The organism is Anaerolineae bacterium (genome assembly GCA_013178015.1).
Lineage (GTDB): Bacteria > Chloroflexota > Anaerolineae > DRVO01 > DRVO01 > Ch71.
This window is the reverse complement of the sequence record JABLXR010000029.1, coordinates 1-46,709: the sequence shown is the minus strand read 5'-3', so window position 1 is coordinate 46,709 and position 46,709 is coordinate 1. Positions and strand designations below refer to the sequence as shown.

Genomic DNA, 46,709 nt, shown 5'->3' with positions numbered 1-46,709 from the left:
AAACTCGTCTATCTGATCCATGATCCGGTCCGTCACCGACCAGTCAAATACCCCCTTGGCTAGCTCTATGTCCCTCCAGGCAAAGTTCTGCTTCACCCAGCCAAACCCCGCCTCCCGTATCATCCCTAAATCCCGATGCGCCGTCTCCGGCCGCCACCACAAAAACGCCTGCATCCCATACTCCGGCGACTCCATCGGTAGCCCCCGAGGCCCCTCAGCTAGAGGAGGCGCTGGCGTAGGGCTGGCCATGGCAGTCGGTGAAGGCACGCCGGTGGGCATCGGCCACGAAGTAGCGGAAGCCACCGCTGGAATGGCGGAGGCAGCGGCAGGTGGAGTGGCACTCATGGCTGCGCGGCTGGGGAAAAGGTCGTTGTCGTGACTGGCTGCTCGGGTCAGCATGGGCCCCTCACGGCCCATGGCCGCCCCCGGTCCGTTGCACCATATGTAGTACCCGAAGTAGCCCACCGCCATCAGGATGCCCACGGTCCACACGGCCAGCCACCAATAGAGCCAGCCCGGCCAGGAACGCCGTTCCCCGGTTCCGTTGCTCTCCACCCAGCCCCTCACTCAGAGACGTTGCCTAGGCACCGAAGAGAGCGCCAAGGCCAGCATCGCCCGGTGCCTCCCGGTGTAACACGGTGGGGGGTGACCATTGTCACCCCCCAGACCAAGGCGCACCCTCAATGCGGATGCGCCCGGCACCTGCCATTCTCACTTAGGCATGGCAGCCAAGGCGCTGTAGCAGGGCAGCGGACCCCACCCCTCGTCCACGATGCCCCACTGTGCCTGCTCCGACCCCGGAGCCACCACTTTGAAATTCAGATTCCATAGGAACATCGGCCCTACCCAGCCCCAGTTCCGCGCCATCTGGTAGGCACGAACGGTCCAGTCAGCCTGATCCTGGAGGCTGTTGTCGGCAGCGTACTCGTAGTGAACCACGGGCGCCGGCGACGAGGCCCAACCGAACTCCGTGGGCCAGATCTTCTTGCCTCCGTCGCCGTACACCACCATGATGTTGCGGTAGCCCTCCATGGTGGAGCGGAAGCTCCACGAGTGGTGCGGAGTATCGCAGGCGCCGGTGAACCCCGCCTGTCTCGCCTTGATGAACTCACAGGCGCCCTCCCAAGTCACGTCCGGGCTCACGTTGTATCCGCTGGGGTGTGCCCCTATACCATCCGCGTAGTTCTTCAGCCCCGCCCGGTACATGCCCTCCAGGTAGGCGAAGTCGTCCATGCCAAGTGGCGGTTGCGCCCCAGTAGGAGTCAGCGCGCCGCTAATCACCAGTGCACCAGGGTCGTTAGCTTTGATGGCAGCGTAGCAGTGCTTGAGCAACTCCACGTAACGCCCCGGGTCAATGGGCTCGTTGCCCCACTCATAGTGCAGGTTCTGCTCGTTCCAGACCTCATAGGCTCGCACCCGACCCCGGTATCGGGCCGCCATGGCCCCCAAGAAATCGGCGAAATCCTGCGGGTTGGCTGGCGGGCCCTCCACGCTCAGGTCCGCTCCCGGGGGCCTAGCCCAGGCGGGGGCCTTCACCACGCTGAGGAGGACATTAATGCCGGCGGCGTTGGCCGCGTCCACCACCTCATCTATGGCGCCCCACTGATAGTCGCCCTTGGAGGGCTCGAACAGCTTCCACTCGATCTGCTGCTTGACCCAGTTGAACCCCATGCCCCTGATCATGGCCATCACCTGAGGTGCCTGGCCGTTGTGGATCACATGGGCTTGGACGCCGTAGCCAAAACCGCCACCTCCGCTGGGCGGGGGAGCTACCACCGGCGCCGGCGTGGCCGTGGGCGGAGGAGCCTCCGCGGGAGCTTCCGACTGGCTTTCCGCGCCTGGCGCTGATGTGCTGGTGGGCACCGGGACAGCTGTGTCGGTGGGAAGGGGTCTGGGGGTAGGAGTCGCAGTAGGCTCCGGAGCAGCAGTAGCAGTGGGCGACACCACCTCCAACAACGTTCCCCCGTCCAGACGCGACTGGTGCGACCCCACCAACAGGGCCGCCTGCAACGCGTAACTGCCCGCCTGGGCCGGCGCCTTCACCTCCCAAGCGCCTGCCCCTGCCTCCAGGTTTCTGAACTGATCGCCCTGTAGAGCCAGACTCAGGGCCACCGGCTCGCGCGGGTCGCTCACCACTAGGTTGCGGTAGTCGGCCAGGACGCGCCAGGTGTCTGGATGCTGGCCGGTGCCGGTCACCGCTACTCCTCGGAGTCGGTAGGAGCCGATCAGAGCCAGCTTGTAGGCCAGGCTGCCCGGATCCTCAAGCTGCACCACGTGCTCAGTGCCGCCAGGGTCTCGGTAGCTAAACCAGTGTGTATGGGTGGCCTCATCGTACTGAAGACCGGACCACTCGGTGAGGCCAGCTAGGCGCACTTTCACCGGCTGCTCAGGGCCAACCTGATTCCCATTCTCGAGCTCGATTCGACCGAAGGATGCCAATATGTCGTCGTACCGCCGATACAGGATGTAGTTCAGAACCTTCTCCCGGCTCAAGGCAGGCAGATCCACGTAGAGCCGATATCGCTCCACCTCGCCTGTCGCCCAGCTGAGAAGGCGGGCAAGCGACCCATCCGTCCTGTACGCGTTGAGGTCGGCCGGAACAGGCACCACCAGCCGATCGGCCAGCATCCCCAGTGCTCTCCAGTCAAAAGCGCCGGTTACCCAGCGGTCATCGGCGATCTGGATGGGCGGACTGACTCGGATGCCCAGCACTTTGCCCATGGCATGCAGACGAGAAGACAACTCACGCACGAACTCGGTGAACCGCTCGCGCAGCTCCGGGTTTACCTCCCGGTATTCGAGTTCGATCCCGGTCCACTCGTTCTCGTCCACAGCCTGCACCAGCGCCTCGATGTGCGCCTGAGTGAGCTCGGGTATGGCCAGCACGTTGTCGGTGTAGTCACAGCGCACCACGCCATCCGGGCCCCAGTTTCTCACCACTGGCACCACCCAGGCTTCAGGGCTCAACTCGGCCACCTCCGGAGGCAGGCTCCCACCCAGCGAGCCGTCCTCCAGCAAGTACAGGCCCATGGGGTTGGCCTCGGTGGCCCCCTGAGCCAACGCCACCACGTCGGTACCGGGATGAAGATCGGCGGAGACGGCCGGCACCACAGGCTCCTGATGGAAGACAGCCAGAGGGCCGGGGACGTAGTCCAGGTTAGCCTCGATCTGGTCGTCCTCGGGGATAACGTGAGAGGGCACGAATCGCCAGCTGTTACCAGTCCACTCGTAGAGAGAGAGGGCCTCGTAGGGCTCGGCATCATTCGGGATAGGTATGGAATAGGTGATCAGCCGAACGCCTGCGCCGGGGTTGCGGGGGAGCTGGCCCCTAACCTGGAGATCATAGAGGGGGCTCTTCAGGCGCAGGTGACCAGGCACGTTCGTGGCGGCAGCGTAGTAGCTCTCCGATGCCTTGCCCTCTAGAAAATCCAGCCGGGGGATGCCAGTTAGCTTGGCGTAGACCTGACCGGCAGCTTCCTGCAGAGTGACTTGGGTGCCGTCAGGATCCGTCAGTGAACCGCCCTGAGAGCCGATGAACTGGTACCCGACGCCGCTGATGCGGTTGCACGCCGATAGAGGGGGGAGGAACAGCAAGCCGGCAACGAAGCCAACGGCCAGCATCACGTTGAGGGCCATGGCGTTCCGCTTGTCCTCCAGGAAAGCCACTGCCCTAACCGGAAAGCTCTTGCTCATGGATACCTCGCGCGGTTAGATAATCGGGAATTCGATCTCCGGAAGGAAGTGCTCGTGGGGCCGCTCGAAGTCGCTCAGGCGGCCCGGCGGAACGCGCGGCATTCTACACGCGAATCGGGGTCACGGCAAGCCCCCAGTGCCGGAGCAGGAGACGGGCTCTTCACCGTCGCGGCTCCCCCGACCGCCCGGCAGAGCCAGCCACAGAGCCGATAGCCAGGCTGCGCCCAGGGCATACCCGCCCACCACGTCGCTCAGGTAGTGTACCCCCAGGTGCAGTCGGCTCACCCCGATGAGCAGCAGAACTGCCCCTGTGAGGCCGTAGATGGCCATGCGGCCGCAGCGCGTCCGCACACTGGGCGCCAGCAATAGGGCCACTGCGCCGTAGAAGGCCATTGCCAGCAGCGCATGTCCACTGGGGAAGCTGAAGCTATCAACCTTCACCAGCGCCTCGACCACCTCGGGCCTGGGTCGGTGCACCATCTCTTTGACGACCAGGCTAAGGAGCCCGCCGCCCGCGGCAGCCAGCCCCGGCACCGCCGCCACCATCGTGCCGCTGCGGCGCTTGATCCATGCCCATCCCAACGCCAGGGTCGCCACCACGACCGTCGAGCCGAGCCGGGTGATGAGCAGCATCAAACCGGTCACCCAGCTGCTGCCCAGGCCGCGGAGAACCCCCGGGCCTACTCGGTCCGACGACTCCAGGCTGGCCAGCACAATAGTACACAGCAGCAAGACTAGGGCCAGCGCCGCCGCTTTCGCCGCCACTTGCCTGCTGGACTTCCTCTGTTGGCCCCCAGCCCTAGCGATCGGTATCGCTCACCTCCCACGCTCCGGCGCCCATCAGACAGAAGCCCTGCCATCCTAAGCCAAGATGTTCCGAGCGCCAACCGAGCTACTGGGATCCGTCCGGCGCCGGTCCCAAGCGGCGGCGCACCAGTCCGGAGGTAGCTCATGCTCGGTACTCTCTCCTCGCACGAGCGCGGGATCGGCTTAGCCTGGCCCTGGCTGTGGGGCTCGACAGCAGCCGGGGCGTTCGGGTGTCCCTAGGCAAACGCAGCCCGGCCCATCGGCCGACGAGCCGGCTTCGGCAGCCCCAGCCCCGTGATTCGCTTGAGCGCCGCCAAGCATCGGTGCGGGGCCTCAGACACAGAGTCGTCGCCCGAGCGTGCAGCGTTTGCTGGCCCTTGCGCTGGCTGGTATAGGCACCTATAATGGTCACACTTCTCCAGATTGCTCGTTGCACCTGCAACTCTGTGGCAACAGGGGTTTGCCAGATGGGCTCACCTATGGTTGCGGTCCGAGCGGTGTGGGCGTCTTCATCGCGGACGTCCGCCTTTCGCAAGGAAGCACTCCAGGGGTTCCTTTGCATCGTGCCATGGCTGCTGGGCTTTCTCATCTTCACTGCTGGCCCCATGGTGGCTTCGCTCTGGCTCAGCACCACCGACTACGAGATTCTGAGACCCATCCACTTCATCGGGTCAGGCAACTTCACCAGGGCGCTGAGAGACCCTCTCTTCAGCAAGAGCCTCTGGAACACCGCTTTCTACACTGGGCTCTATGTCCCCCTCCACATCCTCACCGCCCTCTTGGCGGCCATACTCCTCAACACCAACGTGCACGGGAAGGGCATCTACCGGGTTATCTTCTACGTCCCTTCCATTATGCCCGCCGTGGCCAACGTGTTCCTGTGGATGTGGATCTTCAACCCGGAGTACGGGCTGGCCAACGCCCTGCTCAACGTCTTCGGGCTGCCGCCCCAGAAGTGGCTTTACTCCGCCGACCTGGCCAAGCCGAGCTTCGTCATCATGGCTCTGTGGGGCTTGGGAAGCGCCATGCTCATCTTCCTGGCTGGGCTTCAGGGCATAGATCCGGTCCTCTATGAGGCCTCTTCGATAGACGGGGCCAGTGCCTGGACGAAGTTCTGGCGCATCACCCTCCCCATGCTCACTCCTACCCTCTTCTTCAACCTCACTATGGGCATCATCGGCTCGTTCCAGGTGTTCACCACCGCTTTCATCGCCACCGGGGGCGGCCCAAACAACGCCACCCTGTTCTACGTCCTCTATATCTACCGCCAGGGGTGGGAGTTCACCCGTATGGGCTACGCCGCCGCCTTGGCCTGGGTGCTCTTCGCCATCATTCTGCTGGTCACCCTGATCCAGTTCCGCATGGCTGGCAGATGGGTCTACTACGAAGTAGAGCGGAAGGGGTAGGGAGAAGGTAATGGGAGCCACCACGCAGGTTCGGGCGCGGCTACAGGCCCAGCCCCGCTTCTACCAGCGAGCCCGCTATCGCCACTTTATCTTCGAGGCGGCGATGCAACTGCTGCTGGTGAGCCTGAGCCTGGTAATGCTCATCCCCTTCATCTGGCTGCTCAGCACCTCGCTCAAAGTGCGAGGGACCGAGTTCACCTTCCCGCCCGTCTGGATCCCCAACCCGCCCGTCTGGCGCAACTACTACACCGCCATCTTCGAGTCCGGCCTTCCCTTCACCCGGTTCCTCCTCAATACGGCCATCATCACTGGAGCCAACATGGTGGGCGTGCTCTTCGCCGCCTCCCTGGCCGGGTTCGGCTTCGCCCGCATGCGCTTCCCTGGGCGCGACAAGCTCTTCATCCTGGTCCTCTCGACCATGATGTTGCCCGAGATCGTCACCCAGATCCCTTCGTACCTGCTTTTCCGTCTGCTCGGGTGGATAGACACCTTCCTCCCTCTCATCGTGCCCACCTACCTCGGAGGGGGCGCCTTCAACATCTTCCTGTTTCGCCAATTCTTCATGGGCATCCCTTACGAACTGGACGAGGCGGCCCGCATTGACGGGGCCGGCATCCTCCAGACCTATCTTCGGGTCATCCTGCCCCTGTCCAAGCCCGTCCTCACGGCGGTGGCCATCTTCACCTTCCTGGGCAACTGGAACTCCTTCATGGGTCCCCTCATCTACCTGAACTCGCTGGAGAAGATGACCCTTGCCGTCGGGCTGCGGGCGTTCCAGGGCTTGAGAGGCACTGAGTGGAACCTGATGATGGCGGCGGCCACCATCATGCTCATTCCCGTTCTGGTCCTGTTCTTCGCTGCCCAGCGCTATTTCATCCAGGGCATAGTTACCACCGGCTTCGGAGGTCGCTAGCCACCAACTGAGGCGTCGGCAGCCAGACGCCGCAGTCGTTTCTGCACTCCAGGCGATAGCCGGCATCGCACCGCCAAGTGCGGTGCCGAGCGGACCTTCTGGTCGGCCCGCGGGAGGCGTCGGGCCTCCCGGCTACGATAGACGAACGCTGAGGAGGAAGATCGTGTCTGGAAGACTCATCACTCGTCGCGAGCTGTTCAGAGCCGGCGTCGCGCTGGCGGGCGCCGGGGCACTAGCGGCGTGCGGGGCCTCGCCCACGCCGGAAGTGATCGAGAGGATAGTGGAGAAGGAAGTCACCAAGATCGTCGAAGGCACGCCTCAGATCGTCAAAGAGACCGTCGTGGTCAAGGAGACGGTCGTCGTCGAGAAGGAGAGAGCGCCCGAAGGCCCGATCATCCTGGTGTATGCCTCTCAGTACTCGGGCCCGCCTCACAACGCCGCCGATGACCAGCTGATCGCCCAGTTCGAGGAGGAGAACCCGGACATCGGAGTCAAGAAGACGACCTGGCCCGGTCAGAACTTCCACGACAAGCTGCGGCTCCTGGCCACCGCCGGCGACCTGCCGGACGTCTTCAACCTCGAGACCAAGCAGATGGTCGATATGGCCTCGCGCGGCATGTGCCTGGACGTCACCGAGCTGTTCAACACCGAGTCCGGCCTCACCAAGGAGGACTACTGGGAGACGGAGTGGGAGAAGCACTTCTTCCAGGGGAAGATGTACCTGCTCTCCCTGGACACTCAGGACGTCATCATGTACTACAACAAGGACCTCTTCGACGCCAAGGGCATTCCCTACCCGCCTAAGACCTGGGATGACCCAGACTGGACCTACGACAAACTGGTCGAGATTGGGATGGAGCTCGCCGAGGGCGAAGGGGTCGAGAGGGTCTGGGGTTATGACACCTCGCGCTGGTGGGTCTATGCCTATCCCATCGTGTGGTCCTTCGGCGGCCTCATCACCAACGAGGACCGCACCGAGTCCCGGTTGACCATGCCCGAGACCATCCAAGCCTTCCAGTATCGCGCCGATCTTATCAACAAGTGGAGGATCACTCCCACCCCGGCGGAAGCCACCGAAGGGGCCGTCACCCAGTTCACCAGCGGCCGCCTGGCCATGCGGTCCGTCTGGAACCCCTGGATGTGGTACATCAACGATGTGCCCGAGTTGCACTTCGACATCGCCGCCATGCCTCGCGGCGCCGCCGGCGCCTTCACCCGCACCCCTCAGGACGGCTGCTCCATCGGCTCGACCACCAGGTACCCCTTGGAGTCGTTCAAGTGGGCCATGTACCTGGCCGGCCCCACGGGGCAGGAGTTGTACGACAACCGCCTCGGGCTGGGCACACCCACTCTGAAGGCGGTCGCCGAGCTGGACAGCTTCATCCATCCGCCCGTCCAGGGTCTGGAGCACATAGACCAGACGCTGGTCCTGGACATCTTCCGTGGCGGCCACACCAAGCACCAAGACGTCACGGTGAAGTTCCCGGAGATGGACAAGATGATCACCGCCGAGATGGACGCTCTGCTCGACGGCGAGGTGACGGCGGAGGAGTTCTGCCACACGCTCGATCCTCAGATCACCGAGCTCCTGCAGTCCATCCCCGAGGATCAGCGCGGCTGGGTGGGCGACTAGCGGCTTACGCACTCAAGGCAGAGGGGCCGCCGGTGGGCGGTCCCTCTGCCTCCACTCATGACCGGCCCCGGCGAGAGGCACGCACAACCCACCCTCTAGGCCCCTTCGGTTCCTCGCGCCGCTGACTGACCCCGTCTCTCCTTTACGTCTCTCCAGAGCCCGTCTATCCTGCACCGAGACCCGCCCCTGGCATTCAGCCAGACTGGCAGCGTGCCCGCCCCAGGAGGCCTCCTTGCCTAGACCGAACATCCTCTTCCTGATGACCGACCAGCAGCAGGCCAGCACCATAGACCCCGGCTCCCAGTGCCTCACCCCTGCCCTGGACCGCCTCGCCTCCCAGGGAGTGCGCTTCTCCCGCGCCTACACGGTCAACGCCATCTGCTCTCCCACCCGGGCCAGCCTCCTCACCGGCGTCTACCCCAGCACCCACGGCATGGTGGACACCACCCATGTGGTGGAGCCCTATCGGGCCGAGCTGGATACCAGCCTCGAGATGTGGAGCCAGCGGCTGCACGCCCACGGCTACCGGCTGGGCTACTTCGGCAAATGGCACGTAGAGCGGAGCAACCAGCTGGAGCGATTCGGCTTCGAGGAGTACGCCGTCAGCCCCGGCGGCGGGCTGCACGAGGCGTTCGAGGAGCATCGCCGTGGGATGGGCTTGGGACCGCGGCCGGCGAGCCTCTCGCCCCACTACGAGGTGGAGCAGCCGGGCTACCAGCCCTACCGCCTCTTCGGCGTGCATGACGAGCCGGTCGAGTCCACCCTGGAGCACTACATCTACTCCCGCGGCATAGACTACATGCGCCGGGCCGCTGCCTCGGGCCAGCCCTGGGTCAGCTTCATCAGCACTTCGGCCCCCGGTGAGTCCTGCGTCATCCCTCGCCCGTACTGGGAACGGTACGACCCTGGCCGCATCCGCAAGCCCGCCTCCTTCCACGACAACCTGGCCGACCGGCCCAACATCTACCGCCGCATGAAGCAGACCTGGGCGCGCATGGAGTGGGACGACTTTGCCCGCACCATCGCCGCTTACTACGGCTTCTGCTCTCTGGTGGACGACCAGATCTCCCGCGCCCTCCAGGCGCTGGAGGAGACGGGGCAAGCGGACAACACCATCGTCATCTACACTAACGATCACGGCACCATGATGGGGGCCCACGGGCTCATGTGCCTGGGCGTCTTCCCCTTCGAGGAGGGCTACCGCATCCCCATGATCATCCGCTGGCCTGGCGTCACCTCGCCGGGCACCACCTGCGATGACCTGGTCAGCATCATGGATCTGGCCCCCACCATCCTGGAGATGACCGACAGCGGCACCCTGGAGCCTTGCCACGCCCGCTCGCTGGTCCCCCTGCTCCACGGTGAGACCCCAGACGACTGGCGCGATGACCATTTCGCCGAGTTCCACGGCCAGCGCTTCTTCTGGACCCAGCGCATCGTCTGGTGGGACCGCTACAAGTACGTCTTCAACGGCTTCGACTACGACGAGTTGTACGACCTGGAGGCCGACCCCCACGAGATGACCAACCTGGCCCTCGATCACCGCTATGCCCCGCTGTGCCGCCAGATGGCCGAACGCATGTGGCGCCACATCTGGGAGATCGGCGACTACAACATGCACGGCTCTCACTACGGCATGTTCCGCTTTGCCCCCGTCGGTCCGGACGTCGCGCGCCCCGGTCCCCGAGGTGACGGGCGCCAGTGAGAGGGGGCGGACGCCATTCGTCCGGACCGCCCCGACCTGGGGGGATCTCCGCCGCGTAGGCGCATCGGCGCCACGCGGCGGATGGCGCCCGCTGGTAGGGCTTGCCCGCCGAGCAGCTCAGTGACATGCTTCCATGGAACTCGAGGACGATACTGGGATCGTCTCCAGCCGAACGGCATCGGTTGGCTCCGAGGTCGAACCAGGCGCCCCCATGCACCAGTTCGGCCCTTAGGCTCGAGCAGCTGTCGGAGGGGACCGCGCCCATGATCAAGCCCAGCAGAACCGGCCCTTCGGGTCCAGTGTCGCGGGACGAAGTGCGCGAGGCCCTGGCGTCCCTCTATGACAACGCCGCCCTGGGGATGTCCTCTCTGGCCAGTCGCTTCAGCGAAGTGGCGCAAGTCGCAGAGCCGGAACAGCGGGGAATGCGTCTGCGTTCGCTTCTCCTGAACGCGGTGGAGGTTCTGCGTCCGCTGCGCCGTTACCCCTTCGGTTCCCTCGAGTCCCGGGCCTACGATGTGCTCTCCCTGCGGTACATAGAGGACATGACTGCCCGGCAGGTGGGCAGCGAGCTGTCGCTGAGCGAACGTCAGGTACACCGCGACCTGTGGATGGCCGAATCTAGGCTGGCATCGCTCCTCAGCACCCGGCTGGCGTCCGCCAAGACGGAGGGGGAGGGTCATCGCCCTGCGGACGTGTTCCAGGACGAACTGGAAGCCTTTCGCAGCCAGCCGGTGGTCGTTGACCTCAACCGGGCAGCAGCCTCCGCCGTGGAGCTGGTACGGCCTCTGGCCAACAGAACCGGGACCCCGATAGTCTGGGCGGCACAGCCCGAAGAGCCGGTGACCGTCCTGGCCGACGAGGCCGTCCTGAGGCAGATACTGGCCCAGGTCCTGAGCCTGGCCGTTCAGGCATCCGGCGCCGAGCCGGTGCGCCTGGTGGTGGCGACGGGTGACGGCTTCCCCAGTGTGGTGGTCTCCTTCGTACCGTCCACCGCCCCCGTCGCGGCCGACCAGCTCAGTGACGTGTCGCTCATCGCCCGGGCCCAGGGTGCGGCAGTGGCCCTGGAGAGGGACCCCCATACCGGCGAGATCCGGGTGTCGCTTGCTCTTCGCTCCGGTACTCCACGAACCGTTTTGGTAGTGGAGGATAACCCCGGCGCTGTGGAGCTGTACCGCCGTTATCTGGTGCCAGCTCGGTGGCAGGTCCATGCGGTGCCTGACCCCCGGTTGGCCCTCGACATGGCTGCCCGCGTCCGCCCCGACGTGATACTCCTCGACATCATGCTGCCGCACCTGGATGGGTGGAGCGTGTTGAGGGCGCTATCGAGCGATCCAGTCACAGCCGCCATTCCGGTGGTGGTGTGCTCCATCGTCCAGGACCCGCCACTGAGCCAGGCTCTGGGAGCTCGAGCCCATCTGGTGAAGCCCGTCTCCCGAGGGGCTCTCGTGGCCGCCCTTACCGACTGCCTGGATGGTCGGGAGCCCGGCGAGTGAGCTCCTCCAGAGTATGCTGTAGCAGACCGGTCAGCTCGCCCGGGGAGAAGCCACCGCGCTTGAGGACCGTCAGACTGGCGCCGCTAGCCTCCACTCGGTCCTCACCCGGCGTGGCCGCCGTCACCGCCACTACCGGCACCTGACTGAGCTCAGGGTCGGCGCGTATGGCCTCGGCCGCCTCGAACCCGGGCATTCCTGGCATCAGCAGATCCATGAGGATCAGGTCAGGGCGCTGGCTGCGAGCTTTGCCCAGTGCCTCGTCTCCTGAGTAGGCCGTCAGCAGCTCCAGCCCCGAGGGACCATCGGCGTTCAGCATGCGGGAGATGAGCCGGGTGAAGCCGCGGTCGTCATCGGCCACCAAGATCCGGGCCTTCTCCTTGTCTCCCACGAATCGATGCACCACTGCCAGAAGGGCGTCGGAACCCACGGGCTTAGTCAGCACTTCGGCAAACAGCCCCCTATCCCGCAACCAGGCCGGCGTGGGAAGGCAGCATTCGATCACCGGGAGGTGGGGCGGCAGCAAGTTCAGTAGCCGTTCAGTCCCGTCGTCGTCTCCGCCAGACAAAGGTCGGTTGATGAGCACGGCCGACGCTCGGGCGAGGTCACCATCCGCCGCCCCTGCTGACAGGTCAGGCACGGGCACGAACTGGAACCCTTCCAGCCGCCGGGAGAGGTAGTGACCCGCTGGCCCGTCGTCGCCCAGGAGAAGCACCTGTGGCTGGAGCTTAGCGCCGTACGCGGGTGCCGCCGCCGGGAGCGGCGATGAGAAAGACTTGGAGATCCGGGGCAACGAGAAGTGGAAGGAGCTGCCCACACCCACTTCGCTCTCCACCCAGATTCGACCGCCATGGAGTTGCACGAAGCGTTTAGCAATGGCCAGCCCCAGCCCTTTGCCCGGCTCTTCTCCGTGGACTGGCTGCCCCAGCTGGTAGAACTCGCTGAAGATCGTCTCCAACTCAGCCGCCGGGATGCCACGGCCGGTGTCCCGCACCGTAACCACCACCTCGTCCCCTTCCTCACGCACCATCACGGTCACTGTACCGGATTCGGTGTGGCGGACGGCATTGGTCAGCAGATTGAAGAGCACCTGCCTGATCCGCACCGGATCGGCAGCGATAGGCTCACCAGCCTCACCGAGGCGCAGCTCCACCGCGATGCCCCGGCCCCGGGCCAGATTGCGCACCAACTCCACCGCCTCCCGGGCCAGAGCGGCGATGTCGCACGGCTCCCGCCTCACCGGCATGGACAGGGCATCGGCCCGAGCCAGGTCCACAATGTCATCCACCAGTTGGGACAGGTAGCCGGCGCTTCGCTGGATCTCCGCCAAGTCACGCATCAGCTCCCGGCCCCAACCGTCGTAGCCGTACATCTCCGGATGGGAGTAGACCAGGCGGCTGAAACCCAGGATGATGTTTAGGGGCGTGCGCAGTTCGTGGCTGAGGTTGGTGGCGAACTGGTGCCTCAGGTCTCGTAAGGCGTCCGCTTCCCTGCACGCCAGAGCCAGCTCCCGGCTGGTCCTCTCCATCAGTCGGTAGGAGGCGTCCAGGTCTCGAATGGTTCGGTTGAGCTTGGCCCGCTCGTCGCGCAGCCGTTCCGCCAGGGTGACCGCCTCCAGGCTCTGGGCCGAGTAGCGCCGGAGCAGATCGTAGAGCGGCCGCAGGGCCAGCCACACCAGCACCCCGCCGAAGACGGACACGCTGGCCTCCGGCAGCCCCCCGGCGCCGAGCGACATCGTGACCGCCGCTCCCAGGGCCCCTGCCGCAACGCCGGCCACCGGGTGCACCAGTGCCCCCGCGACGAGTGCGGCCAGCGCCCAGAGATAACCGGCATGCGGGAAGATCTGCATCCACTGGCAGAGCGTGATGGCGGCACCGACCGTGATAAGGTAGGCCGGCCGGCTCCATCGGCTTCCCTCCACCGCCAGCACACATACCGACAGCAGGGCCAGGCCGGTCCCCAGGGTCATCCAGCGCAGCTCCGGAACCGAAGCCGGGCCGTTGTAGTAGTGCCACCAGCCCCAGACCGCGAAGAGGGTGCTGGCCGTCAGGAAGGCCTTGAATGTGGACTGACGGACCTCCTCCCGCGTGGCCCGATCCAGACCGGCTGCGGCTCCGCCAGACCCCGTCTCCACGAACATGGCTCCCTCCAAGCACCGCCATCGGACGCGTCGGATGCCGGCCAGGTGGCGGAACATGTCTGTAACATGTCGGAAACCTGTCATACACAGGGCTTCGCGGAGCCCTCTCCCCAGTATAATGCAGTATGAGCAACTCCGAGAGCCATGGAGCGCCCCCCGTGCCCACGGCCCCATGACGAGCCGGGCTAGGCGCCATAGGAATTGGCACGGGACGCGTTGGGGAGACTCGTCGGCCAGTGAGGCCATCCGCGACATCAGTTTCTGGCTCACGACCCTCTGGCCCCAGGGGTAGACGGGTCGAGCAGGCCAGGCGTGCTTCCGGGCGGAGCCTGGCGCCGGAAGACGGTCTAGCTCTGGGGGCAGGTGCAAGCCCCTCAGGTGAGCGGCTCCCGCGTCAGCCACGCCGGAACCACGTCTCGCCCATCGCTGGTGCGTCGAAGCCGATAGGAGTGCCATCCTCGTACGGACACGGACAGACTCAGGACATCGCCCACTTCGCTCACCGGCGGGCACGGCCAGTCCCGGAAAGGAGGTGTCCCGGCGACCCAGTAGCTCAGCTCCCGGTACTCAGACACCATCAGGCCGATGAAATGCCCCGCGGTTCCCCGGTTTGGGTTCGGGGTAAGGAGGGATGAGATGCCTACCGTGTCTCGGCGTGGTTTCCTCAAGACCTTCGCGGCTATGACGGGCACCAGCATTCTGGCAAGTGGCTTGGCTTCCTGCGCCGGAGCACCGGCGCCGGTGGCTACCGAAGCCGTCGCCACTACGGCTCCGGCAGCAGCGCCCCAGGAAGTAGTGGCGCTGCGCTGGGTGGATGAGGGAGGCTGGGGAGACCCGGCCGACGAACAGAAGTACAACGACGAGATCTGCGCCATGTTCCACGAGCAGAACCCGGACATCACTGTCACCTATGAGCCCGGCATAGGCGACTGGTTCGAGAAGCTCACGGCCCAGATGGCTAGCGGCGAGGCTCCCGATGTCTTCGCCGGGTTCGGCTCCTATTTCAAGATCTGGGCTGAGAAAGGCCAGGTGCTGGACCTCAATCCGGCGGTGGACCGGCACAACCTGAGAGAGGACCTCGAAGACTTCTTCCCCAACCCCCTCAAAGGTTGTGACTACAGAGGGCAGTTGATTGCCCTCCCCAAATACCTCAACGTTGTCATCATCTACTACAACAAGGACATGTTCGATGAGCTGGGGGTAGCACACCCCACCGCGGAGTGGACGTGGGAAGACCTGAGGGTCTTGGCCCATGCCCTAACAGATAGGGACAAGCCCCGCTTCGGCATCACCGGCGGCTTCGGACTGACCCGTCTCGACATCTGCTCCATCTGGAGCCACTGCGGCGATGTGGTAGACCCCGATGATGACACCGTCGTGCTTCTGGACAAGCCAGAAACCATCGAGGGCCTCCAGGTCATTCACGATCTGATCTGGAAGGATGGCTCCTATGGCCTGACCGAGATGATGGCCGGGTTGGGCGGGCGCGCGGCATTCACGGCCCAGATGGCAGGCATGCTAACCGAGGGGTCAGGCATTGTCACCCTAGTGCGAGACGAGTCGGGCTTCGACTGGGACATGATCAACACCCCCGTGGGCCCGTGCGGCGTCGGCACCCGCACTTCCATGGACGGCTACCACGTCTATGGCAAGACCAAGTACCCGGACGAGGCTTTCCGGTTCCTGGCCTACCTGGTTTCGCCCGAGATCTGCCTCAAGCACCTCGAGATCGGCATGACCCCACCGAGGAGGTCTCTCACTACGGCCTGGGAAGAGCTTATGCCGGAGAAGAACCTAGAGTGCGTCTCCGAGGTGATGGAGACGTGCCGCCCGGATGTGCGATCAATGGTTCGCAACGCTCAGGAGTTCAGCGAGATCTGGAATCCTCTCTACGACCAGTGCATGCTCCTCAATGCCATCACCGTTGAGGAGCTGGTTACCCAGGCATCCGCGCAGCTCCGCCAGGTGTATGCCCAGACGACCTGATGGGGCGCGCTAGATGCATTGAGACGCCCACTCGGCGCCCGCGAAGTCACGGGGCAGGGCCTCAGCGGCCCTGCCCGGCACTACACAGGTGGTCGGAGCCCTTCAGACAGACGACGGATCATTCCTTGGCTGTACATCCGGCAGATAAGGGGTGACACCATGGTGGCAGAATCGCTGCGCCTCTCGCAGCGGGCGAAAGAGGAGATCGCCGGCTACCTCTTCATCTCCCCCTGGGTGGTTGGCTTCATCGCCTTCACGGCGGGGCCAATGGCCATCTCGCTCTACCTTAGCCTGTGCCGGGCCGATTTCATGACCCCCACCGTCTTCGTCGGCCTGGACAACTATCGGAACATACTCTTCCACGATCCCCTGTTCACCAAGAGCCTGGCCAACACCGCTTACTACTCCTTCATCAGCGTGCCCCTGGGCATCGCCTTGGGCCTGGCCATCGCCCTCCTGCTAAATGCGGAATACTTTGGCATGCGGCTCTTCCGCACCGTTTATTACCTTCCCTCGGTGGTCTCCGGAGTGGCTGTGGCCCTGCTCTGGCAGTGGATCCTTAACCCCCAGTTCGGCATCATGAACGCCTTGCTGGCTTGGCTGGGACTGCCGCAGCCGAAGTGGCTCTTTAGCGAGCAGTGGGCCAAACCGGCGCTCATCATCATGTCTCTCTGGGGAGCAGGCGGCAGCATGATGATCTTCCTGGCCGGGCTGCGAGGTGTACCTCAGGAGCTATATGAGGCCGTTTCTCTCGACGGAGCGAACGCGATCGCGCGCTTCCGCAGTATCACCTTGCCCATGATCACCCCGACCCTCTTCTTCACCCTGGTCACTGGCATCATTGGCTCCTTCCAGGTGTTTACGGCCGCCTTCATCATGACCGCGGGCGGCCCCAACAACGCCACCCTCATGTACGTGCTGAATCTGTACAACCAGGCCTTCATGAAGTACCACTTCGGATATGCCTCTGGCCTGGCCTGGATACTCCTGTTCATCATCCTGGCGCTCACGCTGTTGGTGTTCAAGTCCTCGGCCATGTGGGTCTACTACGAGGCCGAAGTGAAGGCAGGCAGGTAGGGATATGGCCTACGTGCACACTGGCGCGAAGGCATTGACTCGCCCGGGCCGCAAGGTGACGGCCTCTCGCCAGGCTGTCCGGGCCCTGGGGCTAGTGACCCGGTACCTGGTGGTAGCAGCCGGCGGAGTCATCTTCCTCATCCCCTTCTTGTGGATGCTGTCCACGTCACTCAAGGTTCAGTCTCAGGTCTTCACCTGGCCACCCCAGTGGATTCCGAACCCGGTGGTCTTCCAGAACTACGTGGATGCTTGGCGGCAGTTCCCTACTCCCCGGTTCTTCGCCAACACCATTACCGTCACCGTCCTCTCCACGCTAGGGCAGATCCTCACCAACTCCCTGGTGGCCTTCGGCTTTGCCCGGTTACGCTTCCGGGGCCGCAATCTCCTGTTCCTGCTCGTCCTGAGCACCATGATGCTCCCGGATCAGGTGACCCTGATACCGCTCTTCGCCATCTTTAGCCGCCTAGGATGGCTGAACACGTATCGGCCCCTGGTCGTACCTCGGTGGCTGGGGAACCCCTTCTACATCTTTCTTCTACGCCAGTTCTACATGACCGTTCCCCTGGAGTTGGATGACGCCACTCGGATCGACGGCGGCAGCTACTTCACCATCTACAGCCGCATAGTCTTGCCGCTAGCCAAACCCGTCCTCGGAGTGGTGGCCATGTTTTGTATCACTAACTACTGGACCGAATTCATGGGTCCCCTGATCTACCTCAACACTCCCAACAAGTTCACTATCGCCGTGGGCCTGCGGCTGTTCCAGTCCAGTCTGGGGGTGCAGCGGGTGCACTGGATGATGGCCATTTCGCTAGTGTCCATCCTGCCTCTACTGCTGCTCTTCTTCTTAGGCCAGCGCTACTTCGTGCAGGGGATCATGATTCAGGGGATGAAGTAGTCGGCAGAACATGCGTGCCGACCATCCACGAGCAGAGATCGGGTTCGGTTCGGACAGCAGAAGCCGGAGGCACAGGGATGAGCGCAACAACTACTGGTAGCCAGAAGCTGGCAATCCTTGGCGGGCCCCAGGCGGTAACCGTCCCGCCTAGGGAGCGCTGGCAGCCACCCAACGAGCGCATCAAGGAGCTCGTTGGCAAGATGATTGACGAGGGGGCCTACTCCGTTGCCGGCGCCTACATCCCACTGGAGTTCGAGAAGCGCTTCGCCGACTACCTGGGCATCAAGTTCTGCCACGGCCTGGACCACGGCACCTCTGCCCTCTGGTCCGCCTACTACGCCGTGGGCGTGGGGCCAGGTGACGAGGTGCTGCACCCCTGCTACACCTGGATCTGCTCCATCGCCCCCGCCGTCCACATGGGCGCCCGGCCGGTGTTCTGCGAGATAGACCCGGAGCGGCTGGTGATAGACCCGGCCGATATGGAGCGCCGCATCACCCCCAGGACCAAAGCCGTGAGCATCGTCCACCTCTACGGCAACGTCTGCGACATGGACGCCATCATGGAGATCGCCCGAAAGCACAACATCGCCGTGATCGAGGACTGCTCCCACTGCCACGGGGCAGAGTGGGACGGGAAGAAGCTGGGCACCATCGGTCACATCGGCTGCTTCTCCATGCAGGGCGGGCCCATCGGAGGCAAGCCAGTGCCGGGCGGCGAGGCCGGGCTGGCGGTGACTAACGACCATCACCTCCACGAGCGGATGCTCCTTTTCGGCCAGCTCAACCGCCGAGGACTAGAGGACGAGGTGACCGACCCCGAGTACCGCGGTTTCCTGCCCACCAACCTGGGGCTCAAGTTTCGCCCTCACCCCTGGGCCATGGCAGTGGGCCTGATACTCATGGATTCCCTCGACGAACGTAACGAGCGCCGCTTCCGCTACCGCCAGAAGATCTACGATGCCCTGGAGGACATACCCGGAATCACCCCTCTCAAGTCCTATCCCAAAGCCAAGCCAGCGGGCTTCTACGGCGGCATGCACATGATGTACCATCCGGAGGAGCTGGGCGGGCTGCCGGTGCAGCGCTTCCTGGAGGCGGTGCGAGCGGAGGGGGTGAACATGAGCCACCGCGGGTACGAGCTCACCCACCGGCTCAAGCTCTTCGCCGAGGGCTACGACATCTACGGCAAGGGCATCGGCCCTCTCACCGGCGACTACCCCGGCTACCCGGAGGGGAGCCTACCCATAAGCGAAGAGGCCCATGGGCGCATCCTGGGCATGCCGGTCTTCATAGACGAGGAGCCCGGCTACTCCGACGGGGTGATCGCGGCCTTCCGCAAGGTGACGAGCCACTACCAGGACCTGCTGTAGACCTCGCCGGCTCTTGACAGGCTAACCGCCCTGACGCATGCTGGCAGGCATAGACCAGCTCCATTGCGCCTGGCCGGACCTTCGTGACGTGCCCAGGCGCCGCATCGGTGTCGGCGGGGGTGCTCCGCAGCAAGGAACCGAGCGGAACGGGATGCGCCCCGACGATACGCGCGATAGAGACATCGGAGGAGATCATGACCGAGAAGCTCGCCATCCACGGCGGCCCTAAGGCCGTCACCGCCGACACTGCTGAGCAGTGGCAACCGCCCATCGAGGAACAGAAGAAAGCCGTCTGTGACCTCATAGACCGGCAGTACCTCTCCGGCTCTGGCGCCGATGTGGGGAAGGAGTTCGAGGACCGTTTCGCCGCCTACGTCGGGGCCCAGTACTGCCTGAGCACCGACCATGGCTCCAACGCCATCATGGCCGGCCTGTACGCCGTTGGCGTCGGCCCCGGTGACGAGGTGATCGTGCCCGATTTGGGCTACATCGGCTCCTACACCGGCGTCATCCACCTGGGCGCTCGCCCCATCTTCTGCGACGTCGACCCGAAGACTGGCCTTACGGATCCGGCCGATGTGGAGAAGCGCATCACCTCTAGGACCCGCGCCGTCCTCCCCATCCACCTCAATGGCTACGTCTGCGACATGGACGGGCTCTTTCGCCTTCGGGAGAAGTACGGCATCGCCATCGTCCATGATGCCGCTCACGCGCACCCCGCCGGTTGGGATGGCGTCAGAGTGGGTGCCCTTCCCGACGTCGCCTGTTTCAGCATGCAGGGAGCTGACCCCTTCGGCAAGCCCATCCCGGCGGGCGAGGGTGGCATCAACACCACCAACAACCGCGAGTTCTACGAGCGCATCCTTATCTTCTGTCACCTGCATCGCACCGGCATCGTAGAGGAACTGACCAACCCACAGTACCGGATGCTGGGCAACCAGGGTCTGGGCCTCAAGTGGCGCGCCCACCCCTTCACCATGGCCCTCGGCCTCATCTCCATGGACAGCGTTGACTACCGCAACGAGCGGCGCCTGCACTACCGCAAGCAGCTCTACGATGCCCTGAGGGACGTCCCCGGCGTCCGTATCCCTGAGTCCTATCCTAAGGCCCAGGACGGTGGCTTCTACGGAGGGCTGCGCATCTTCTACGCCCCAGAGCAGCTAGGCGGCCTGGCGCCAGATAAGTACGTGGCCGCTCTGCAGGCGGAGGGCGTGCCTGTGGGCCGGTACCGCGACCGCCCGGAGCACCTCCGGCCTCTGATCCAGCGCGGGTTCGACATCTACGGCGGCGGTCGCGGCCCCATCCTCCCCGGCACCTACAACTACAAGCGAGGCGACTTCCCCGTCACCGAGGCACTCCTCGGAGGCCTGGCCATGCGCCTGCCCGCCTACATCGAGCCAGCCGATGGCGTCATCGATCAGATCATCGCCGGCTACAAGAAGGTAGCGGAGAACTACCAGAGCCTGCTCTAGTGTACCTGGGGAGGGTGGCCTGAGGCTGCCCTCCCTTGCTCCATTGAACAGGTCAGAGCCGTGATCGCCATCAACCTCTCCCGGTGTACCCACTGCAATCGCTGCTATCTGGCCTGCCCCGACGGGATCATCCAGAGGGGGCCGGCTCTCACGGCGGCCCTGGCCCTCTGCGTGCGGTGCGGTGCCTGCTACGCCGTCTGCCCGGAAGCAGCCATCACCGTCCTCGGCTTCGAGGGAGTGGCCACCCCGGAAGTATCTGGGAGCCCACCAGTCAACCCGGACGCGATGATGACTCTGTTGGAGGAGAGACGTAGCCGGCGCTTGTACACCGGCGAACCGGTGTCCCGCGAGCACCTGCAAGGGATGATCCGCGCCGCCTCCTTGGCTCCCAGCTCCCAGAATCGTCGCCCGGTGACGGCGCACGTGTACCAGGACTCCACCGCCATCTCCGCCATTCGGGAGTCCACCCTGGCTTACTGCCGACAGCTCTACACCCTGGCTCGCCTGCCCGGCTTCGGCCTGCTCTGGCGCCTGACTGGCCGCCCCCCGGACCAGCTACCCCTCCTCCTGGGGAACTTGGAGCACGTCCTCGCTCCGGACGAAGAGCACGATCCGCTCCTGCACCATGCCCCCACCATCCTCGCCTTCACCGTTCCCCGCGGCGATGCCGAGGCCGTCGGTGATGCCTGGATCGCCACCCAGAACGCGGTGGTCTATGCCGAGGCCCTCGGCGTGGGCACCTGCTACAACGGCTTTGTGGCCGCAGCAGCCGCCAGCCGGGCCGTGCGCCAGGCTATGGGCCTGGCCAAAGGCGAGCGAGTGGTGACCGTACTCACCGTCGGGTACCCCAGTATGACCTACATCCGGCGCGCTCCCCGCAAGACCATGCCCACAGTGTGGCACTGAGGCGCATCACCCGCGAAGCGCCGCCAAGGTCGGCACTGGTGTCCCTTCAGCGCCAAGCAGGTGGACTGCTCACGGCGTTCCGGGCGTGCGCCGCCCCAATGGCCTCACCCCTGCGGCCGCTCCTGGGCCAGAGGGGTCTCATCCAGCAGCCGCTCCTCGTAGATGCGCCTGACGGTGGCCTCGATCTGAGGCTCCCGCACTGACAGGTCCGCGAGGCGGTAGCGCGCCGAGAGGCGGGCGATCAAGTCCGAGGCGCTGATCTCCTCGGGCGAGAAGCGGAAGGTGGCCCGAGCCCCTTCCCGCGACACCAGCACTGCGCCTTCCACCTCCACTCGCTCGTAGTCCTCCGACAGGTTCACCACCAGTTCCCGCTGGCCACCGAACCGGCGCGTCAGCTCCTCGAGTGGCCCGTCGAACAGGAGTCGCCCGCGATCTATCATCATCACCCTGCGGCAGAGGCGTTCCACGTCGGACAGGTCGTGCGTGGTGAGGATCACCGTCGTGCCCCGATCTCGGTTGACGTGCCCGATGAAGCGACGGATGCGCTCCTTGGCCACCACGTCTAGCCCGATGGTGGGCTCGTCCAGAAAGACAATGTCGGGGTCGTGGAGGAAAGCCGCCGCCAGGTTGGCCCGCATCATCTGGCCCAGCGACAGCGACCGCACTGGTGTGTGCAGGAACTCCTCCAGCCCCAGCAGGCCCACGAAGTGATCGAGGTTTCGGCGGTACCGGTCGTCCGGAATGCGGTAGATGTCCCGCAGCAGTCCGAAAGACTCGATCACTGGCAGGTCCCACCAAAGAGTGTTGCGCTGTCCGAAGACCACTCCAATCCGGGCGACGTGCGCCCGGCGCTCCCGCCAGGGCACCCGCCCGTTCACCCGCACCTCACCCCCCGTCGGCACCAGGATCCCGGTGAGCATCTTGATGGTGGTGGACTTGCCCGCCCCGTTGGGGCCTAGGTATCCCACCAGTTCCCCGGCGCCCACGTGGAAGCTGACCCCATCCACCGCCCGGACCAGGCGGAACTCGCGGCTGAATAGGTTGCGCACCGCCCCCAGCGCCCCTTCGTGATGCCGCGCCACCCGGAACTCCTTGCGCAGCTCCCTGGCGTCAATCACCTGTCCCTCCCGTGAGAGAGCGGGTGAGGGCGAGAGGGGGAGACGCGGAAACGTGCCTGCGCGCTTCTGCGCGTCTGCCCCTCCCTCTGTCTCGCCCTCACGTCCCGGTACTCTGGTAACGGCGCACCCCGAAGCTCCAGAAGGCGAACGACAGCGCCAGGCAACCGAAGCCCGTCACCGGCGCCAGGAACGACACGAACGCCGGCATCCCCAACGGGTCCGGCTTGCCCAGGAAGTACAGCGCCGGGTAATAGACCTGCACGGCCGCTGGCACCACGAAGGTAAAGAACCGGGCTAGCCAGCGGTTGTAGATGTGCATGGGGTAGGAGAGCATCTCCGCCCCGCCGTAGGTGAACAGGTTGAACACCTCCAGCCGCTCCACCGTCCAGAAGCACACGGCAGATCCCACCACGTACAGCGCCGCAAAGAAGGCCATGGCGCTCAGGATGACGACCGGCAAGTACGCCACTTTGGTCGCGGTCCACTCTACCCCGGCGAGCCGCCAGCCCAGCACGAACACTGCCACTCCCTGCGCCACCCTTCCCAGCCGTCGCAGGGCGAACTCCGACGTGAGGATCTGGAGCGGCAGTGGTATGGGGCGCAACAGCATCTGGTCGAACTCACCGCTGCGGATGCAGGGGGAGAAGAAGTCGTAGTCATACCCGCCCCATACCAGATCCATCAGCCCGTAGGATACCTCCGCCAGCCCATAGAGGAAGGCTACCTCCCCCAGTGTCCACCCTCCGATCCCACCGAAGCGGGAGATTACCGCCGCTAGGGTGGCAAACCCGATCAGGGTGCCGAAGAGCGAACTCAGCGCGTCCAGACAGAACGAGGTGCGGTACTGCATCTGCGAGCGCACCCTGGCGCCGATCAGCCGCAAGTAGAGCCCCGCCATGCGCATGCCTCAGCCTCCCTGGATGACCAGCCGTCGGAGGCCCGAGGCTAGAACAGTGCGTGCCAGCACTACCAGTGCGGCAGCCCAGCCCAGCTGCACCAACAGCGCCCCCACCAGAGCCGGGCCGCGCACCACCCCGAGGTACACCTCTACCGGAGTGTTCACCATGGAAGCAAAGGGCAGCAGGCGCATGACACCCTCGGCCCAGGGCGGGAAGAAAGCGATGGGCATAAGAAAGCCGGAGAGAAACATGGCCACCGTGGTTGCCAGCCGGCCCACACCCATGGCATCCACCGTCCAGAAGGCGGCCAGGTTGTACAGGAAGCGCCAGGAGAAGCCAATCAACAGGCCCAAGGTCAGCGATAGCGGCAGTGCCGCCCAGTGCGCCGCAGTGGGCGGCAGACTGATACGGTAGGCTACAGCGTAGACGGCAATGAGGGGCAGGCCCCTCATCAGAAGCTGGGAGAAACCGCGGCCCAAGTCCTGCGCCGCCCAGTACCAGAAGTAGTCCACCGGCCGCGCCAGATCCGTCCCCACCTGGCCGGAGCGCACCGAGCGAATCACCTCCCACCACCCGAAGGCCGACAAGAAGGAAAGCATCGCCTGGGTGATGCCGGTGTAGGTGATGGCATCGCGGACGCTGTAGCCGGCCACGTTCTCTTGGGCCCCGAAGAGGGCGATCAGCACGTAGGCGCGCAGGGCGCCGAAGAACAGGTTGGTCGCCAAGCCGGCCAGGTTGGCCGTCCGGTACGCCAGCTGGCGCTGGAAAGAGAGGCGGACCAGGGCCCAATACATCGCGTGTCTCCCTTTTGGGGCGAACGAGGCGGCCCGACTCCACTCTGGGGTGAGCAGCAAAGACAAGTAGACTGCCACGCCCACGCCGCTCACGCAAGTCCGGCTCCTCACGCCAAGGCGCCAAGAAGGACAGCAGACGGGAGAAGGTGGAGTCGCAGGACGTCGCCGCGCTGCCATCCACCGTCAGCTCGCTGTCTCCTGTATTCTGTCTCCTGTCTCCTTCCCTCCTTGGCGCCTTTGCGCGAGGCTCCCCCTCCTGCCACACTAGGCCCACTGGAGGCGCGGTGGACCATCAAGTGGTAGTCGTAGGCGCGGGGGCGGCCGGCATGATGGCCGCCGGCCGGGCCGCCGAGCTGGGCGCGCACGTGCTGCTGCTGGAGAAGACCGACGGGCCGGGAAAGAAGATCCTCATCTCCGGCAAGACCCGCTGCAACCTCACCAACAGCCGCCCGCTGGACCAGTTCATCGCCATGTATGGCCCCAATGGCCGGTTCCTCTACGGGGCGTTCAGCCGCTTCTTCCGAGAGGAACTACTCTCGCTTCTCCGTCGCTACGGGGTCGAGACCAAGGAGGAGCGCGGCGGCAGGATCTTCCCCGCCTCAGACGACTCCCGGGACGTGGTGATGGCCCTGCGCCGGTACCTGGATTCCACGGGCGTCCGGTTGGTCACCCGCGCTCGAGTCACGAGCATTCGTATCGAGGGCGGCCGGGTGACGGGTGTCCACACCCACGATGGCTTTCACCCTGCCCGTGCCGTCGTCCTGGCTACCGGTGGCGCCTCGTGGCCGGGCACCGGCTCCAGCGGCGACGGCTATCGCATGGCCGCCGCGCTCGGCCACACCATAGTCCCCCTACGCCCGGCCCTGGTGCCCCTGGCCGTGCGCCAGGTGGACCTGGCCAGGAGCATGCAGGGGGTCAGCCTGCGCAACGTGCGGTTGACCTCCTTTACCTGCCCGTCAGAGGAAGTGGAACCGAGCCTGATTCCCGACCGCGATGTGGGCGGCCGAGGCATGGGGGGAAGACGCCCCCGCCCGCCCGTCATCGAAAGCCGCCTAGGCGAGATGCTCATCACCCACTTCGGCATCGGCGGTCCCATCACCCTCCTCATGAGCCTGGCAGTGGTAGACGCCCTCCAGAACGGCCCAGTGAGCGTGGCCGTAGACCTCAAGCCCGGACTGACTTGCCACCAGCTTCGGCAACGGCTCCAGCGCGACCTCGAGGCCCACAGCCGCCGCAGCTACCGCTCCATCCTCAGCGGCCTGCTGCCGCGCAAGATGGTCGAACCCTTCGTCGGGCTGACTGGTATCCCGGGGGACAAGCCGGCACACCGGATCGTGGCCGAGGAGCGGGAGCGGCTTCTAGAGGTCCTCAAGTGCCTGCGCTTCGATGTGGACCGGCCCCTGCCTCTCTCCCGCGCCATCGTCACCGCTGGCGGCGTCTCCCTGGACCAGATCGATCCCCGCGATCTGTCCAGCCGCATAATCGGGGGCTTGCACCTGTGCGGCGAGGTGATGGACATAGACGCCGACACGGGCGGCTACAACCTTCAGGCCGCCTTCTCCACCGGTTACGTAGCCGGCGAGGCAGCAGCGGGCAAGCTCGCCCTGCCCTAGCCACGGACGCGTCGTGGCACGACTCCTGCTACATCCAATGCCTCATGATCACCCGAGGGAAGTTGATGACAAAGGCCATCTCCGCCCTGCTTGTCGGGCTGGTGCTGCTGGCCGGCATCTGGCCCAGCAGCACCGCCCTTGCCGCCCCGGCTAGCCCCTACACCCCAGAGGAGTTCGCCATCATCGCCGGCGACTCCACCACCCCCGGCAGCATGGACGTGTACGGGGACTGGATCGTCTACCATCCATATGATTTCGGCGGCGGCAAAGCCTACCGTGCCCTCAACCTGGCCACGGGCGCGCGGATCACAAACGAGGAATCCCACGCCAGCGGCCTGAGGTCCCTGGCCATATGGGAGGACAAGGTCGCCTGGATCCTGGGCACCGGCCCCAGCCGCATCGAGCTCTACGACCTCACCTCCGGCGAGAGGGAGGTGGTGGTGGAGAGCCAGCACCCCATCTCTTCCCTGGACTTTCGTCAGGGGGTGCTCGTCTGGATGGAGTACGCTGTGGCCAACAGCCGGAGCCAGATCAGGGCCCTCGACCTGGCGGGGGACGAGACCTACGACGTCGCCCTCGGACCGGAGTACAAGCTCAACCCCCGGGTCTGGGGCGACCTGGTGGTCTGGGAGCAGGCTCAGTCGGCCGGGCAGCAGCGCGATATCTATGGCTACCGGCTGTCTGAAGAGGAGGCCTTCGCCATATCGGCCAACCCCTGGGATGAGTACAGCCCCGTGGTCTATCAGGACATAGTGGCCTGGGTAGACGCTCGCTCGTTGGCCCAGACCGGCACCGACATCTACGCCCGCGACTTGGCCCAGGACGAGGAGATCGCCGTGTGCATCGCGCCTGGCAACCAGGAGGCACCGGCCATCTGGGGCAACCTGATCGTCTGGCAGGACGCGCGAGACGTTGACGGTCCTTCCGGCGTGGACATCTACGGCTACGACCTGGCCCAAGGTCTGGAGTTCGCCATCACCCGTCACATCGGCCGCCAGAACTCTCCCGCGATATACGAAGACCTGGTGGTGTGGCAGGACTGGCGCGATACTCCCCAGGTACGCTATGCCGCCGGCGCCATGTACGGCGCCCGCCTCAAGGACGAGCCCTTGGAGGGCCCTCTGCCGGTTACCGGCGCGCCGGAGGCGTTCGACGGGCTCATAGAAGTCGTCTGGCCCCACTCGGGGCAGCCAGGCACGAACACAGACAAGGTCAACATCGGGGTCTACCTCTTCAGCCCCCAGGGCACCAAACGAGAGGTCCCCTGTGGGTTCGACCCGCCGCTGGAGCTGTGGGTGGCGGAGAACAACCGACCGGCCCAATTGGTGGAGCGGATCGCAGGGCGCACCTGGAACTGGTCTCCCGCTACCTGGCACTTCAATGACGTAGACGTGCAGGCGGCCCAGAACCCTGCCAACCGCATGTACTTCTTCCTCAAGACCGAAACGGGGCTGGACTTCCGCACCAACGTCTGGGCGCACGCCGCCGACGCCCGTACCTTCTTCCCTCAGCAGCGGCCGGTCCGCAGCGCTCAGGCCCAGGAGCCCGACAGCGTCGACGCCGTGATCCAGATCGTGTGGCCCCACGGCAACTTGCCCGTGGACCAGGCTACCCAGGTCAACGTCAGCGCCAACCTGTTCGTACACGGCACCGACACCTCCGTCCCCGCCAACTGGGATCCCGAGGTGATCCTCTACCGCTCGCTCAACAACGGCGTCAGCCAGCCGGTGGCCACCGGCAAGAAGCGTCTGGTAACCGAAGGCAGCCTGGTCTACCCGGTGTGGGACTTCAACGACGTGGACGTGAGCCAGGCCCGCGACCCCCAGAACAAGTACTACTTTCGCCTAGAAGTCGAGGGAGTGGAGACCCACTCCACCATCTGGGCTCACGGGGCCGATGCCCGCACCTACTTCCCCCAGCCGGACGTCCCCGAGTGCCGCTGTAACGAGTGCCCGTAGACATCCCCCGGAAGCACCCACTTCCTCATGCCTGAGGGGTGCGCTCTGACCGGCGCACCCCTCCCATCCTCCGGGTCGTCTCTGTATCCGGCACCCCAAGCAAGCCCCCCCGAATGGCTGAGCGAGCACGGGGGAGGCGCGCAGTCCTCATGGCAAGCGGCCAACCATTACCCGAGCAGTTCGCGCCCCCACGCGCGAAAGGGTCCTGCCATCAGGGCCCGGCCCGAAGGCTCGTGCCTGCGATCGTCACCTCTTGCACGGGAGTTGACACCACTAATGAGTCGTCGTACTATTCCACGTGTGACGACCACCAGCTCGGAGTCCGAAGTGACACAGGCTGAGCCTTGCCAATCGAGACGGGAAATGACCCAGGCGCTAGCCCAGGAGCTATCCGGCGGGGCTGACACGGCTGGCATGGAGTTGGCACGCCGGGTGCGTCGGGCCGCCCACCTGTACGAAACCATAGCCAGCCAGGACCTGCGCGACAGCGACATGTCGGGGCCGCGCTTCGGGCTGCTCATACGCCTCTATGCAGAAGAGAAGCGCAGCCCAGGCCACGGCATTTCCCCTACCCATCTCAGCCAGTGCCAGAGAGTGAGCAAGAACACCATTTCCTCCATGCTCCGCGGCTTGGAGGAGCAGGGATTGATAGAGCGTACTCTAGACCCAGATGACAGGCGCGTCTTCCGCATACGCCTGTCCGATGCCGGTCGCGAGCTGGTGCGGACGGTGTCGCCTCAGCATTTCGAGCGCATGAACCAGCTCGCTTCTGGACTGACAGAGGCGGAGCGCGAGCAACTGGCCTCACTCCTGGACAAGCTCATTCGCTCTCTCAGCGCCCACCTTGAGGCCGACAGCAGCACCGCGCCGGTCGCGGTGTAGCCCTGACTGCAGGAGGACCCATTGCAGGCACAACCCGTAGTGCCCATGCGCCAGCGACCCAATATGGCTGCCCTGGGGCGCGGCCTTCGCTACCTGGGCCATTATCCTCGCCTGGTCATCCTCTCTTACCTGGCTCTGTTCGCTGCCACCGGCGCCCAGCTGATGGTGCCCCAGATGGTGCAGAGCATCATAGATGCTTTCACCAATGGCGCTGTCGCGCGCCAACTGTCGCAAGTGCCAGAGGCCATGCGCTCTCAGGCTCTGGCCGCCCTTGGATGGACCGCCGAGGAGTTCGCCCAGCACCTCACCGGGGCCGAATCCGCCCTGATGCTCGCCGGCGGCCTCATCGTGGTGTTCGCCGTTATGCGAGGGCTCTTCGCCTTCTCGGAGCGCTACCTGGCCGAGAGCGTATCCCAGGGCATCGCCTTCGACTTCCGCAACGACCTGTACACCAAGATACAGAGCCTTTCCTTTAGCTATCACGACCGGACGCAGACAGGCCAACTGATGATCCGAGCTACCGACGACGTGGAGAAGGTGCGCATGTTCGTCGGTCAAGGGCTGCTGATGACGGTACAGGCAGCGGTCCTTCTCCTCGGCAGTCTGACAGTCCTCTTGTTCACCAACTATCGGCTTACCCTGGTGGTGCTCCCCATCTTGCCAGTCGCTTTCGCCGTGTTCACGGTGTTCGGCCGCATCAGCCAGCCCCTGTTCACGGAGGCCCAGGTACGGCTCTCCCGGCTCAACACCGTGCTCCAGGAGAACCTGGCCGGGATCAAGGTAGTCAAAGCGTTCGTCCGAGAGCCCCAGCAGCAACTGAAGTTCGACCGGGCCGCCGAAGACGTGATGCGGCAGCAGCTAAGGATCTCTGCCATCTTCTCCATTCTGTTCCCCACCACGTTCCTGATCGCCAACCTGGGCCAAGCAGCGGTCATGTACTTCGGCGGGCGCCAGATCATCAGCGGCACTCTTACGCTCGGTGAGTGGCAGAAGTTCAGTCTCTACCTGGTCTACGTCTTCTTCCCCATGGGCCAGTTGGGATTCATCATCTCTCAGATGGCTCAGGCTAGCGCCTCCGCCAGCCGCGTCTTCGAGATCCTGGACGCCAAAAGCGAGGTGGAGGACCGGCCGGGCGCGGTGGAGCTGCCTCCCATCGAAGGGCGGGTGGAGTTCGATCACGTCTCCTTGAGGTACTTCTCCGGCACCGAGCCTGTCCTCAAAGACATCAGCTTCGTGGCCGAGCCGGGACAGACCGTCGCCCTGTTAGGCGCCACTGGCAGCGGCAAGAGCTCCATTATCAACCTGATTCCTCGGTTCTACGATGTCACCGAGGGCCGGGTACTCATAGACGGCTACGATGTGCGCGAGGTGACCCTCGACTCCCTGCGAGCCCAGATCGGCATCGTCCTCCAGGACACCACTCTCTTCAGCGGGACCATCCGAGAGAACATCGCTTACGGCAAGCCGGAGGCCACGCAGGACGAGATCGAGGCCGCCGCCAGGGCGGCCGAGGCCCATGACTTCATCATGAGCTTCCCCCAGGGCTACGACACCCCCGTGGGCGAACGAGGCGCCACCTTGAGTGGAGGGCAGAAGCAGAGGATAGCCATCGCCCGCGCCCTTCTCCTGGACCCGCGCATTCTCATCCTGGACGACTCCACCAGCAGCGTGGACGTCATCACCGAGTACAGGATCCAGCAGGCGCTCGATCGGCTCATGGAGGGGCGCACCAGCTTCGTCATCGCCCAGCGTATCAGCACCGTACGCAACGCCGACCTCATCTTGGTGCTGGACCGGGGCCGACTCGCGGCTCAGGGCAGACACGAGGAACTGCTGGAGACCAGCCCCATCTACGCCGAGATCTACCACTCTCAGCTGGTGGAAGACGCCGAGGTGGTTGCCGATGAGGGTTGACCAAGCGCTCCCGGTACGTGGGGCCAGTCTGGACGCGCATAGGGCCTCGTCCACTTCGCCGTCGTCAGGAACGAATCCTGCGATACATCAAGACCAGGAGTAAGCGATGTTCGGTGGAGGACCACACCATGCCATGGCGCGTGAAACGAGCAAGCCCCGCAACGTGGGGGCGACCCTCGTGCGCCTGGCGAGCTACTTCCGGGATTACCGGCCCGCCCTCGTGGTCGTCGCTGCCATGATCATTGTGGGGACCTGGGCTCAGGTGCAGGCCCCGGTTCTGATCGGACAGGCGGTGGACTGCTACCTGGCGCCGGCCGTGAGCGGAAACCTCGGTGATGGGGCGACGCGGGAAGCCACCAGCGGCTGCACCTACACCAACGTGGATCGGTCAGCCACGGCGGAGGAGCTCATCTCCGGCTTCGGTGGGATCATACTGCTCATCACCGGGCTATACGTGCTTGGCGCCCTGACCGGCGCCCTGCAGTTCTATCTCATGCGCTGGAGCGGCGTGCGCGTCCTCAAGACGCTGCGGGTAGAGCTGTTCCAGCACCTGAACCGTCTCTCTCTGGGCTACTACTCCCAGCACGAGGCGGGCGACCTCATGAGCCGCATCACTAACGACATGGAGACCATCCAGCAGGCGGTGAGCTTTGCCCTGGTTAGCGTCACCAGCGGGGCTCTGCTTCTGGTCTGGATCACCTACAACATGCTTAGGCTTAGCGCGCCGTATGCCCTGCTGAGCATGACCGTCATACCGCTCATGGTAGTAGTGACACTGTGGTTCTCGGGCCAGGCGCGCAAGGCCTTCCGCCGCACTCGGGTAGAGATCGGAAGGGTTAACGCCGACCTGCAGGAGACCATCTCCGGTGTACGAGAGGTGCAAGCCTTCGGCCGCGAGGAGGTCAACTTCGAGCAGTTCCGCGAGGCTAATGCCGCTAACCGAGACGCCAACATCAGGGCCGTTTCCTTCACCGCTGCCCTTTCGCCTTCGCTGGAAGCCCTGGGCTACGTGGCCGTGGCCATCGTGGCCGTAGTTGGTGGGTTGGCGGTGATGCGGGGGCAACCGCTGTTCGGCACTGCGGTGTCTCTCGGGCTCATCATCACCTTCATCAACTACGTGCAGCGGTTTAACCAGCCCATACAACAGATCGCCACTCTCTGGGCCAACATCCAGAGCGCCATCGCCGGTGCCGAACGCATCTTCGGCCTCATGGACGAACCAGTCGCCATCACTGATCGGCCTGGTGCGCAGCCGATGCCCGACATAGTGGGAGAGGTCGAGTTCGACCGGGTCAGCGCTGCCTATGTGGAAGGTGAGATGGTGCTCAAGGAAGTGTCGTTCTGCGCCGAGCCAGGCCAGACCGTCGCCATCGTAGGGCCCACCGGCGCCGGCAAGACCACCATCCTCAACCTCATCCCCCGCTTCTACGACGTGGTAGGCGGGGCGGTGCGGATAGACGGCATTGACGTGCGGGACGTGCAGGTGGCCAGCCTGCGGCGCCAGATCGGGATGGTCCTCCAGGACACCTTCCTGTTCAGCGACACGGTGATGGAGAACATCCGCTTCGGCCGGCTGGAAGCATCGGACGAGGAAGTGATCGCCGCGGCCAAGCTGGCCCGCGCTCACGACTTCATCGAGCGCCTGCCCCAGGGTTACCAGACGGTGCTCGGAGAGCGAGGGACGGGACTGAGCCAGGGACAGCGGCAGCTCCTAGCCATCGCTCGGGCCGCTCTGGCCGACCCTCGCATCCTCATCCTGGACGAGGCCACCTCCAGCGTGGATACGCGGACCGAGCGGCTGATCCAGAAGGCGCTGGAGGAGCTGCTGCGCGGCCGCACCAGCTTCGTGGTGGCCCACCGGCTCAGCACCATCCGGAACGCCGACCAGGTCCTGGTGCTGGTGGAAGGGCGCATCGTGGAACGGGGCACGCACTCGGAGTTACTGGCCCGCCGCGGCGCCTACTACGACCTCTACATGAGCCAGTTCATCCGCGAAGAGACCGAGGCCGTGGCAAAATAGCCCCTGGTGACGCTGATGGTACGCGGATTCCCGCTGATCGGAGAAGCACCACCCCAGAGATCAGCGTGTGTCAGCGTAGCATCAGCGTTCTATCAGAGGGTAACCTCTTCCGACGGCTTAGGCACGGTCACGCCGGGGAGCCCTCTCTGCTTGAGGGCTTCGGACAGGGCCAGGGACGCGTCGTCCTCCCCGTGCACTAGGAAGATGCCCCGAAGCCGGCCCGACCGGGCCGCCCGTTCGGCATGCGCCACCAGGCCATCGTGGTCCGCATGAGCGCTGTAGCCCTGAACGCTCTCGACGCGAGCCCGCACCGGGTACACGTCGTCGAAGATGCGAGCCTCAGAGGCACCATCCTGGATGCGGCGACCCAGCGTGTTCTCGGCCTGGTAGCCCACGAAGAGCACCGTGTTGCGCTCGTCCCCCAGGTTGTTCTTCAGGTGATGCAGAATCCGGCCACCCTCGGCCATGCCGGAAGCGCTGATGATCACGGCCGGCTCCCGCAGGAAGTTCAGTTCCTTGGAGTCGTCCACCCGGCGCACGTAGCGGACCTGGCTGTGCCCCAGAGGCCCGAACTGGTCCCGCTCCAGAATCTCTGCCATCTCCCGGTCATAGCATTCGGGGTGCAGCCGGAAGATCTCGGTGGCATCCACCGCCAGCGGGCTGTCCACGTAGACCGGGATGTCGGGTACCTTGCGCTCCTGCCGCAGCACATACAGGTCGTAGACGATCTCCTGGGTTCGGCCCACGGCGAAGGCGGGGACGATAACCTTGCCGCCACGGGCGTACGTCTCGTTGATGACCCGCTTGAGGATCATTCGCGCCTCGTCCGGGCTCTGCCCTGGCCGGCCGCCGTAGGTGCTCTCCATGATCAGGTAGTCCACGTCCTGCAGCTGCTCTGGGTCCCTCAGAATAGGAAGATCGGCACGCCCCAAGTCCCCGGTATAGCCTAGCCGCAGCCGACGTCCCTTCTCCTGCAGCTCCAGCAGGGTGAGGGCAGAGCCAAGTATGTGCCCAGCATCGAGGAAGGTGACGCGGACCCCGTCGGCCACGGAGAAGGACCGACCGTAGTTGATGCCGACGAACAGCCCCATGCATGCGTCGGCGTCGGCCCGGCCATAGAGAGGCTCGACGGGGGGCTCGCCGTGGGCTCGTCGTCGTTTGTTCAGGAAGGCAGCATCCTCGGCCTGCAGGTGGGCCGAGTCCCTCAACATGGCGGCGCACAGGTCACGGGTGGCTGAGGTGGACCAGATATCCCCGGTGAAACCCTGCTTGGCCAGGGTGGGGATGTTCCCCGAGTGGTCGATGTGGGCGTGGGACAGCACCAGCGCGTCAGCATGGGCGCCAAGGGCCGCCTGCTCCACGTTCGTCTGATACGCCTCTCCGCGATGACCATGGGTCAGGCCACAGTCCAGCAGCACCCGGGTTCGGTTCACTTCCAGCAAGTGCATGGAGCCGGTGACCTTCCGGGCTCCGCCGACGAATGTGAGCTTCAACGCTCTTCTCCTTCACTCGCCCGCAGCCGGGCGCGACGAAGGGGCACGGCACACCGTGCCCCCGCCCTGCCTGTGCGCGTGGCGGCCCACCCGCAGGTCGCTCTAGAGCTTGGCCACCCTTGGTTCGGGGACCCAGTCCTCGGGCAGAGGAAGCGTCACTTCCCTGCCCTCCTGCGCCGACTTGTACACTGCCATCACCAGCTCCAGCGTCTCCAGCCCGTCCCGGCCGGAGACCATGGGCTCGCGATCTTGCAGAATGGCATCCACGAAGTCCTGGATCACCGGGACATGGCCCTTGTGCCCGATGGCCCCCGGGTCGGCGTGTCCGGTGGGCAGGGCACCGGCACCCGACTCCACCGCCTGGCCCACTACCGCCCACTGGGCCAGGGCCGAGCCCTCCAGCACCGCCGAGCCCCTAGTGCCGTGGACGTCCAGCCTCTCGGGGAAGCCGGGGTACAGGGCCGTCGAGGCCTGGATGACGCCCAGGGCGCCGCTCTCGAACTCGACCAGGGCATCTACCAGGTCTTCGACTTCGATGTCGTGCAGGGCGGTGCGGCGCCGGGCGAATACCGAGCGGACCGGGCCGCCGATCCACTTGAGCAGGTCAACCATGTGCACGCCCTGATTGATGAGGGCTCCTCCCCCATCCATGGCCCAGGTGCCGTGCCAGGGGCTGTCCGAGTAGTACTTGGGCTCCCGGTACCACTTGACGTAGGCGTCGCATTGGATGAGTCGGCCCAGCTCCCCCCGCTCTACCGCCGTGCGAATGCGCTGAGCCGGCTCAGTGAAGCGCTTCTGAAAGATGACCGCGATCTTGGCCCCGGTCCGCTCTCCCGCTTCCACCAGCTTCCTTCCCGCCGGGAGCGTTATGTCAATGGGCTTCTCCACCAGGACGTGCTTGCCCGCCTCGGCCACCATGGTGCCCAGCTTGGCGTGAAGCCCGCTGGGAACGCACACGTGCACGGCGTCCACGTCGTGGCGCTGGAGGGCTTCAGACAGGTCGTACACGGCGGGGACACCATACTCTGCCGCCAACGCGTCGGCCCGCTCGCGAGCCGAGTCTATGACCAGGCTGAGTCTGGCATTGGAGACCTCGGCGATGGCCCGGGCGTGGATGGCGCCTATGAGCCCGCTACCCAGGATGGCGAGGTTGACTTGGTTGGCCACTATCACTCCTCCGTCGGGGGTCTGCATGTTGAGCCGCTGGGGCACTAGGCATTATACCGGCGGGCCGAGGGGAGGCAAGGGGATCGTAGCAGTTCAGCGTCGGGCTACAGACGCCGACCAGCGCCGTCGCTCAGCGCCATCGCTGCGCTGACACTAGGCGAACGAGCCCCGACTGCACCACAGGCAGACCTTCCGTCAAGAAGTGCGCCCGCCCGCGCGCCGTCCCTCGAAGTGCCTACCGCGCCTGGCGCACCTTCCTTGGAGGAGTGCGCGCGCCCTGTCCCCAAGTGCCCACCGCGCCTGGCGCACCTTCCTTGGAGGAGTGCGCGCGCCCACGCGCGCTGTGCCGCCAAGAGCCTACGGAGCCTGGAGGTGCGGACTCCTCAGGACGAGGCTGGAACCGGCGAGGATGCGAGCACCTAGCCCCCTAGCCGGCGCAAGAGCCTGCCTTGAGAGCCGGTGAGGAAACCACCTGCGCCCGTCTGCTCCGTGCGACTGCCGGCTGAACCCACTCGTCCCCCCATCCTGAGCTCGTAGAGGGGATCAGGTAGCAGCCGTGACAGTGAGGATCTGGCCCAGCGGCGGGGGCGGATGGCTGAAGGCGCCCGCCCGGGCGTGCGCTGCGGGATCCCTGGCCCAGCAACACATCTGGCTCGCCATCGCCCGATCTGGGGTACCCGGCACTACCCTGGCGCCGGCCGATCTCCAGAGGCCCCTCGCCTTGGCTGAGCGGTGGGGCCGCTTCGCTTGCGGTGCCGCCCATCTCTACTTGGCGGAGCGAGATGGCCTGCCGCCGGTAACCGCAGACCCCAGGCTGTACAACGCTGTAGCAGAGGAGCTGCCGTGGGTCGTGCGGGTGGGGGAGGGGGAGGATAGGATCGGTCTGGAAGGGGACCAGGGCACGGCTGAAGGTCCTGATGGTCCTCCACCCCCAGGCGGCCAGGCCAAGCGGGACGGGCGCACCAACTGCCTCCGGCCGAAACGTCGAGTTCTAGTCGGGATTGGCGCCAAACTCGAGCCCCGCCTTGATGAACTCCAAGTAATTGTTCACCTGGGTGGGGGACGCCGTGGGCCACTCCATGAAGCCACTGGTGGGACAGAGAATGAAGCCGCCCCCTCGCGCCTCCTCGATGGCGGTGCGGACCAGCTCCCGTATGCGCTCTGGGCTGCTCCGGAACATATCGTCAGCCTCGATGTTCCCCTCGAGGCACATGCGGTCGCCCACCCTCTGGCGCGCCTCCGCCAGGGTGATGTCACCGTTGGGCGGGGGCTCGATGGGGTTCAAGCAATTGACGCCCATCTCCAGAAACCCCTCGATCACTGGCCCCATTCCGCCGTGGCAGTGCACCCAGAGCAGCTTACCCGCCTGACGGATGGGCAGCGTGAACTTCTTATCCACTTGCACCACGAACTCATAGAAGTCTCTGGGAGTCATCAGCGGCGGGATGCACAGCTCTGGGCCAACATAGCCAAACACTGGCCCCACCCCCTGCTCGAGCATGTAGAACACCAGGTCGGTCAAGCGCCGCTCGGCCGCATTGATCATCTCGCGGAGCAGGTCGCGCTTCTCTATGCTCCAGAAGGCCATGAGCTCACTGCCCATTAGGGTGTAGATGTGGTACATCGGCTCGCCGATGTAGGCCATCATCAGGCCGCGCTCCCCCAGCTGATCGCGCTTCTCGAAGAAGGGCGAGAGGTCAGGCCGCGACGGCACGTAAGGAACTGACAGCCAGGCCAGGGCATCCTCTTCGCTCTGGACAAAGAACTTGAGCACCCGTCCCGGCTTGTGTTGCGTGCTCACCGCCTCCACCTGTGTGATGGAGCCACGTGGCGTTTCGTACGTGGTTACCCTGTCAACGAAGCCCTCGTGCCGGCTGGGCCGATCTTTCACTTGCATGGGCACCGGCACATCCGACCAGAAGAGGTTCAGGTACGGTCCCCAGCCAGCGCAGAGATCCGTGTGTTCTAGGGCCGCATCCAGAATGGGCCGGAACGAGGGGTGCCACACCTTGGTCCAGGGCTCTGCCCCCCAGACGCGAATAGGCACCCTGTCGACAGGCTGAGACTGATAGGCGGCCAGAAGCCGTTCCCGTGATGACATCCTCTGTGCTGTTGCCATGTGCCCCTAGCCCTTGAGGCCCGTTAGGGCGATCCCTTCTATGAAGTTGCGCTGCATCAGGAGGAAAACCACGAGAACCGGCACGAACATGATGGCAGCACCGGCCATCTGAAGGTGGGTCTGAGCTATGTACTGCTCTGTGAACCGGGACATCGCTATCGGCAGAGTCCACAACTCACGGCTGTTGATAATGATCAAGGGCCAGAGGAAGTTGTCCCAGCTCCCAAGGAACGCGAATATCCCCAGGGCCGCCAGAGCCGGCTTGCATAGAGGCAACATGATGCGGCTGAAGATGTACGGCTCCGATGCGCCATCTATGCGGGCCGCCTCAAGCAGGGGCCTAGGGACACCAAGCATGAACTGACGCATCAGAAATACCCCAAAGGCGGTGACCATAGAAGGTACGATCAGGCCCCACATAGTGTTCACTAGCCGCAGTCGTGCCATCATGATGAAGAGAGGAATCATGATCACCTGAAAGGGGATCATCATGGTGGAGAGGATAATGATGAATATCACCGTGCGCCCGGGGAAGTCGTATCGGGCGAAGGCGAACCCGGCCATGGCACTGGTCAGCAACTGAAGGACGGTGATCGTGGTCGCCACGAAAGCACTGTTGAAGAAATAGCGGGAGAAGCCGACACGAGACCACACCTCGACATAGTTGGCGAGGGAGTACTTAGCCGGCGCGAACCATACTGGTGGTACCTTGATAACTTCCGACAGCGGCATGAGCGAAGCGGAGAGCATCCAGATCAGCGGCAAGAGCATCCACACACCGCCGAAGGCCAGCAGCAGCAGGCCCACCAGCAGGGCCACTCTCTCACCCACATTGAGACCTCGCAGTAGTCCCCGTCGCCTGGATCTAGGCTTGGGCACGGCCTGGTTCAGAGCCATGTCATGCGTTCCTCGGGATAGCGTGGTCCAGCCGCAATTCCGGGGCTGACGTCCCCCGTCAAGAGTACTCAAACTCGCGTTGGGTAACGCGTAGCTGGATGATCGTGATGACCAGTATGATGGCGAACAGAATGAAAGCCAGGGCGGCACCATAGCCCAGCCGGTTCGCTCGGAAGGCCATAGAGTAGATGTGATACACCATCACTCGAGTCGAGTTGATCGGCCCCCCAGCCTCTCCCCCGGCGCCGGTGGTCATGATGACTGCAGGAGTGAAGACCTGCAGTGACCCGATCACCGAGGTCACGGTCAAGAAGACAATGGTGGGGTTGAGCAGCGGGAAGGTAACCGAGCGGAAGCCTTGCCAGCGATTGGCGCCGTCAATCCGCGCGGCTTCCATCAGTTCGCGCGGGATGGTCTGCAGGCCAGCAAGGAAGATGACCATATAGTAGCCCAGCCCCTTCCAGATGGCTACGATCATAATGGCCGGCAGCGCCCACTGCGGTGAGGCCAGCCAGCGGATGCCGGTGATGCCGATCAGGCGTAGGAAGCTGTTGACCAGGCCCCAGCGTGGCTCGAACATCCAGATCCAGACGAAGGAGACCGCCACCCACGAAGTGATGACGGGGATGAAATAGGCAGTGCGGAAGGCCGTCCGCAGCGGCAACCCCTCTTGGTTCATCACCAGTGCGAGCAGCAGGGAGATGGCCAGACTGACGGGCACGGCGCCAACGGTGTAGATGAAGGTGTTCTTGATGCTCTTGACAGTCAGAGGGTCGCTGAAGGCCTCCGCATAGTTGCGCAATCCGATGAAGGGGTACGGGCGCGGGATCAGGCTCCAATCGCGCAGGCTGATCCAGAAGGCGAAGACTATGGGAAATAGCAGGAGCACTATCAAGAAGAAGAATGCTGGCGACAGGAACACATAGGCCCACGCCAGATCATGCAATCGCTGGCGACTCCAGCGACTTCTCTGGACAAAGGGTATACCCGCTTGGCTAACCATAGACCTTTCTTCCGTCGCTCGCGAGCCCGGCGTCGGCGGCCAACTAGGGCTTGGGTGCGGGCCGCGGCCCGCACCCAAGGGTCGCGCTACGCTTTCGGTGTGTGTGTATCGATGACTTTGTTGAGGTTCTCCACCATGGTGTTGAACGACTGTTCCGTGGCCTCACCGCCGATGACGACGCGGTCCCTGGCGTCCGTGAACTCCTTGCACCACTCTGCCCAGCCGACCCATTCCCATGGGGAAGCGTACTTGATCGAGTCCATGACCACCACAGCGTTGGCGTCCTGACGGAACCGCGGCTCATCAGCCAAGTCCTTGTGGCTTGGAAGGTCCCCCGCCACGTCAACCCAGGTGACCTGTGCCGGTTTGTTCGTGCAGAAGTGCACCCACTGCCAAGCGGTATGGTAGTCCGGTGCCCACTTTCCGACCACCCACATCCAATGCGAGCCTGCGGTGTAGAGGTCTTGTCCGGCTGAGCGCGGGGGGAAAGGCGAAATGGTGTACTCCAGATCAGGTGCGGTGATGCGCAGCGTGCCTCGCGAGACTGGATGCCCGATCTCCATACCGGCCTTGCCCAACGCGAACCTGTTCTGCCCTTTCATGAAGGCACTGTCGTCAGCGTCTGCTGAGAGCTTGCAGAACCACTCAAAGGCCTGGAAGATCTCAGGGTAGTCGTGCCAGACTAGCCGGTTTGTCGCCGGATCGATCCAGTGGGTTCCATCCTTCTCCCGCTGGAGGAACTGCTGGTACAGGGTCGTCTGCCAGGCGCAGTAGTAGTTAGTGTTGCAGCCGATCTGGTCGGTCTCCCCATTCGTCTTCTTCATCATCAACATCGCCTTCTCATAGAAGTCGGCGTGGTCGATGAATGGTTCCGTGGGGTCCAGACCCGCCTCCTCATGTATGACGTTGTTGCGATAGATAAGCAGAGTCTGGACGTTGAGGGGAAGGCCGTAGTAGACTCCATCCTTCTTGCCTCTTGCGATGGTCCAGTCCCAGTAGCTCTCCTCTATCTCTGCGGTTGTTATGATGTTCTCGTCGACGGGTACTAGGCTGCCACCCAGTACATACTCATCGATCAGGCCCATCGGAATCATGAACACGTCAGGGGCCGAGCCTTTGCCAGCGGCGATCGCCGATGCTAGTTTGCCCCAGAATTCAGCCCAAGGAATGGACTGGAAGTCGATGCTGACATGCGGATACAAGTCCTCGAACCGAGCCTTGAACGACTCAACCGCCTGAACGTAACTCGCCGCATGGTGCTGCCAGTGCGTGAGGGTCACCGGTGCCTTCTCGGCGGCCTCGGGGGCGACGACCACCGTCTCCTTCACCACCTTCTCCACTACCTGTGGTGTCGCCGGCGCGCAGGCTGCCAGCGCCGCCGCTCCCCCGAAGACCCCGGCCGCTCGGAGGAAACTCCTTCTGGACAGTCCGTGACTGTTTCTCATCGTGACCTCCCCCAATCCTCTGATCTGCTGAAGTGCTGCCCCAGCCGCCAGGGAACGCGCCTGGCAGGCCATCCCATAGTCAAAGTATAATGACCCCCGAGTAGCAACGCTTGACAATCCAACGACAGAGTCTGTCACGGTTGCCTGCTCCGCCATAGCGCAGTCTTGAGCGCCCGACGGGCACGACGCGCATGTGCTGACGCGACGGACCGCAGATCGCGCGCTTCGGAGCTACTCCATGCCTGGTCCGATCACCAAAGAGCACGTCCGCGAGGCATTGCTGGCCCTCTACAGCCCGGCCGAGCTCGAGCGGACCGAGCTGGCCGCCGCCCTGCATCCAGCTCGGGGCCCCCAGCGCGGCCACGCCCTCCGCCGCCTCCTCCTGGACGCCATCGAGGCCCTCCGCCCCACCGGCAAAGTGGCCCCCTCCGCCTCCGAGTACCGCGCTCATGAGTGCATCAGCCTCCGCTACATCTCCAGCCTCTCCATCGAGGAGATAGCCGAGGAGCTCGCCCTCAGCACCCGCCAGGTCTACCGCGACCTGCGCTGGGGCGAGGAGCGACTGTGCGAGCTCCTGGCTCGAAAGCTGTCCGATCGCGACATCGACCAGCGCCAGGACTCCCTCGACAGCGAACTGGGCGCCCTCGCCGGCACTCCAGAACGGGTGGACCTCTCCCGCCTGATATCTCAGGCCACGGCCACCGTCGCCCCTCTGGCCGATGCCTGCGGTATCCGCCTGCACCGCCGGGAGCCGGATCAGGAGATGGTGACCAGCGCCAGCCCCGGCATCCTGGGCGAGATCATCACCCAGCTCCTGAGCGCAATTGTCCAGAGCACCGATCGCGCCGAAGTTGAGGTGGTGCTGGAGGCGCAGGGCGACGACATCCTCCTGTCGCTGCCGGTCGGGCCTGAGGAAGACATGGCCCGCCGCGACCTGCTGCACTCCGCCCTGCGAGTCGCCGAAGCCCAGAATCTCCGCCACCGGTACGTAGGCGAGGGGGATGAGCGTTGCCTCCACCTCATCCTCCCCCGCTGCGGCGACCGGCGAGTGGTGGTGGTGGAGGACAACCCGGCCGCCTTCGCCCTCTATCAGCGATACCTGGCCAACAGCGAGTGGCAGCCCATCCTCGCCCCCAGCCCCCGGGTGGCCGGCAACCTGGCCGCGGCGACCCGGGCCGAGGCCGTGCTGCTGGACATCATGATGCCAGAGACGGACGGCTGGCGCGTCCTGCAGGCACTCAAGGTAGACGAGCGTACCCGAGACATCCCCGTGATCGTGTGTTCAGTAGTGGACGACCCGGCGTTGGGATCGGCGCTGGGGGCCGCCGCCTACATCACCAAGCCCGTGTCTCGGCCGGTTCTCCTTCAGGCTCTGAACCAGGTGATTCGAGGGCGAAGGCAGGCTTGAGGCGCCCCAGGCAGGCGCGGATGAGCTCCAGAGTGTCCTCCTCGCGGAACCCCACGCTGGAGGTTACGGCGAACGCGCGCGGGCTCGTCGCCGGGCCCTCCAGCCCCGGCTGCACCGCTGTCACCGCGATGAGGACGGGACAGCGGTCCCCGCCATCCTTCCGCAGCGCCCGAGCAACGGCTCGGCCATCCAGGCCCGGCAGCGCGATGTCGAGCAATACCACGTCTACCCCGCCGTCACTGCCCGGCGAGCCTTCGCCCTGCCCGGAGCCGGCCCGCCCCTTCTCCTGCAACAGAGCCAGCGCCTCCTCGCCCTGGTGGGCCCAGGCCACCTCGTAGGGTTGGGGCAGCGCCTCCAGAATGCGCCGCACCAGGCGGACGAAGCCCCGATCGTCGTCCACCACGAACACCCGGCGGGCCTCCGGGAAGCGCGCCAGCGCTCCCAGCAGCTTCTCGCTGGTGACAGGCTTGACCAGCCAGTCGTCGAAGAGGTGTCGCTCCGAGGACCAGCTCCCGGTGGGTAGCGAGCACTGCAGCACCGGCACCGGCTCCGGGACGATGGGCGGCAGCGGCCCTTGGGTGGCCCCTTCGGCGGGCGGGGGCACGTTGAGGATGATCGCCCGCGGGTGTCTCTCCCGGGTGAGTCTGCGCGCCGTCACCAGGTCGGGGGCCGCCAGCACCTGGTAGCCCTCCAGGTGCCGGGCCAGAAAGGCTTGCCCCTCGCCCTCATCCACCAGGATCACCGCCGGCTCAGCCTTGATGGTAGGCTCGGCCTGGCCTGCCGGCGCCGGCAGAGAGACGACCCGTTTCTCCATCAGGGGTAGGGTGAAGTAGAAGGTGCTTCCCTGACCCAGAGTGCTCTCGGCCCAGATCCTTCCCCCGTGCATCTGCACGAATCGCTTGGCGATGGCCAGCCCCAGCCCCTTGCCCACCCCCTCGTCCCCCTGGGGCATGGCGCGGGCCTCCTGGCGGAACTCCTCGAATATGGCGTCCAACTGCTCCGGAGCGATGCCGGAGCCGGTGTCGGCCACGCCGATCACCACCTCTTCCGCGTTGAGCTCCACCCGCACCGCTATCTCACCCTGAGCGGTGAAGCGGCAGGCATTGGCCAAGAGATTGAGCAGTACCTGGCGCACCCGAGTCTGATCCACATACAAGCTGGGCAAGCCGTCGGGAACGTCAGAAGTCAGGCGCACCTCCGGCTTCGTCAGCAGCAGCCGGCCCGCCAGGGCCGTGACCTCCTCCACCAGGGCCTTCAGGTCGGTCTGCTCCCGGTGGATGGGCATCTTGAGCGCCTGGATGCGGGCCAGGTCCAGGATGTCGTCTACCAGAGAGGACAGGTATCGAGCGCCCCGCTGGATCTCCCCCAGGTCCCGCCGCAGGAGGGGAGTCCAGTTCACCTCCCCGTACACTTCCGGGTACTGCTGCATCACATCCACGAAGCCCAGGATTATGTTGAGCGGCGTGCGCAGTTCGTGGCTCACAGTGGTGGCGAACTGCTCCTTCAGGTGCCGGGCCTCCTCCGCTTCCCGGGTAGCCAGCGCCAGCTCGGAGAGGCTACGCTTGAGCAGGCCATTGGACACCTTGAGAGCTTTGTTGAGCCGGTTGATCTCCTCCTGGCGGGCCCGCACCTCCCGCACCAAGTCGCCCGTCACTCCCACGTGTCTCCACGAGTCGGCCAGTGCGCCCCGGAAGCTCTGGGCCACCAGGAGACCCATTCCGGTCACCGAAAGGTAAAGCACGGTGTAGGCCCATAGGGTCTCAGTCGGTCTGGGCCCGCCCGCGGCCACAGCGACGGAGAAGCCCAAGGCGAGGATAGGCGGCACCCACAGAGGGAGAGTCAGGGCCGCCTGGAGGAGAGGCAAGGCTAGGAAAAGCAGGGCGACCTGGTAGCCCAACGCGGCGTAACAGAGGTAGGCTGCGGTCGCGGCTGCGGCAACCTGTATCGCGTGAGCCCAGGCGCCCCCCAGCCTCGGCCGCAAGAGGGGAACCAGGCAGGCGGCGGTGGCCGCCAGTAGGATTCCGACCACCCGGGCATCCCAAAGGGGGACAATCAGAGTGCGGTACCATCCGTACCAGCCCACCAGCCCCAGCACCACGCCCGTCTGCAGGGCGATGTTCCGCTGCAACTCGGCCCAGCTGTGGTGCTGTGGTTCACGCATCAGCGCCATATCCCCTCCTGCCGCCATCACGCGGCCCAGCCCCTGAGGTAGGCCGCAGCCTGGGCAACAGCACTCAGATGCCGCCGGTACTACGCTAGTCCTCGCTGGTCTTTCTACACCAACTCCTTCTGATCAGCGTGTATCGGCGTCGCATCTGCGTCATCAGCGTTCCATTCCCCTCAGCTGGCGCAGTCCAGGGCCGAAGCGCTGCTCCAACTCCCGACGCGTATCATCCATGCCTCGACGAAGAAAGGGGTAGGCGAAGAGAGCCGTGCCTACCCCGAACAGCAGCCCCGTCCCCAGCCTCAGTGGCCAGGCGCTCGTCCTGAGCCCCAACAACTGAGTGAGCCCGTCCACCGCGACGGGCAAGACGAAGACCAGCAGGTAGATTCTGGTGTTGCTCAGGCGCGCCCGGCCGGAGGAAGCAGCGTAGGCCAGCCCGCCCAGGAAGAGCCCCAAGTAGACGCCCACGTCGCGCTGGCAGAAGGCCACCTGCCGGCCGTAGACGTAGAAGGACCGCTCCGGGTACTGATGACACACCCGCCGGTAAGCTCGAAAGAGAGCACTGCCCGGGCCCTCCAGCCCCGCTGCCTGGAGCAACGGAGCGGCGAACGCCAGGCCCACCACCAGGAGGAACAAGCCGTTGAACACTAGGGCCCAGTGCCTCGTCAGCCAGTAGATGGCCCGGTCAGCCTCCACCACCAGGCGTCGTTCCCAGCCCGGCACCGACCGTGCCTGCGCCGGCTCTAGCCCCTCGCCGTCGGCGGCCACCTCAGCCCTGCTCCGAGAGATAGGAGCGGATGCGCTCCAGCGACAGCGGTCCCAGGTGCTGGGCCGTGATCACTCCCCCGGCATCCAGGAAGAAGCTCATCGGTATGCCTCGGACGTTGTACGCCTGGGCCGACTCCCCCCCATCGTCCAACGCCACGGGGAAGGTCAGTCCCAGTTGCTGCGCATAGGACGACACCTGGCCGGCGCTCTCGTCTATGTAGACGCCCAGGACCACCAGCTCGGGCAGGGTTTCGTGAGCAGCCTGAAGCTCAGGGGCCTCCTGACGGCAGTAGCCGCACCAGGTGGTGCGGAAGTTCAGCAGGAGCGGCCGCCCTCTGAATTGCGACAGCTGCATCTCCTGCCCTTCCAGGCCCGTCAGGCGCACATCCGGCGCCAAAGCACCCACCTCGGCCGCTACTCGGGGAGAGCGCTCTCGGCTGTCGTAGGCAGCGTACGCGGCCACCACTAAGAGTACGCCCAGGCCCGCCAGGGTCACTGCCGCTAGCGTCCTCCCGAGGCTCGCCGACCGATTCCTGTCGCTACCGGAAGCGCTCATGGATGCTAGCTCTCGCCCACAGCCGGCATCACTGGAAGCCGATGAAGCTGCCGTACCGCGACAGCACCACCAAGGCATCGAAGAACACCGCCAGGCCCACAGCAATTACCAGCACACCGCTAGCCACCTCCACCCACCGCACCGCCCGGCTGAAACGCCGAATCAGGGGGACGGCGTACCCAGCGAAGACAGCCGCCAGCAGGAAGGGTAGGCCCAAACCCGCCGAGTAGACGCCCAGGAGCACAACACCTTGGCCCACCGTCTCGCTGCCGCCGGCCAACATGTATATGGCCATGAGCACGGGTCCCACACAGGGCACCCAGCCCGTAAAGAGGAAGGCGCCGGTCAGGAATGAAGCCACATATCCCATCCCCGGATTCGCCGACGACCGCAGACTGCGCTGCCGTAATAGGAAGGGCAGGCGCAGTACTCCCGTCAGATGCAGCCCGAGGGCCACCAAGGCCACGCCCCCGAGCCGCTGCAGCCAGGGAAGCTGGCGCCCCAGGGCCCGCCCTAGCGCCGTAGCTGCCGCACCCGACAGCACGAAGAGCAGGCTAAACCCGAGAACGAAGAGGGCAGCGTGAGCGAGAAGGTGTGCGCGCCTGGCCGCCCACCCATCCAGGCTGAGGCCGGTGAGCATCCCCAGGTAGGCGGGCACCAGAGGGAGCACACACGGAGAAGCAAACGAAGCCACGCCGGCCAGGAAGGCCACGGTGAGCTTGACCCCCTCAGCTTCCATACCACCTCAACTCGGTCGTCTCGAGCATACCCGGCGATTATACACCACGCTCACCGGCCGACGCATTGACCGGACACCTGGCGTAGGGCTTTCTCAAAGTCGGGGAGGTGAGCGGAGCAAGGGGTGAGCCGGAGGGGATGCGAAGCGAGCCTCACTTGGTTATTGTAAAGCTGAGAAGCAAGCACTAACCAAGGAGGCTCAAGGTGCAGTATAGCACACTCTCCTCTGATCAGATGACAGCGGTGGGTCCGGTGGT

34 protein-coding genes are annotated in these 46,709 nt (G+C 64.9%); 17 read left to right on the top strand and 17 right to left on the bottom strand.

Translation table 11 applies throughout. The features are described from left to right. The 3 genes from HPY83_12150 to HPY83_12140 form a co-directional block, all read right to left on the bottom strand. A partial coding sequence (locus HPY83_12150; GenBank protein ID NPV08695.1) for a hypothetical protein occupies positions 1–555 on the bottom strand: 555 nt, incomplete at its 3' end. Between the two features lie 156 nt (positions 556–711). Further along, positions 712–3,693, bottom strand: coding sequence for a cellulase family glycosylhydrolase (locus tag HPY83_12145; protein NPV08694.1), 2,982 nt, complete (start codon positions 3,691–3,693; stop codon positions 712–714). Between the two features lie 120 nt (positions 3,694–3,813). Then, positions 3,814–4,458, bottom strand: coding sequence for a phosphatase PAP2 family protein (locus HPY83_12140; GenBank protein ID NPV08693.1), 645 nt, complete (start codon positions 4,456–4,458; stop codon positions 3,814–3,816). Positions 4,459–4,979: 521 nt separating this feature from the next. On the opposite strand from HPY83_12140, the gene HPY83_12135 reads away from it, so the two are divergent. From HPY83_12135 to HPY83_12115, 5 genes are all read left to right on the top strand, one after another. Beyond that, positions 4,980–5,906, top strand: a complete 927-nt coding sequence (locus HPY83_12135) for a sugar ABC transporter permease (protein ID NPV08692.1) — start codon at positions 4,980–4,982, stop codon at positions 5,904–5,906. Positions 5,907–6,042: 136 nt separating this feature from the next. After that, on the top strand, positions 6,043–6,819 hold the full coding sequence (locus HPY83_12130) for a carbohydrate ABC transporter permease (GenBank protein ID NPV08691.1): 777 nt from the start codon (positions 6,043–6,045) through the stop codon (positions 6,817–6,819). 163 nt (positions 6,820–6,982) lie between these two features. After that, positions 6,983–8,452 carry a sugar ABC transporter substrate-binding protein gene (locus HPY83_12125; GenBank protein ID NPV08690.1) on the top strand — a complete coding sequence of 490 codons (1,470 nt, stop codon included), beginning with the start codon at positions 6,983–6,985 and terminating at the stop codon, positions 8,450–8,452. A gap of 232 nt (positions 8,453–8,684) precedes the next feature. Next, on the top strand, positions 8,685–10,157 hold the full coding sequence (locus tag HPY83_12120; protein NPV08689.1) for a sulfatase-like hydrolase/transferase: 1,473 nt from the start codon (positions 8,685–8,687) through the stop codon (positions 10,155–10,157). 263 nt (positions 10,158–10,420) lie between these two features. Next, positions 10,421–11,650, top strand: coding sequence for a response regulator (locus HPY83_12115; GenBank protein NPV08688.1), 1,230 nt, complete (start codon positions 10,421–10,423; stop codon positions 11,648–11,650). Here the strand turns inward: HPY83_12115 and HPY83_12110 are convergent. Further along, entirely contained in the window at positions 11,613–13,787 is a 2,175-nt protein-coding gene (locus HPY83_12110; GenBank protein NPV08687.1) for a hybrid sensor histidine kinase/response regulator, read from the bottom strand. The two genes, HPY83_12115 and HPY83_12110, sit on opposite strands and share 38 nt — an antisense overlap. A 636-nt stretch (positions 13,788–14,423) precedes the next feature. Between HPY83_12110 and HPY83_12105 the strand changes: the two genes are divergently transcribed. The 6 genes from HPY83_12105 to HPY83_12080 all read left to right on the top strand — a co-directional run bounded on the left by HPY83_12105 (position 14,424) and on the right by HPY83_12080 (position 21,496). Further along, positions 14,424–15,773, top strand: coding sequence for a sugar ABC transporter substrate-binding protein (locus HPY83_12105; GenBank protein NPV08686.1), 1,350 nt, complete (start codon positions 14,424–14,426; stop codon positions 15,771–15,773). A 159-nt stretch (positions 15,774–15,932) separates the two neighbouring features. Further along, positions 15,933–16,850, top strand: coding sequence for a sugar ABC transporter permease (locus tag HPY83_12100; GenBank protein NPV08685.1), 918 nt, complete (start codon positions 15,933–15,935; stop codon positions 16,848–16,850). A gap of 4 nt (positions 16,851–16,854) precedes the next feature. Continuing rightward, positions 16,855–17,748, top strand: a complete 894-nt coding sequence (locus HPY83_12095) for a carbohydrate ABC transporter permease (GenBank protein ID NPV08684.1) — start codon at positions 16,855–16,857, stop codon at positions 17,746–17,748. Positions 17,749–17,825: 77 nt separating this feature from the next. Then, a complete protein-coding gene (locus tag HPY83_12090) occupies positions 17,826–19,118 on the top strand; it encodes a DegT/DnrJ/EryC1/StrS family aminotransferase (GenBank protein ID NPV08683.1) in 1,293 nt (430 codons plus the stop codon). Positions 19,119–19,312: 194 nt separating this feature from the next. Further along, positions 19,313–20,590: an aminotransferase class I/II-fold pyridoxal phosphate-dependent enzyme gene (locus HPY83_12085; GenBank protein NPV08682.1), complete on the top strand. Its 1,278-nt coding sequence runs from the start codon at positions 19,313–19,315 to the stop codon at positions 20,588–20,590. 60 nt (positions 20,591–20,650) lie between these two features. After that, the gene (locus HPY83_12080; protein NPV08681.1) at positions 20,651–21,496 is read left to right on the top strand and encodes a 4Fe-4S binding protein; all 846 of its coding nucleotides are present in this window, start codon (positions 20,651–20,653) and stop codon (positions 21,494–21,496) included. A gap of 104 nt (positions 21,497–21,600) precedes the next feature. On the opposite strand, the gene HPY83_12075 is transcribed toward HPY83_12080, so the two are convergent. From HPY83_12075 to HPY83_12065, 3 genes are all read right to left on the bottom strand, one after another. Continuing rightward, positions 21,601–22,614 (bottom strand): ATP-binding cassette domain-containing protein, encoded by a 1,014-nt coding sequence (locus HPY83_12075; protein NPV08680.1) that lies wholly within the window; start codon positions 22,612–22,614, stop codon positions 21,601–21,603. Positions 22,615–22,711: 97 nt separating this feature from the next. Further along, positions 22,712–23,518: an ABC transporter permease gene (locus tag HPY83_12070; GenBank protein ID NPV08679.1), complete on the bottom strand. Its 807-nt coding sequence runs from the start codon at positions 23,516–23,518 to the stop codon at positions 22,712–22,714. A 3-nt stretch (positions 23,519–23,521) separates the two neighbouring features. Then, positions 23,522–24,307 (bottom strand): ABC transporter permease, encoded by a 786-nt coding sequence (locus HPY83_12065; GenBank protein NPV08678.1) that lies wholly within the window; start codon positions 24,305–24,307, stop codon positions 23,522–23,524. 284 nt (positions 24,308–24,591) lie between these two features. Between HPY83_12065 and HPY83_12060 the strand changes: the two genes are divergently transcribed. The 5 genes from HPY83_12060 (at position 24,592) to HPY83_12040 (ending at position 32,694) form a co-directional block, all read left to right on the top strand. Then, positions 24,592–25,920, top strand: coding sequence for an aminoacetone oxidase family FAD-binding enzyme (locus HPY83_12060; protein NPV08677.1), 1,329 nt, complete (start codon positions 24,592–24,594; stop codon positions 25,918–25,920). A gap of 65 nt (positions 25,921–25,985) precedes the next feature. Next, positions 25,986–27,878 (top strand): hypothetical protein, encoded by a 1,893-nt coding sequence (locus HPY83_12055; GenBank protein ID NPV08676.1) that lies wholly within the window; start codon positions 25,986–25,988, stop codon positions 27,876–27,878. Positions 27,879–28,241: 363 nt separating this feature from the next. Further along, the gene (locus HPY83_12050; protein NPV08675.1) at positions 28,242–28,760 is read left to right on the top strand and encodes a MarR family transcriptional regulator; all 519 of its coding nucleotides are present in this window, start codon (positions 28,242–28,244) and stop codon (positions 28,758–28,760) included. 45 nt (positions 28,761–28,805) lie between these two features. Further along, complete coding sequence (locus HPY83_12045; GenBank protein NPV08674.1) at positions 28,806–30,674, top strand: ABC transporter ATP-binding protein; 1,869 nt, start codon at positions 28,806–28,808, stop codon at positions 30,672–30,674. A 106-nt stretch (positions 30,675–30,780) separates the two neighbouring features. Further along, the gene (locus HPY83_12040; GenBank protein NPV08673.1) at positions 30,781–32,694 is read left to right on the top strand and encodes an ABC transporter ATP-binding protein; all 1,914 of its coding nucleotides are present in this window, start codon (positions 30,781–30,783) and stop codon (positions 32,692–32,694) included. Positions 32,695–32,786: 92 nt separating this feature from the next. On the opposite strand, the gene HPY83_12035 is transcribed toward HPY83_12040, so the two are convergent. From HPY83_12035 to HPY83_12010, 6 genes are all read right to left on the bottom strand, one after another. Next, positions 32,787–34,187: an MBL fold metallo-hydrolase gene (locus tag HPY83_12035; GenBank protein ID NPV08672.1), complete on the bottom strand. Its 1,401-nt coding sequence runs from the start codon at positions 34,185–34,187 to the stop codon at positions 32,787–32,789. Between the two features lie 102 nt (positions 34,188–34,289). Further along, positions 34,290–35,354, bottom strand: a complete 1,065-nt coding sequence (locus HPY83_12030) for a Gfo/Idh/MocA family oxidoreductase (GenBank protein NPV08671.1) — start codon at positions 35,352–35,354, stop codon at positions 34,290–34,292. Between the two features lie 991 nt (positions 35,355–36,345). Continuing rightward, complete coding sequence (locus HPY83_12025; protein NPV08670.1) at positions 36,346–37,455, bottom strand: hypothetical protein; 1,110 nt, start codon at positions 37,453–37,455, stop codon at positions 36,346–36,348. A 24-nt stretch (positions 37,456–37,479) separates the two neighbouring features. Beyond that, complete coding sequence (locus HPY83_12020; protein ID NPV08669.1) at positions 37,480–38,232, bottom strand: carbohydrate ABC transporter permease; 753 nt, start codon at positions 38,230–38,232, stop codon at positions 37,480–37,482. 196 nt (positions 38,233–38,428) lie between these two features. Continuing rightward, positions 38,429–39,316 carry a sugar ABC transporter permease gene (locus HPY83_12015; GenBank protein NPV08668.1) on the bottom strand — a complete coding sequence of 296 codons (888 nt, stop codon included), beginning with the start codon at positions 39,314–39,316 and terminating at the stop codon, positions 38,429–38,431. 143 nt (positions 39,317–39,459) lie between these two features. Further along, positions 39,460–40,818 carry an extracellular solute-binding protein gene (locus HPY83_12010; GenBank protein ID NPV08667.1) on the bottom strand — a complete coding sequence of 453 codons (1,359 nt, stop codon included), beginning with the start codon at positions 40,816–40,818 and terminating at the stop codon, positions 39,460–39,462. A gap of 238 nt (positions 40,819–41,056) precedes the next feature. On the opposite strand from HPY83_12010, the gene HPY83_12005 reads away from it, so the two are divergent. Next, on the top strand, positions 41,057–42,226 hold the full coding sequence (locus HPY83_12005; GenBank protein NPV08666.1) for a response regulator: 1,170 nt from the start codon (positions 41,057–41,059) through the stop codon (positions 42,224–42,226). Here the strand turns inward: HPY83_12005 and HPY83_12000 are convergent. The 4 genes from HPY83_12000 to HPY83_11985 all read right to left on the bottom strand — a co-directional run bounded on the left by HPY83_12000 (position 42,153) and on the right by HPY83_11985 (position 46,453). Continuing rightward, positions 42,153–44,396 (bottom strand): hybrid sensor histidine kinase/response regulator, encoded by a 2,244-nt coding sequence (locus HPY83_12000; GenBank protein ID NPV08665.1) that lies wholly within the window; start codon positions 44,394–44,396, stop codon positions 42,153–42,155. The genes HPY83_12005 and HPY83_12000 overlap by 74 nt on opposite strands. Positions 44,397–44,549: 153 nt before the next feature. Further along, positions 44,550–45,158: a DUF2085 domain-containing protein gene (locus tag HPY83_11995; GenBank protein NPV08664.1), complete on the bottom strand. Its 609-nt coding sequence runs from the start codon at positions 45,156–45,158 to the stop codon at positions 44,550–44,552. Position 45,159: 1 nt separating this feature from the next. Next, a complete protein-coding gene (locus HPY83_11990) occupies positions 45,160–45,654 on the bottom strand; it encodes a TlpA family protein disulfide reductase (protein ID NPV08663.1) in 495 nt (164 codons plus the stop codon). 88 nt (positions 45,655–45,742) lie between these two features. Beyond that, positions 45,743–46,453, bottom strand: coding sequence for a cytochrome c biogenesis protein CcdA (locus HPY83_11985; GenBank protein ID NPV08662.1), 711 nt, complete (start codon positions 46,451–46,453; stop codon positions 45,743–45,745). Positions 46,454–46,709: the final 256 nt, after the last annotated feature.

What these genes read in the sequence shown, in the direction of transcription:
- HPY83_12005 (NPV08666.1), top strand. Translation starts at nt 41,057, where the DNA reads ATGCCTGGTCCGATCACCAAAGAGCACGTCCGCGAGGCATTGCTGGCC.
- HPY83_12105 (NPV08686.1), top strand. Translation starts at nt 14,424, where the DNA reads ATGCCTACCGTGTCTCGGCGTGGTTTCCTCAAGACCTTCGCGGCTATG.
- HPY83_12065 (NPV08678.1), bottom strand. Translation starts at nt 24,307, where the DNA reads ATGTATTGGGCCCTGGTCCGCCTCTCTTTCCAGCGCCAGCTGGCGTAC.
- HPY83_12040 (NPV08673.1), top strand. Translation starts at nt 30,781, where the DNA reads ATGTTCGGTGGAGGACCACACCATGCCATGGCGCGTGAAACGAGCAAG.
- HPY83_11985 (NPV08662.1), bottom strand. Translation starts at nt 46,453, where the DNA reads ATGGAAGCTGAGGGGGTCAAGCTCACCGTGGCCTTCCTGGCCGGCGTG.
- HPY83_12025 (NPV08670.1), bottom strand. Translation starts at nt 37,455, where the DNA reads ATGTCATCACGGGAACGGCTTCTGGCCGCCTATCAGTCTCAGCCTGTC.
- HPY83_12045 (NPV08674.1), top strand. Translation starts at nt 28,806, where the DNA reads ATGCGCCAGCGACCCAATATGGCTGCCCTGGGGCGCGGCCTTCGCTAC.
- HPY83_12095 (NPV08684.1), top strand. Translation starts at nt 16,855, where the DNA reads ATGGCCTACGTGCACACTGGCGCGAAGGCATTGACTCGCCCGGGCCGC.
- HPY83_12100 (NPV08685.1), top strand. Translation starts at nt 15,933, where the DNA reads ATGGTGGCAGAATCGCTGCGCCTCTCGCAGCGGGCGAAAGAGGAGATC.
- HPY83_12115 (NPV08688.1), top strand. Translation starts at nt 10,421, where the DNA reads ATGATCAAGCCCAGCAGAACCGGCCCTTCGGGTCCAGTGTCGCGGGAC.
- HPY83_12085 (NPV08682.1), top strand. Translation starts at nt 19,313, where the DNA reads ATGACCGAGAAGCTCGCCATCCACGGCGGCCCTAAGGCCGTCACCGCC.
- HPY83_12055 (NPV08676.1), top strand. Translation starts at nt 25,986, where the DNA reads ATGACAAAGGCCATCTCCGCCCTGCTTGTCGGGCTGGTGCTGCTGGCC.
- HPY83_12135 (NPV08692.1), top strand. Translation starts at nt 4,980, where the DNA reads ATGGTTGCGGTCCGAGCGGTGTGGGCGTCTTCATCGCGGACGTCCGCC.
- HPY83_12130 (NPV08691.1), top strand. Translation starts at nt 6,043, where the DNA reads ATGCTCATCCCCTTCATCTGGCTGCTCAGCACCTCGCTCAAAGTGCGA.
- HPY83_12050 (NPV08675.1), top strand. Translation starts at nt 28,242, where the DNA reads ATGACCCAGGCGCTAGCCCAGGAGCTATCCGGCGGGGCTGACACGGCT.
- HPY83_12090 (NPV08683.1), top strand. Translation starts at nt 17,826, where the DNA reads ATGAGCGCAACAACTACTGGTAGCCAGAAGCTGGCAATCCTTGGCGGG.
- HPY83_12110 (NPV08687.1), bottom strand. Translation starts at nt 13,787, where the DNA reads ATGTTCGTGGAGACGGGGTCTGGCGGAGCCGCAGCCGGTCTGGATCGG.
- HPY83_12145 (NPV08694.1), bottom strand. Translation starts at nt 3,693, where the DNA reads ATGAGCAAGAGCTTTCCGGTTAGGGCAGTGGCTTTCCTGGAGGACAAG.
- HPY83_12000 (NPV08665.1), bottom strand. Translation starts at nt 44,396, where the DNA reads ATGGCGCTGATGCGTGAACCACAGCACCACAGCTGGGCCGAGTTGCAG.
- HPY83_12070 (NPV08679.1), bottom strand. Translation starts at nt 23,518, where the DNA reads ATGCGCATGGCGGGGCTCTACTTGCGGCTGATCGGCGCCAGGGTGCGC.
- HPY83_12010 (NPV08667.1), bottom strand. Translation starts at nt 40,818, where the DNA reads ATGAGAAACAGTCACGGACTGTCCAGAAGGAGTTTCCTCCGAGCGGCC.